This window comes from Paenibacillus sp. FSL R7-0297, from assembly GCF_038009025.1.
GTDB lineage: Bacteria > Bacillota > Bacilli > Paenibacillales > Paenibacillaceae > Paenibacillus_AQ.
In genome coordinates this window covers 1,267,397-1,322,098 of sequence record NZ_JBBPAQ010000001.1, presented here as the reverse complement: position 1 = coordinate 1,322,098, position 54,702 = coordinate 1,267,397, and the positions used below count along the sequence as shown (strand labels likewise).

61 protein-coding genes (2 of these 61 only partly in view) are annotated in these 54,702 nt (G+C 52.2%); 24 read left to right on the top strand and 37 right to left on the bottom strand.

Annotation, left to right across the window (positions count from 1 at the left end; genetic code table 11):
* From MKZ24_RS05810 to MKZ24_RS05800, 3 genes are all read right to left on the bottom strand, one after another.
* A protein-coding gene (locus MKZ24_RS05810) for a MerR family transcriptional regulator (RefSeq protein ID WP_340781654.1) crosses the window boundary here: on the bottom strand, positions 1 to 356 show its start. The gene continues 487 nt to the left of window position 1, outside the view; only the first 356 of its 843 coding nucleotides appear in the window; it begins with the start codon at positions 354 to 356; its stop codon lies off the left edge, out of view.
* A gap of 93 nt (positions 357 to 449) precedes the next feature.
* Positions 450 to 638 carry a YdeI/OmpD-associated family protein gene (locus MKZ24_RS05805; protein WP_340781652.1) on the bottom strand — a complete coding sequence of 63 codons (189 nt, stop codon included), beginning with the start codon at positions 636 to 638 and terminating at the stop codon, positions 450 to 452.
* 29 nt (positions 639 to 667) lie between these two features.
* Positions 668 to 898: a DUF1905 domain-containing protein gene (locus tag MKZ24_RS05800; protein WP_340781651.1), complete on the bottom strand. Its 231-nt coding sequence runs from the start codon at positions 896 to 898 to the stop codon at positions 668 to 670.
* A 140-nt stretch (positions 899 to 1,038) separates the two neighbouring features.
* On the opposite strand from MKZ24_RS05800, the gene MKZ24_RS05795 reads away from it, so the two are divergent.
* Both MKZ24_RS05795 and MKZ24_RS33060 read left to right on the top strand, forming a co-directional pair.
* The gene (locus MKZ24_RS05795; RefSeq protein ID WP_340781649.1) at positions 1,039 to 2,130 is read left to right on the top strand and encodes a GIY-YIG nuclease family protein; all 1,092 of its coding nucleotides are present in this window, start codon (positions 1,039 to 1,041) and stop codon (positions 2,128 to 2,130) included.
* A 124-nt stretch (positions 2,131 to 2,254) separates the two neighbouring features.
* Positions 2,255 to 2,491, top strand: coding sequence for a GNAT family N-acetyltransferase (locus tag MKZ24_RS33060; RefSeq protein WP_445323644.1), 237 nt, complete (start codon positions 2,255 to 2,257; stop codon positions 2,489 to 2,491).
* Positions 2,492 to 2,686: 195 nt separating this feature from the next.
* Here the strand turns inward: MKZ24_RS33060 and MKZ24_RS05790 are convergent, their stop codons facing one another.
* The 9 genes from MKZ24_RS05790 to MKZ24_RS05750 all read right to left on the bottom strand — a co-directional run bounded on the left by MKZ24_RS05790 (position 2,687) and on the right by MKZ24_RS05750 (position 11,970).
* A complete protein-coding gene (locus MKZ24_RS05790; RefSeq protein ID WP_340781647.1) occupies positions 2,687 to 3,922 on the bottom strand; it encodes an alpha/beta hydrolase in 1,236 nt (411 codons plus the stop codon).
* Positions 3,923 to 4,063: 141 nt separating this feature from the next.
* Positions 4,064 to 4,498 (bottom strand): DUF3021 family protein, encoded by a 435-nt coding sequence (locus MKZ24_RS05785; protein ID WP_340781646.1) that lies wholly within the window; start codon positions 4,496 to 4,498, stop codon positions 4,064 to 4,066.
* Between the two features lie 15 nt (positions 4,499 to 4,513).
* The gene (locus MKZ24_RS05780; RefSeq protein WP_340781644.1) at positions 4,514 to 4,828 is read right to left on the bottom strand and encodes a LytTR family DNA-binding domain-containing protein; all 315 of its coding nucleotides are present in this window, start codon (positions 4,826 to 4,828) and stop codon (positions 4,514 to 4,516) included.
* A 298-nt stretch (positions 4,829 to 5,126) separates the two neighbouring features.
* Positions 5,127 to 5,945: an ABC transporter ATP-binding protein gene (locus tag MKZ24_RS05775; protein ID WP_042240811.1), complete on the bottom strand. Its 819-nt coding sequence runs from the start codon at positions 5,943 to 5,945 to the stop codon at positions 5,127 to 5,129.
* Entirely contained in the window at positions 5,945 to 6,976 is a 1,032-nt protein-coding gene (locus tag MKZ24_RS05770; RefSeq protein WP_042140444.1) for a FecCD family ABC transporter permease, read from the bottom strand. Before MKZ24_RS05770 ends, MKZ24_RS05775 begins: the two co-directional genes overlap by 1 nt.
* Positions 6,973 to 8,013 (bottom strand): FecCD family ABC transporter permease, encoded by a 1,041-nt coding sequence (locus MKZ24_RS05765; protein WP_042240817.1) that lies wholly within the window; start codon positions 8,011 to 8,013, stop codon positions 6,973 to 6,975. The genes MKZ24_RS05770 and MKZ24_RS05765 overlap by 4 nt, the downstream gene beginning before the upstream one ends.
* Complete coding sequence (locus MKZ24_RS05760; protein ID WP_340781642.1) at positions 8,006 to 9,100, bottom strand: iron-siderophore ABC transporter substrate-binding protein; 1,095 nt, start codon at positions 9,098 to 9,100, stop codon at positions 8,006 to 8,008. The genes MKZ24_RS05765 and MKZ24_RS05760 overlap by 8 nt, the downstream gene beginning before the upstream one ends.
* Before the next feature lie 257 nt (positions 9,101 to 9,357).
* Entirely contained in the window at positions 9,358 to 10,974 is a 1,617-nt protein-coding gene (locus MKZ24_RS05755) for a copper amine oxidase N-terminal domain-containing protein (protein WP_340781641.1), read from the bottom strand.
* A gap of 141 nt (positions 10,975 to 11,115) precedes the next feature.
* Positions 11,116 to 11,970 (bottom strand): SDR family oxidoreductase, encoded by an 855-nt coding sequence (locus MKZ24_RS05750; protein WP_340781640.1) that lies wholly within the window; start codon positions 11,968 to 11,970, stop codon positions 11,116 to 11,118.
* Positions 11,971 to 12,199: 229 nt separating this feature from the next.
* Between MKZ24_RS05750 and nudC the strand changes: the two genes are divergently transcribed.
* Entirely contained in the window at positions 12,200 to 13,072 is an 873-nt protein-coding gene (gene nudC / locus MKZ24_RS05745) for an NAD(+) diphosphatase (RefSeq protein ID WP_052416797.1), read from the top strand.
* 12 nt (positions 13,073 to 13,084) lie between these two features.
* Here nudC and MKZ24_RS05740 read toward each other — a convergent pair whose 3' ends face one another.
* The gene (locus tag MKZ24_RS05740; RefSeq protein ID WP_042140449.1) at positions 13,085 to 13,669 is read right to left on the bottom strand and encodes an NAD(P)H-dependent oxidoreductase; all 585 of its coding nucleotides are present in this window, start codon (positions 13,667 to 13,669) and stop codon (positions 13,085 to 13,087) included.
* A 120-nt stretch (positions 13,670 to 13,789) separates the two neighbouring features.
* Between MKZ24_RS05740 and MKZ24_RS05735 the strand changes: the two genes are divergently transcribed.
* Positions 13,790 to 14,218: a MarR family winged helix-turn-helix transcriptional regulator gene (locus MKZ24_RS05735; RefSeq protein ID WP_042240825.1), complete on the top strand. Its 429-nt coding sequence runs from the start codon at positions 13,790 to 13,792 to the stop codon at positions 14,216 to 14,218.
* 33 nt (positions 14,219 to 14,251) lie between these two features.
* Here MKZ24_RS05735 and MKZ24_RS05730 read toward each other — a convergent pair whose 3' ends face one another.
* The 4 genes from MKZ24_RS05730 to MKZ24_RS05715 form a co-directional block, all read right to left on the bottom strand.
* Positions 14,252 to 15,670: a DHA2 family efflux MFS transporter permease subunit gene (locus MKZ24_RS05730; RefSeq protein WP_042240827.1), complete on the bottom strand. Its 1,419-nt coding sequence runs from the start codon at positions 15,668 to 15,670 to the stop codon at positions 14,252 to 14,254.
* 52 nt (positions 15,671 to 15,722) lie between these two features.
* Positions 15,723 to 16,472 (bottom strand): ABC transporter permease, encoded by a 750-nt coding sequence (locus tag MKZ24_RS05725; protein ID WP_340781638.1) that lies wholly within the window; start codon positions 16,470 to 16,472, stop codon positions 15,723 to 15,725.
* Positions 16,469 to 17,395 (bottom strand): ABC transporter ATP-binding protein, encoded by a 927-nt coding sequence (locus tag MKZ24_RS05720; protein WP_340781637.1) that lies wholly within the window; start codon positions 17,393 to 17,395, stop codon positions 16,469 to 16,471. The genes MKZ24_RS05725 and MKZ24_RS05720 overlap by 4 nt, the downstream gene beginning before the upstream one ends.
* A 70-nt stretch (positions 17,396 to 17,465) precedes the next feature.
* Positions 17,466 to 18,146, bottom strand: a complete 681-nt coding sequence (locus MKZ24_RS05715; protein ID WP_340781636.1) for a TetR/AcrR family transcriptional regulator — start codon at positions 18,144 to 18,146, stop codon at positions 17,466 to 17,468.
* Positions 18,147 to 18,326: 180 nt separating this feature from the next.
* Here MKZ24_RS05715 and MKZ24_RS05710 point away from each other — a divergent pair, with 180 nt between their 5' ends.
* Positions 18,327 to 19,361 carry a C40 family peptidase gene (locus MKZ24_RS05710; RefSeq protein ID WP_340781635.1) on the top strand — a complete coding sequence of 345 codons (1,035 nt, stop codon included), beginning with the start codon at positions 18,327 to 18,329 and terminating at the stop codon, positions 19,359 to 19,361.
* 86 nt (positions 19,362 to 19,447) lie between these two features.
* Here the strand turns inward: MKZ24_RS05710 and MKZ24_RS05705 are convergent, their stop codons facing one another.
* A complete protein-coding gene (locus MKZ24_RS05705) occupies positions 19,448 to 19,789 on the bottom strand; it encodes a zinc ribbon domain-containing protein YjdM (protein WP_039295098.1) in 342 nt (113 codons plus the stop codon).
* Positions 19,790 to 20,018: 229 nt separating this feature from the next.
* On the opposite strand from MKZ24_RS05705, the gene MKZ24_RS05700 reads away from it, so the two are divergent.
* From MKZ24_RS05700 to MKZ24_RS05690, 3 genes are all read left to right on the top strand, one after another.
* Entirely contained in the window at positions 20,019 to 20,411 is a 393-nt protein-coding gene (locus tag MKZ24_RS05700) for a GNAT family N-acetyltransferase (RefSeq protein WP_340781634.1), read from the top strand.
* A gap of 80 nt (positions 20,412 to 20,491) precedes the next feature.
* Positions 20,492 to 21,451 (top strand): catalase family peroxidase, encoded by a 960-nt coding sequence (locus MKZ24_RS05695; protein WP_340781632.1) that lies wholly within the window; start codon positions 20,492 to 20,494, stop codon positions 21,449 to 21,451.
* A 144-nt stretch (positions 21,452 to 21,595) separates the two neighbouring features.
* On the top strand, positions 21,596 to 22,483 hold the full coding sequence (locus MKZ24_RS05690; RefSeq protein WP_340781631.1) for a diacylglycerol/lipid kinase family protein: 888 nt from the start codon (positions 21,596 to 21,598) through the stop codon (positions 22,481 to 22,483).
* Between the two features lie 12 nt (positions 22,484 to 22,495).
* On the opposite strand, the gene MKZ24_RS05685 is transcribed toward MKZ24_RS05690, so the two are convergent.
* The 3 genes from MKZ24_RS05685 to MKZ24_RS05675 all read right to left on the bottom strand — a co-directional run bounded on the left by MKZ24_RS05685 (position 22,496) and on the right by MKZ24_RS05675 (position 24,756).
* Positions 22,496 to 23,380, bottom strand: coding sequence for a phosphotransferase family protein (locus MKZ24_RS05685; protein WP_042240846.1), 885 nt, complete (start codon positions 23,378 to 23,380; stop codon positions 22,496 to 22,498).
* 243 nt (positions 23,381 to 23,623) lie between these two features.
* Positions 23,624 to 24,100 (bottom strand): DinB family protein, encoded by a 477-nt coding sequence (locus MKZ24_RS05680; protein ID WP_042240850.1) that lies wholly within the window; start codon positions 24,098 to 24,100, stop codon positions 23,624 to 23,626.
* A gap of 110 nt (positions 24,101 to 24,210) precedes the next feature.
* The gene (locus MKZ24_RS05675; protein ID WP_039295040.1) at positions 24,211 to 24,756 is read right to left on the bottom strand and encodes a hypothetical protein; all 546 of its coding nucleotides are present in this window, start codon (positions 24,754 to 24,756) and stop codon (positions 24,211 to 24,213) included.
* A 391-nt stretch (positions 24,757 to 25,147) separates the two neighbouring features.
* On the opposite strand from MKZ24_RS05675, the gene MKZ24_RS05670 reads away from it, so the two are divergent.
* The gene (locus MKZ24_RS05670; protein WP_042240854.1) at positions 25,148 to 26,062 is read left to right on the top strand and encodes a phosphatidate cytidylyltransferase; all 915 of its coding nucleotides are present in this window, start codon (positions 25,148 to 25,150) and stop codon (positions 26,060 to 26,062) included.
* Between the two features lie 101 nt (positions 26,063 to 26,163).
* On the opposite strand, the gene MKZ24_RS05665 is transcribed toward MKZ24_RS05670, so the two are convergent.
* Genes MKZ24_RS05665 through MKZ24_RS05655 form a run of 3 tightly spaced genes read right to left on the bottom strand, consistent with a single transcriptional unit; the run spans position 26,164 to position 29,818 of the window.
* Complete coding sequence (locus MKZ24_RS05665; protein ID WP_340781630.1) at positions 26,164 to 28,371, bottom strand: carbohydrate-binding domain-containing protein; 2,208 nt, start codon at positions 28,369 to 28,371, stop codon at positions 26,164 to 26,166.
* A gap of 27 nt (positions 28,372 to 28,398) precedes the next feature.
* Positions 28,399 to 29,082: a DUF4956 domain-containing protein gene (locus tag MKZ24_RS05660; protein WP_039295048.1), complete on the bottom strand. Its 684-nt coding sequence runs from the start codon at positions 29,080 to 29,082 to the stop codon at positions 28,399 to 28,401.
* Positions 29,075 to 29,818: a polyphosphate polymerase domain-containing protein gene (locus MKZ24_RS05655; RefSeq protein ID WP_340781629.1), complete on the bottom strand. Its 744-nt coding sequence runs from the start codon at positions 29,816 to 29,818 to the stop codon at positions 29,075 to 29,077. The genes MKZ24_RS05660 and MKZ24_RS05655 overlap by 8 nt, the downstream gene beginning before the upstream one ends.
* 332 nt (positions 29,819 to 30,150) lie before the next feature.
* On the opposite strand from MKZ24_RS05655, the gene MKZ24_RS05650 reads away from it, so the two are divergent.
* The 3 genes from MKZ24_RS05650 to MKZ24_RS05640 all read left to right on the top strand — a co-directional run bounded on the left by MKZ24_RS05650 (position 30,151) and on the right by MKZ24_RS05640 (position 32,884).
* Positions 30,151 to 30,828, top strand: coding sequence for a response regulator transcription factor (locus MKZ24_RS05650; RefSeq protein ID WP_042240863.1), 678 nt, complete (start codon positions 30,151 to 30,153; stop codon positions 30,826 to 30,828).
* Entirely contained in the window at positions 30,828 to 32,096 is a 1,269-nt protein-coding gene (locus tag MKZ24_RS05645) for a sensor histidine kinase (protein WP_340781628.1), read from the top strand. The genes MKZ24_RS05650 and MKZ24_RS05645 overlap by 1 nt, the downstream gene beginning before the upstream one ends.
* Before the next feature lie 140 nt (positions 32,097 to 32,236).
* Positions 32,237 to 32,884, top strand: a complete 648-nt coding sequence (locus MKZ24_RS05640; protein WP_340781627.1) for a Vat family streptogramin A O-acetyltransferase — start codon at positions 32,237 to 32,239, stop codon at positions 32,882 to 32,884.
* Positions 32,885 to 32,973: 89 nt separating this feature from the next.
* Here the strand turns inward: MKZ24_RS05640 and MKZ24_RS05635 are convergent, their stop codons facing one another.
* A complete protein-coding gene (locus tag MKZ24_RS05635; RefSeq protein ID WP_340781626.1) occupies positions 32,974 to 33,732 on the bottom strand; it encodes a nucleotidyltransferase family protein in 759 nt (252 codons plus the stop codon).
* Positions 33,729 to 34,424: a TetR/AcrR family transcriptional regulator gene (locus MKZ24_RS05630; RefSeq protein WP_340781625.1), complete on the bottom strand. Its 696-nt coding sequence runs from the start codon at positions 34,422 to 34,424 to the stop codon at positions 33,729 to 33,731. Before MKZ24_RS05630 ends, MKZ24_RS05635 begins: the two co-directional genes overlap by 4 nt.
* A 295-nt stretch (positions 34,425 to 34,719) precedes the next feature.
* Between MKZ24_RS05630 and MKZ24_RS05625 the strand changes: the two genes are divergently transcribed.
* The 8 genes from MKZ24_RS05625 (at position 34,720) to MKZ24_RS05590 (ending at position 40,170) form a co-directional block, all read left to right on the top strand.
* The gene (locus tag MKZ24_RS05625) at positions 34,720 to 35,520 is read left to right on the top strand and encodes an SDR family NAD(P)-dependent oxidoreductase (protein ID WP_340781624.1); all 801 of its coding nucleotides are present in this window, start codon (positions 34,720 to 34,722) and stop codon (positions 35,518 to 35,520) included.
* Positions 35,520 to 36,653, top strand: coding sequence for an SMP-30/gluconolactonase/LRE family protein (locus MKZ24_RS05620; protein ID WP_340781623.1), 1,134 nt, complete (start codon positions 35,520 to 35,522; stop codon positions 36,651 to 36,653). The genes MKZ24_RS05625 and MKZ24_RS05620 overlap by 1 nt, the downstream gene beginning before the upstream one ends.
* A 413-nt stretch (positions 36,654 to 37,066) precedes the next feature.
* Positions 37,067 to 37,672: a hypothetical protein gene (locus MKZ24_RS05615; protein WP_156123429.1), complete on the top strand. Its 606-nt coding sequence runs from the start codon at positions 37,067 to 37,069 to the stop codon at positions 37,670 to 37,672.
* A 246-nt stretch (positions 37,673 to 37,918) separates the two neighbouring features.
* Positions 37,919 to 38,533 carry an RNA polymerase sigma factor gene (locus MKZ24_RS05610; protein WP_042240882.1) on the top strand — a complete coding sequence of 205 codons (615 nt, stop codon included), beginning with the start codon at positions 37,919 to 37,921 and terminating at the stop codon, positions 38,531 to 38,533.
* Complete coding sequence (locus MKZ24_RS05605) at positions 38,526 to 38,690, top strand: YvrJ family protein (protein WP_197073011.1); 165 nt, start codon at positions 38,526 to 38,528, stop codon at positions 38,688 to 38,690. Before MKZ24_RS05610 ends, MKZ24_RS05605 begins: the two co-directional genes overlap by 8 nt.
* Positions 38,691 to 38,695: 5 nt before the next feature.
* Positions 38,696 to 38,944 (top strand): helix-turn-helix domain-containing protein, encoded by a 249-nt coding sequence (locus tag MKZ24_RS05600; RefSeq protein ID WP_042240885.1) that lies wholly within the window; start codon positions 38,696 to 38,698, stop codon positions 38,942 to 38,944.
* Positions 38,934 to 39,140, top strand: a complete 207-nt coding sequence (locus MKZ24_RS05595) for a hypothetical protein (RefSeq protein ID WP_197073012.1) — start codon at positions 38,934 to 38,936, stop codon at positions 39,138 to 39,140. Before MKZ24_RS05600 ends, MKZ24_RS05595 begins: the two co-directional genes overlap by 11 nt.
* 217 nt (positions 39,141 to 39,357) lie before the next feature.
* Complete coding sequence (locus MKZ24_RS05590) at positions 39,358 to 40,170, top strand: hypothetical protein (RefSeq protein WP_042240891.1); 813 nt, start codon at positions 39,358 to 39,360, stop codon at positions 40,168 to 40,170.
* A 332-nt stretch (positions 40,171 to 40,502) separates the two neighbouring features.
* On the opposite strand, the gene MKZ24_RS05585 is transcribed toward MKZ24_RS05590, so the two are convergent.
* Positions 40,503 to 40,874 (bottom strand): RidA family protein, encoded by a 372-nt coding sequence (locus MKZ24_RS05585; RefSeq protein ID WP_042240894.1) that lies wholly within the window; start codon positions 40,872 to 40,874, stop codon positions 40,503 to 40,505.
* A 142-nt stretch (positions 40,875 to 41,016) separates the two neighbouring features.
* Between MKZ24_RS05585 and MKZ24_RS05580 the strand changes: the two genes are divergently transcribed.
* Positions 41,017 to 41,220: a hypothetical protein gene (locus MKZ24_RS05580; protein WP_042240897.1), complete on the top strand. Its 204-nt coding sequence runs from the start codon at positions 41,017 to 41,019 to the stop codon at positions 41,218 to 41,220.
* 2 nt (positions 41,221 to 41,222) lie between these two features.
* Here the strand turns inward: MKZ24_RS05580 and MKZ24_RS05575 are convergent, their stop codons facing one another.
* Positions 41,223 to 41,348 (bottom strand): hypothetical protein, encoded by a 126-nt coding sequence (locus MKZ24_RS05575; RefSeq protein ID WP_269322084.1) that lies wholly within the window; start codon positions 41,346 to 41,348, stop codon positions 41,223 to 41,225.
* A gap of 995 nt (positions 41,349 to 42,343) precedes the next feature.
* Here MKZ24_RS05575 and MKZ24_RS05570 point away from each other — a divergent pair.
* The gene (locus MKZ24_RS05570; RefSeq protein WP_081956839.1) at positions 42,344 to 44,203 is read left to right on the top strand and encodes a hypothetical protein; all 1,860 of its coding nucleotides are present in this window, start codon (positions 42,344 to 42,346) and stop codon (positions 44,201 to 44,203) included.
* A gap of 87 nt (positions 44,204 to 44,290) precedes the next feature.
* On the opposite strand, the gene MKZ24_RS05565 is transcribed toward MKZ24_RS05570, so the two are convergent.
* The 7 genes from MKZ24_RS05565 to MKZ24_RS05535 form a co-directional block, all read right to left on the bottom strand.
* Positions 44,291 to 46,021, bottom strand: coding sequence for an Imm51 family immunity protein (locus MKZ24_RS05565; RefSeq protein WP_340781619.1), 1,731 nt, complete (start codon positions 46,019 to 46,021; stop codon positions 44,291 to 44,293).
* Between the two features lie 251 nt (positions 46,022 to 46,272).
* On the bottom strand, positions 46,273 to 46,782 hold the full coding sequence (locus MKZ24_RS05560) for an SRPBCC domain-containing protein (protein WP_042240902.1): 510 nt from the start codon (positions 46,780 to 46,782) through the stop codon (positions 46,273 to 46,275).
* 19 nt (positions 46,783 to 46,801) lie between these two features.
* Positions 46,802 to 47,125: an ArsR/SmtB family transcription factor gene (locus MKZ24_RS05555; protein ID WP_042140481.1), complete on the bottom strand. Its 324-nt coding sequence runs from the start codon at positions 47,123 to 47,125 to the stop codon at positions 46,802 to 46,804.
* Between the two features lie 149 nt (positions 47,126 to 47,274).
* On the bottom strand, positions 47,275 to 48,657 hold the full coding sequence (locus MKZ24_RS05550; protein WP_052416802.1) for a sensor histidine kinase: 1,383 nt from the start codon (positions 48,655 to 48,657) through the stop codon (positions 47,275 to 47,277).
* 9 nt (positions 48,658 to 48,666) lie between these two features.
* Entirely contained in the window at positions 48,667 to 49,344 is a 678-nt protein-coding gene (locus MKZ24_RS05545) for a response regulator transcription factor (protein WP_081956746.1), read from the bottom strand.
* A 24-nt stretch (positions 49,345 to 49,368) separates the two neighbouring features.
* A complete protein-coding gene (locus tag MKZ24_RS05540; RefSeq protein ID WP_340781617.1) occupies positions 49,369 to 50,415 on the bottom strand; it encodes a DUF4097 family beta strand repeat-containing protein in 1,047 nt (348 codons plus the stop codon).
* A gap of 138 nt (positions 50,416 to 50,553) precedes the next feature.
* A complete protein-coding gene (locus MKZ24_RS05535; protein WP_042240909.1) occupies positions 50,554 to 51,012 on the bottom strand; it encodes an Lrp/AsnC family transcriptional regulator in 459 nt (152 codons plus the stop codon).
* A gap of 177 nt (positions 51,013 to 51,189) precedes the next feature.
* On the opposite strand from MKZ24_RS05535, the gene MKZ24_RS05530 reads away from it, so the two are divergent.
* Both MKZ24_RS05530 and MKZ24_RS05525 read left to right on the top strand, forming a co-directional pair.
* Positions 51,190 to 52,362 (top strand): serine hydrolase domain-containing protein, encoded by a 1,173-nt coding sequence (locus MKZ24_RS05530; RefSeq protein ID WP_340781616.1) that lies wholly within the window; start codon positions 51,190 to 51,192, stop codon positions 52,360 to 52,362.
* On the top strand, positions 52,359 to 53,612 hold the full coding sequence (locus MKZ24_RS05525; RefSeq protein ID WP_445324148.1) for an MFS transporter: 1,254 nt from the start codon (positions 52,359 to 52,361) through the stop codon (positions 53,610 to 53,612). Before MKZ24_RS05530 ends, MKZ24_RS05525 begins: the two co-directional genes overlap by 4 nt.
* A 189-nt stretch (positions 53,613 to 53,801) precedes the next feature.
* Here the strand turns inward: MKZ24_RS05525 and MKZ24_RS05520 are convergent, their stop codons facing one another.
* Together MKZ24_RS05520 and MKZ24_RS05515 are read right to left on the bottom strand one after the other, a co-directional pair.
* Positions 53,802 to 54,647 (bottom strand): anti-sigma factor, encoded by an 846-nt coding sequence (locus MKZ24_RS05520; RefSeq protein ID WP_340781615.1) that lies wholly within the window; start codon positions 54,645 to 54,647, stop codon positions 53,802 to 53,804.
* Positions 54,640 to 54,702 carry the final stretch of an RNA polymerase sigma factor gene (locus tag MKZ24_RS05515; RefSeq protein ID WP_042240923.1) on the bottom strand. The gene runs 519 nt beyond the window's last position, so the window shows 63 of its 582 coding nt (coding positions 520-582); its start codon lies beyond the right edge, outside the window; its stop codon occupies positions 54,640 to 54,642. The genes MKZ24_RS05520 and MKZ24_RS05515 overlap by 8 nt, the downstream gene beginning before the upstream one ends.

The window sequence follows — 54,702 nt, the reverse complement described above, 5'->3', positions numbered from 1 at the left end:
CAGGTATAAAAGGATTCGCTGATCCCCCCAAGCTCGGCATGGATCTCCTGAATCTTATTCAGCAGCAGTGTGTTGCGGCGTATCTCTTCCTCCAGCTGCATTCCGGCAGCCGCTATCGACTCCACCACTTGCTCGGAAGGTGCGTCATTAATCAGTCCGGCCACATCCTGAAGCGGAATCTGCATACTCCGGTACCATCTGCTCGACAGTAAATTGCGCGCGTCCAGATCATTGAAATACCGGTAATTGTTATGCTGATCCTTCATCGGCCGGACAATATCATGTTTCTCATATAAGCGCAGTGTATCTGCCGTCACCCCTAGAATTGACGCGAATTCACCGATAGAATACTTCATCAGCAGCCCCCCAGCTTACTTGATCCCATTCTTTCATCAGTTCAATGATAGAGGGTTTAGCCGGGAGACTTTGTGGATTATGTCACACGGTTGCTACTGCGTCTTGCCTTCGCTTAGGCTCGCCATCGTCTTATTGAGCCGCCGCTGCCGCGTTTCCGCCGTCTTGGCATCCTCAATCGAGAGGACAAACCGCCGTTTATTCGTGTAGGAGAGCCCATCCCAAAACTGCTTCGCTCCGGCATGCTGCTCCAGCTCCGCAGCCAGATCATCCGGCACTTCCACTTCACGCGGCTGGGTATCCAGCGCAAGCTCTACTTCGATCTCATCACCGGCACTGACACCGGCGCCTTGCGGTGCTCCGCGCTGAGCGGAATCATGAACTGCCCGCCCATCGTCGCCACCGTGCTGGAGTAGCTATATTCCCCGATCGATACCTTCACCGCCGGCTTCTTGCTTGTCCCGAGCTCTGCCACTGCCCCGTCAGGAACCGGTATTCCCGTTGCCGTCTTGCCGCCCAGCATAACGGTTGTCCGGAATTTCATATTTATTACCTCCTGGATAGGCGCTTAGCCATTTTTATACCCATTGTAGTGTAGGGAATGGAGCTTTTCCAGTCGCCGGTGAGGGCGGCATGGTTTATACTTAAAGGTACTGAAGAATGTGACGAACGGAGGCGGCCGCCATGCCCGCGAATTTAACAGAAAAGGTAGCAGACCTTCCTTTATCGCCTGGCGTGTATCTGATGAAGGACAGTCTGGGCCATATCATCTATGTCGGCAAAGCGAAGCAGCTGAAGAAGCGGGTCCAGTCCTATTTCTACAATAACAAAGGACACTCGCCCAAGGTGAAGCAGCTCGTCAAGCATATCCGCGATCTCGAATACAGGCTGACCGATACGGAATTCGAAGCCTTCATGCTGGAATGCCAGCTGATCAAAGAGATCAAGCCAATGTACAACCGCAAAATGAAAAATCCGCTCGCCTACAGCTATATTTCCATCGTGGACACTGCGCCGTACCGGCAGATCGAAGTCGGCTATGAGCCCAGCACACAGGCAAATAGTCTCTCCTATGGTCCTTACACCAGCCGCAGCACCGTGGAGCGGGCTGTACAGGGCATTAAGGAATCGCAGAGAATCCTCTGCAGCAGCCCCCATTCCCGGACTACCCGCTGTCTCAACCATTCGCTGGGCTTATGCATCGGCATGTGCGGGGGTGGTGAGGCTCTGAACCGGTATGAGGAGATTATTGGGCAGATCATTTCACTGCTGAACGGGAGCGGCAATTCAATCATAAGCGGACTGGAAGCCCGGATGGAGGAGGCGGCGTTGCGGTTTGACTTCGAAGCAGCTGCCAAGTACCGGGATTACCTCGGGGCGGTCCACTCGCTGCTGCACAAGGAGGAAGTGATCGGCTTCACCGGGGAGAACAAGAATATTGTCGTGCTGGAGCCGGTGGACGAGCAGTCCCACAAGCTGATTCTTATCAAGGGCAGCGTGATTCTCTACCGTACCCGGCTGGCGACTGAAGCGCTGGACAGCGGACAGCTTACTAAGATGATTACCTCTGCCGCATTGGAGCATTTCCGCAGCAGCAGCCTGATTGCGGCTACAGAAGAAATGAGCCGCCATAAGATCGATGAGGCCCAGATCATCTACAGCTATCTGAAGAGCAGCTCCGGCAATTATCTTCTGGTCCCGCAGGAATGGCTGGAGGATAAGGATGCCGCCTTGCTGGTGGAAGGGATTAACGGGCTGATCGGGAGCGCATTATAACCAGCGCGGATACCGGCTCTCCAGGTGATACAGGAATAGACCGTTAACCTACTCGCGGTAACAATAAATCTCTGCGACAATAACCCGGGACCTCTGTACCAAATACAACTATCATTAAGCGGACTTGTTAACAACGGATGGCTGCGGATATATTGAAACGGTATATGTGGTACCCGAAGCCCGCGAAACCGGCAGTTCCAAAATGATTATGAATTACATCTTCAATTACTTCTCATCAAACGGTTTAAATACTGCCCGGCTTGAGGTCTGGGAACTGAATACCCGCGCGGCCGGCCTATATAGATCCTTAGGATTCATCAATGTGGAGAAGCAAACGATGTTTCCGGGGATAACCCTGTAGCGCTTAGTTCCTGCCAGTGTACCCGTAAACATAATTTCGGAGGCTAAAGGATATGGACATTTATTATATACTCAAGGAACCATGGGTAATTGTTGAAGGGCAAACTGCACTATACGTTTGAGGAATTCATCATATATGCTGAAGAAAATCTCCTATTTGCTGAGAGTTTTGAGTAAGCTGTTCTAAATGCACTTATCAGTACACCGCCTGCGGTTCAAACTGTCCAGTCCCTTTTAACGTATAGTCAAAAAACTGCAGAATCAGCGCATTCATCGTCTCAATGCAGTAATACTTATCGATATCGGCTCGCCCGCCCTGCAGCATATTCGCAAGGATCGGCGAGAACAGCGGAAGATCGGTTAGGCTTAAGTGCTTGGCGCCTTGAAAATGAACGGTATACGCATCCTTGAAGTTTGGATTATCGACTTCGTTTGCCGCGTAAGCCGAGTTTTTCCCGAGCTGTCTCCACACATCGTCCGTATAAATGTTCAGCAGCGGTACGTGATACGGTTCATCTTTTGCCGCCAGATCATTAATCTCAGGGTTATACACAAGCTCATTGAAGAACGGGGCATCCAGATTCACGACAGCATCCACATCGCCGCGCTCCCGGCCGAGTGCCACGCTTGCCGCGCCGCCCATGGAATGGCCAAATACGCCAATTTGTTCAGTATTGATCAGCTTATATACAGGATCCTGATCACTTACTGCCTTCTCCAGGATCGTATCGATCACCAAATTCATATCCCCGGTCCGCAGCTTCATCCATTTTTGCGTAAGTCCGTACAGCTCTTCCATCGTGTAGATGCCTTCTTTGTTGGAATCGTTAACCTCCCGCAGATAATCTGCATTAACCATAGTGATCTTCCCGTCCACGCTCTGTGTATAAAAGGAATGATAAGGATGATCGATAGAAGCTACTACATAGCCGTGACTGGCCAGCTCCGTAAACGTTGAAGTGTTGCTTTCCCTGATTCCGTATGCCCCATGAGAAAAGACCACCAGCGGATAGGTACCCCCGGCATTGCCCGGATACCAGAATTCCACATTCACCAACCGGTTCTCCCCGGTATCCGTAAATTCTTCAATCCGATTAGGGTCCGTATACGTGTAAACAGCCGTTGTGACCTCATATTCCCCTGTCACTTCAGGTGCCCGGTACTGCGGGAATAGAATGGGCGGTATAAGTGCGATCAGCAGTGCCACAGCGGTTATAATGATTTTCCACACCCTGGATGAACGTTTGGGCGTACGGGACTTCGCCTTACTTCGGATAAGATCAATTGAACCCTTTAGCGCAAACATGAACAGCAGTGCTGCCAGCGGTACCCAGCTGAAGCTCCAATCGATAACAGGGGACAGTGTCAGAATAACGAATACGATAAACAGGGTGATTCTAATCCAGCTTTTGAGCATGTCGCGGCTGTGCATAGGGGGATTCTCCTCTTCCAGTTAAGTTATGACCTCATCATAAAAAACTGCGAAAAGGGTGTATATAGATTTACGGCAAGCTGTAGCTACAGGGCAATAAGATGCAGAATAACCCCATAAAGCGGGGCACTGGCTTCAGGACTACTCGTGAATTTCTTGTTTAACAGCCTTAAGTCTCTCGTTAATTTGCTCTGCTTCCTTCTTATCCTTCCCATAGGACAGCACCCGGACTACGGCATATACCACGGCAATTTGGAGGGTAAGAAGGAGTGCGCCGGGCACACCAGTCACAACTCCGATCAGGCTGGCAAGGGCAATCAACAGAATCTCCAGGGTGAGAAAATGAACAACGATTCTAACACGCATGGCCCGCTCACTTATCTCATGTGGAGTGTACCAAATGATTCCCGTTAAGGCCCCAAGCAGGGAGAAGCCCATAACCGTATAGACCGATATCAGGTCAAACGCGAGCTCCGGGATAAAAATCTGCCGCAGCACTGTAATGATAATCATGATGGATGCGAAGATGATCAGAAAATCGCGGATGATGTCTTTGACAAATTCAGATAACTTCATGCTGTGATCCTCCCCCTATAATCCAATTCTTTGTTTGAGTGCCGGCACATACTGTCTTGATATCACTACACGTTCCCCGTTATCAAGCAAAGCAGTGAACCGGCCGCTGAGGGACGGATGCACACTGGCAATCTTGGCGATGTTCAGAATCGTGGATTTGGAGGCGCGGAAGCAGTTTTTGTCTCTGCACAGCTCCTCCAGTTCATACAGCTTCTGCTTCACTTCATGGACCTGGTTCTCGCTGTAGACAAATACTTTGCCGTCCACGGCTTCAAAATAATAGACATCACTGAGCTTGATGCGGCTGAGATGGTCCTCCTGATACCCCATTATGATGAGGGTCTCTGTCTTGAGCTTATTTACGATTTCAGAGATCTCTTCATCGACTTCATGGCACCGGATGCGGATCTCCTCTTCTTGCTCCCTGCTGATTTGCTCGATGGAAATTTTGATAGGATCACCTACAATAGTTCAGATTCAATTTCCGCTGCCTGTTTCATTCTCATGATAAGGGAACGGTCTGACAGCTACAAGGGGAAGGATACACAACAAGCTGTCCTCCGGTTTGACCGGTCGGACAGCTTGGTATGAAACGGGGACCTTGCAGGGATGTGATGCCTGCCAGTCCTTATTTTAGAGCATTCGCCTGCCTATCATGATACCGTCCTCTGGGTACGACCAGCGGAGAGCCTGAGACAGGGTCTGCGATTACCGTGCAATCCAGCCCGAAGATCTCTTTGACCCGCATGCTTGTAATCACCTCTGCAGGCGTACCGGCAGCGACAAGCTTACCTGTGTGAAGGGCGAAAATATGGTCGGCATACCGCGCGGACAGGTTGATATCATGCAGCACCATTACAATCGTCGTTCCGTGCTTGCGGTTCAGATCGGTGAGCAGATCGAGAATCTCGACCTGATAGGTAATATCCAGAAAGGTCGTCGGCTCATCGAGAAACAGGATATCCGTCTGCTGGGCCAACGCCATGGCGATCCAGACACGCTGCTGCTGGCCGCCCGAGAGCTCATCGATATTATGATTGGCGAATTCGGTGATATTCATAATCTCCATCGCTTCGGCAACGGCCTCATAATCCTTCCTGGACCATCCGCCAAGCAGGGACTGATGCGGAAATCTGCCCCGTCCCACCAAATCGGCGACAGAGATTCCTTCCGGAACAATGGGGGATTGCGGCAGCAGTCCGATGACCCGGGCCAGCGGTTTGGCCGGCATTTTGGAGATCGGCTTGCCGTCGAGGGTAACCTTACCCGACGTTGGCTTGATAAGTCTGGCCATTGTTTTGAGCAGCGTGGACTTGCCGCAGCCGTTCGAGCCGATAATCACACTGATTTTATGGTCAGGGATCACCAGGTCTACGCCGTGGATAACCGTTCTATTCTCATAGCCCGCTACGAGCTGCTCGGCCCCGAAATGATGTGCCTTGTTCATTATAACTCTCCCTTTCGATTCATCCGGATTAACAGGAAGATCAGATATGGCGCTCCGAGTAATCCGGTAATGATGCCTACAGGGAATCTGTACTCAAAAGCAAATTGTCCGATCAGATCGGACGCCAGCACCAAATTAACTCCGACAAGACCCGCCGGAAGGATATTCGAGGAGCCTGTTCCAACCAGTCTCTTCGCGATCGGCCCCGACAGGAAGGAGACAAAGGCAATTGGTCCTGTAGTAGCCGTAGCAATCGCAACCATACAGACAGAACTGACAATCAGCGCAATTCTTGTCTTATCTGTGCTTACGCCGAGCGAGGTGGCCGATTGTTCTCCAAGCTCCAGTATACTCAGATGCTTGCCCAGCAGGATGATGATTGGCGTACAGATGATTACGATGATCACCAGCGGCGGAAGCTCGCGCATTTGTGAGCCGTTGAGACTGCCGGTCAGCCATCTGATGGCTGAGGGAACGTCTTTCTCCGAGCTGATCAGCAGCAGATAGGAGATTACAGCATCCAGCATAGCCTGCAAGCCGATCCCGATCAGGATTAACCGCCCGATGGAGAAGGTCTTCCCTCTGGATAGTACATAAATCAGCAGCACCGTGGCCAGACCGGCAATTACCGAAGCAAGGGAGATAACCGCTCCGCTTGCGTGAAGTATGACGATGCAATACACCGCCGCCGCGCTTGAGCCTGACGTAATGCCAATCACATTCGGGTTCGCAAGCGGGTTACGCAGCATCGTCTGGAAGGTGTATCCCGCTATGCCAAAGGCAAATCCGGCGAACAGTCCCGCCAGCATCCGCGGCAGCCGGATGATATTCACCGCAAAAGAGACTCCCTTGAGCTCCTCTCCGGAGAGCGCCCGGATGACATCTGTCACCGGATAGATCGTGTTCCCGAGCAGAAGCATCGCGCAGCACAGAATAAGTGCAAGGACTGCGAGGAGGCTGGTCACCAGTATGCCCCGGCGGTGTCTGCGGCGTCTTCCTGCAATAATATATTCAATCGCCTGATTTGTCATAATGACCGCACTTTCGATTTCATCGCTAATAGAATTAGGATCGGTGCCCCCACAAACGCTGTAACTACACCGACTTCAAGCTCCCCGGGGCTTCCAATAAGCCTGCCGCCTACATCCGATATCGTCAGAATAATGGCTCCGGTAACCGCTGACATAGGGATAACGAAACGCAGGTCTGATCCAAGGATAAGACGTATGACGTGAGTTGATAACAAGCCGATGAAGCCGATCGGCCCGGCCAGGGCCGTAACGGCACCGCATAACAGAACACCTGCAAGCGCCGCAATGAGCCGCAGTGTGCCTGTCCGCACACCCAGACCCGTCGCCACATCATCGCCCAGTGCCAGCGCATTCAGGGCCGGAGCCGTAATGAACGCGATCAGCATACCGGCGAGCAGGAACGGGATAAATGTCGTAATGCTGCTCCAGGTTCCCGAGCCGACACTCCCCACCTGCCAGAACCGGAACTGGTCCATAACATAAGAACGCGGAATCATGATGGCTGTGACCAGAGAAGATAAGGCAGCGCTTATGGCAGCACCCGCCAGAACGAGCTTAATGGGCGTGGCTCCGCCACGTCCCATTGAGCCGATTCCGAATACGAATACAGCAGTAATCGCAGCTCCGGCCAGAGCTAACCATATATACTGGTTCGCGGAGCTTATGTTCAAGAACGCAATGCCGCAAACCACGAACAAGGATGCCCCCGTATTCACTCCCAGTATGCTCGGGTCGGCAATCGGGTTGCGGGTAACCGCCTGCATCAGCGCTCCCGATACTCCGAGTGCCCCGCCGCACATTAAACTGAATACCGTCCGGGAAATCCGCTTGCGGACTACGTTTGCCCCATAGCTGTCCACCTCCGGATGAAATAAACCATCGATCAGTTCATTCCACCCCACGTGACGCGCTCCCAGTACAAGGGAGGCTATCACGCACAAGACAAGCAATACCAGGCAACTCATCAGGACCAGGGTAAAGTTCTTCGGGATATGCAATTTTAGCTGTTTATCGTCCGAAAGCGGTGAACTATTCATTTATTTTATCGATAGCTCCTCCAATTAAGGCAAGGTATTCATCAATCGTGTACGCAATGGACAGCGGGTTAGGCGTACCGGCTGCTACCAGCGGTGTATCACTGTCGATGAAGGCAACTGAACCTCTTTCGATCGCAGGGATTTTGCCCAGCAGCGAATCTGCCTGAAGTGTCTTGAGCAATTCGTCATTCCCATATCCGACGATAAGATCAGCATCGTACAGGGCTTCCACATTCTCTGCGCTTAAGCTCAACGAGTAGCTGGTAGGGTCCGTAATCTGGGAGGTAATGCTTTCCGGATACACCATTCCCAGCTCATACAGGAACGAGACACGGGAATCCACAGGCGTATAAATATGCAGTTTGGACAGATCCTCAGCAGAGAAGTTTACCCAAACCACTTTTTTACCGTTAATCTGCGGATATTTGCCCGCCTTTTCGTTAACCAGGGCTTCGGTGTCCTTGATCAGCTGCTCCCCTTCTGCCTTCATGCCCATCCCTTCTGCATTGAACAGGACCTGCTCGCGCCAAGTGGTTGCCCAAGGAGCCGTCGGATAAGCGACTACCGGAGCGATCTGGCTAAGCGTATCATAGTCTTCCTGGGTAACTCCGGAGTATGCGGCCAGAATGACATCCGGGTCTGCATCCGAGATGGCCTCGAAGTCAAGACCGTCGGTATCCTGGAACACATTCGGATCGGTTACATTAAGCTCCTTCAGCTTATCTGCTGTCCAGGGCAACAGTCCGCTGTCATCCTGAACGCCGAAGTTCGCCGCCGAGAAGCCTACAGGTACAACGCCAAGCGCGAGCGCCACATCATGGTTCGCCCATTGAATGGTGACTACGCGTTCAGGCTTGCTCTCAAGTACAGCTTCGCCAAGCGCATGCTTGATCGTAATCGGATACTGGACTGCATCCTGGGAGGCTGGTGCTTCAGTAGCAGCAGCTTCTGTAGTTGCCGCAGCAGTTGCTGCTGGTGAAGGTGAAGCTGCCGAATTGGACTCCTGATTGGAGCATCCAACCAGCGCTATAGTAAGAGCGAATGGAATTAATAATGTTTTCAAAGAGAACCTTCTTGTTGTGTTCATGCGTGGACCCTTCCTCATCTTATAATGTATTTTTTTGTTCATCTGCTGACTAACCGGCGGAGTGACCCCTCATCCCAAAAAACATTGTGCAACTTTATACGATAATGAGAATCATTATCGATAAATATATAGTTGCCTGGACAGGTTGTCAATGTAAAAAATGGATTTCGCACGAAAAAAAACCGCAAGCGGGCACTGTTCAAGTGCTCCGTTTGCGGGAAATCTACGGTTAGGCTGAAGGGTTTTATGGCCTCACCTTACATGCTTTTAGTTAGCGTGATGGATTTATCTCCACCCCATTGTACATCCCAGCCCAGCAGCTCCGTAATAAAGCGGAGCGGAACGACCGTTCTGTTGTCGGCGTTCACAAATACTTTGGCGCCAACAGCTTGTCTCATCCCGTTAACCTCCATGAAGTCCTTGTTCATCCAGAATACCAGTGTGTCGCTGCCTGCCTTAATCGTGACCTGCTGCGCCCCTTTATCCCATTTCACTTCAGCCCCGATACCCTCGCTCAGGTAACGAAGCGGAATGTAGGTCATGCCGCTCCAGATGAAGGGCTCTGTATCCATTTGCGTTACGGTGCCATTAATGTTCAGGACGCCGCTGCCTACCTTCATCCAGACCTTTGTCATTGCTACAGGATCAGTTGGTGCTGCGGGCACTGCTGCTTCCTGGAACTTGCCGTTATACTGCGTTACAATCGCATTGCCCAGCGCTTGTCCGACACTGAACATGGTCTTATAGCCCTCGCGGTTCGTCTGGTAAGAAGCGGTGTAGTCGCCCGCTGCATACTGCGTAAGCACCTGCTGTACCTGATTCTCATGGGTTGTCAGCGCGGCTTGGCCTGCAGCCTTAGGCAGGTTGCCTGCGGTTGCCGAATCAAGGAACGCGGCGAATTCAGTTGTGAATCCGGCGATACGCGCCTCTACTGCCGCTTGGGCTGCTGCATCCTTATTTTTGACTGCCGATACAAAATCAGCTTGCGCATTGACATGGTTCGTTACCCAGATTTGCTCGAATGCCGCTGCACCCTCTGCCCCATAGATGGAGGCAATCGCTGCTTTGAAGTCAGCCGTGTTCATGGCTTCTGCCCGGATCAGCGCGTCTGAAGCAGCTCTTCCCTCGTATTGCTCCTGCATTTGCAGAACCGACAGGGCGAAATGCTCGCCAGCCAATTGATTGAGCGCGGATCTCAGATCAGCTGCTTTGGTATCGGCCTTGGTGCTTTCGAATTTGGCAGGCATCTGGGCGACAATTGCGCCCGACAATGCCTTACTGATGCTGAACATTTCAGCGTAGCCTTTACGATAAGCCTCATAGGCGCCCTGGTAATCACCCGCTGCATAATCCTCGAATACCTCCTGGACATGATCCTCGTGACTGCGGATGACCTGCTTCGCTGCGGCTGCCGGAAGCTTGCCCTCTGTGGCCGTGCCGAGGAAATTTCCGAATTCATTGACGAAGCCGCTCACTTTATCTTCCGCTGTTTTCATTGCGGCTGCATCCTTGTTCTTGGTTGCCTTCACTAAATCATCTGTGTACTGATTATGGGCGCGGAAGATTCTCTCGAATTCAGCTGCGCCTGCATCGCCGTACAGCGAAGCAATAGCCGGCTGCATATCAAGTGCGTTCTGATCAAGCGCTTTGTAGGCAGCAGCCGCATCCGTTGTCCCGTCATAGGCTTTGGTCATGGCCGTTACCGCCAGGGTGAAATGCTCGGAGAGCAAATAATCCAGTCCTGCTCTAAGTTCAGCCGCCGGTGTGTTCACCGAGGCCTTCATGGCCCCCGTTGTCGGTTCTGCTGCACCTGCAAGTGCTGGCATCATTAAGGTCATGCTTAACATGGGAACGATCCATTTCTTCATTGTCATCTCGCTTCACTCCTTAGGTTAGTGTTATGAGTGTTACGGGGGCAGTTCAGGTATGGATCACTATTGGATCACAAAAAATCCCCGCTCGCTGTAATCAGCAAGTGGGGATGCTTTTGAAAGTAAGGCGTCCCGGATAGGAAATCAAGCCAGCAGCGCGCGTACACCTTCACTAAGCGGGGTAAGCGGACGGTTCAGCAGCTTCTCCAGATCGCTGCTCTCAATGCCCAGCGCACCGTCGCGGATGGCGCCCTGAATGGCAACTACGATCGGCAGCGCGAATTCGGGCACGCCTGCACCGGCCATGATCTTCGCGTAGGTTGCGTCGTCAACCTGCTGCACGTTCACCTCTTGTCCCAGCACTTCACCGACTATGGCAGCAAGCTCTGCCTGGGTCGCGGGTGCGCCGGACAATTCATACACAACATTCTCACGGCCTTCACCGGCCAGTATGGCGGCCGCGGCCTGGGCATAATCACTGCGTGTGGCCCAGCCAACCTTGCCGCCTTCAGCGGAAGTCACCCAAGGTGCGCCGGCCTTAGCAGCCTGAATGGAGCCTGCCTCATTCTCCAGATACCAGTTGTTGCGCAGGAAGGCATACGGAATGCCGGATTCACGGATGAATTCTTCCGTGGCACGGTGTACCGGCGCAAGGAACAGGGAGCTGTTATCGGCATCAGCTACGCTGGTGTAGACGATGAAGCCTACCCCTGCGCGGACAGCGGCATCCACAGCCGCCTTGTGCTGGCGGGTCCGGGTATCATTATCGCCATCTGCAGAGACGATCAGCAGGCGGTCGACTCCGGCAAACGCTGCATCCAGCGTCTCCGGCTGATCGAAATCACCATGGCGGACATCAACGCCTTGTGCCTGCAACTGCTCAGCCTTCTCCGGGTTTCTGACACTGGCTACAATATTCTCAGCCGGTACAGTCTTCAGTAATGTCTCTGCTACGATGGAACCAAATTGACCCGTTGCTCCTGTTAATGCGATTTTCATTTCAATTCCTCCATTATGGGTATCTTTTATTTGAATAGCAGTTGTTATTTCCCGTAAACATAGGTGATTTGCTCTCCTGTAACTATTGTAGTTACACGTTGGCGAAATGTCAAATGGATTGTTTCATCAGCTGATGACAGGTATGGAATGCGCATAACGCTGAATGGTTAGCCTTCCCTTATCATGCTATTCTTAATAGACAAATTCCCTTTTAGAAAGGTTCTGCATAATGGAGAAACAGAGAGAAAGCATCTATACACGCTATGTTCCGGGATTGACTCCGGAATCTGAATTCACCGGCGAGGCCTGCCAGCTCATCTTCCAATCCGGCAAGCTGCTTGTTACGGAGCCTTCCTCCCCTCCCGGCATCCCTATGGCCCGCTCCCTTGAAGAGCTGGCGGTCACGCCGCTGCGCATACTCTACCTAGGCACCTTCGAGGGTCTCCCCTGCTATGCCTCAGAGGTAAGCGCGGAAGCTCCCGAGCCGCCGGGCCTCACTTTCCGTCCGCTGCGCTCCTTATATGAAGTGCTGGAGGAAGACCTGTTCCATCTTGCCGGCAAAGCGCTCCAGCTGCTGGTCTGGGACGGCAATCACCGGTTCTGCGGCCGTTGCGGAACTGAAACCGCACACTCTCTGACGGAGCGGTCCCGGATCTGCCCTCAGTGCGGGCTGGTTAGTTACCCGCAGCTTGCGCCTGCCGTCATTACAGCAATTCTGAAAGATAGTCAGCTTCTGCTCGCCCATGCTCCGCATTTCCAGAACGGGATGTACGGGCTGATTGCCGGCTTTGTCGAGCCGGGTGAGACCCTGGAGGATTGTGTGCGGCGTGAGACTATGGAAGAGGTCGGCCTGAAGGTCAAGAATATAACCTATTTCGGCAGCCAGCAGTGGCCTTTTCCCAATTCTCTGATGGTAGGCTTCCTTGCAGAGTATGAGAGCGGAGAAATAACAGTTGACGGCGAAGAGCTTGATCATGCCGCATGGTTCCCTACGGAGCAATTACCCGTTATTCCGCCGCCGGTCAGCATCGCCCGCAAAATCATCGACTGGGTCGTAGAGCAGCACTCTGAGTCAGGTGCAGCTGCGGACAAGGAATTATAGACGGGACCCGATTCAGCCTACCGTCTTGAAATAGCGGTAAATCTGCTCCAGCTTACGGCTCTGCTTGCCCTTCGGACTCTCCATGCTGCCGAACTCGAAGAACTTCACCTTGCGGATGCCCACAAAATTGAACAGGGCTTTGCGCATCAGCGCCTTGTGTGAGTTATTCAGCCACAGCAGCGGATAGTGGGCCGGCCCCTTCATGCTGGAGATGCAGATAACGCTCTTCCCCTTGAGCAGCCCCTCCGGCAATAGTCCTCCCTTATCTCGGTACGCGAAGCCTGAAGCGAACATGCGGTCAATGTACCCCATCAGCATCGCTGGCGGTCTTCCCCACCAGATCGGATAGACCAGCACAATCTGATCGGCCCAGAGCAGCTGTTCCCTGTATTCCTCAAGCTCCGGATCACGGTACATATCGCGTCTGCGCTTATTCTCATTAAACACCAGCACCGGATCAAATCCGGCCTCATACAAATCAAGCACTTTGACTTCGTTAATCTTCGTATTCTCCTTGCTGCCGCGCAGCACTTCCTGCAGAAAAGCATAGCTGAGACTGCGGTGGTTCGGATGTGTATAAATAACGAGTGTGTTCATCAGTGTATTCCCCTTTAGTTATCATTTGATAACAAAAACATAGCATAGATTTATTTTAGTTGTCAAATGATAATTGTTTTTTGATAATTAATTTGGTATGTTTTCCTCTGAGGTGATCTTATGGACAATAACCAGCTGTTCCAGAAATTCGTAGCCTTCAGTGCTGCCGTCCATCAAATAACAAACGATATAACCAAAGATGTGAAATCAGAGGCCTTAACGCCGCTGCAATATAAAATTCTCGAATACATCGCCGTCAGCCAGCCGGTAACACTCAGCGAGGTCAGTGACTGTATGCAGATGTCGATGCCCAATACGAGCCGTGAAGTGAAAAAGCTCAGCGAAAAGGGCGTCTGTACCCGGATCACTGACCCGGATGACCGCCGCAAGCAGGGGATCACGCTCTCTGCCGCAGGTGAAGCGCTGATGAATGAAGCCTTTCAGCAGATTGCAGCCCGGTTCGAGCAGCGTATTGCGGGTATAACGGCTGCAGAACGCAAAGAGATCGAGCAGGCGCTCGATCTCTTGCAGCACAAAGTATTTTATTAAGCCAGGGCTATCCTATCTCCATTCCAACAATGGTTATTTCACAGCCACGCCCTTCGCCGGAATCTCAGCGGGGGCTTCCTTGCGTTTGATGAAGAGGGCCAGGATCAGCGCAGCTACTGCGGCTCCTGTTGTTACCATAGAAGCCACATTCATCCCGTGAATTAAGCTGTGGACATCTCCCGTTGGTTGCTGGCCGCCGCCGCTATGAGTCATTATGGTGACCAGCAGCGCTGTGCCGATGGAACCGGCAACGGTCCGCAGCGTGGTGTTCACGGGAATCCCATGCCGGATCAGGGCAGGCGGCAGGGAATTCATCCCGCTGGTGATGACCGGCAGCAAGGTCAGGCTGACGCCGACCATCCGCAGAGAGTACCCGGCCATCAGGAACGTATAGGTCGTATGCTCTGTCAGATTCGAGAACAGCAAGGCAGAGAGGACCGTCAAGCCGAGTCCGGTGATGACCATCGTCCGGGCACCTATTTTATCGAAAAGCCTGCCCGCTATGGGCGACATTATACAGATGAGAATCGCACCGGGGAGCAGCATGAGACCTGATTTGAGCGCGGTATAACCAAGCATAGTCTGCATGTAGATAGGGAGCAGCAGCTGGGCGCTCAGCATGATAATCATCAGAATCATACTGATCACTGTAGCCATCGTAAAGGCAGGACTGGTGAATACCCTCAGCTCCAGCAGAGGATTCTCCATGGTCAATTGCCGCCAGACGAACAGGCCCAGCGCAATGAACCCGATCGCCAGGGAGATCAGCACCTCCGTACTTCCCCACCCTCTGCTGCCGGAGACGCTGAATCCATATAATACGCCGCCGAAGCCAAGCGAGGATAACGTCATGGATAACGCATCCACCTTACTTTTCACCTGCGGGGTAACATTCTTAACGAGAAAGACTCCAATGACGGTGATTAGCAGGGAGTAAGGAGCCAGAACATAGAACAGCAAGCGCCAGGAATGATCCTCTACCAGCCAGCCGTTCAATACAGGTCCGATGGCCGGGGCGAAATTAATTGCAAGCCCGATCATCCCCATCGTGAACCCCCGCTTAGCAACCGGGATCAGGATGAACGTTAACGTCTGCACCAGGGGAAGCATGATGCCCACTCCGACGGCCTGCACGATTCTTCCGGTGAGCAGCAGTCCGAAATTCGGCGAGACCGCACACAGGAGCGTTCCCGCGGTCAGCATACCCATGGCAAAGACGAAGACCTGCTTGGTTGTAAACCTCTGAATCAGAAAAGCCGTGATCGGAACCACAATGCCTGTAACCAGTGCAAAAGCCGTTGTCAGCCATTGGGCAGTACTCGTGGACACCTGGAAATCGCCCATAATATTCGGCAGTGCTGTATTCAGTGAAGATTGATTTAGCAGCCCGAGCATAGTCCCGATAATTAGAATAGCCATGATTAGTACGGTTCCCTTTGGTATCTTCTCCATTTAGTTTCCCTCCATTGATACGTATTGATTATCTTCTAAAAATCCGCCTGATCTATGTCTGGTCGGCATAACGCCACCAGGCAAGAGTGCCTATTACGCCAATGCCGCCGGTTAGATACGGAAGCATACGGCTAATCGCCTCCAGATGGGAGCTCTCCTCCCCCGAAGCGCCGCTGAACAATCCGGGAACAGCCCATGGAATATATTCCACAATACCGAGCGCCCCACCGAACTGGGCAACTACAATGGTCAGCAGGACCACGCCGAGCGGAGTCATATAACCACGGCCGATACAAGCCATCCACGCCACAGGTATGCTCAGGCAGATCACCATTAGACTGACCTCCGCGTAACGGCCGAAGCCATGAAGAATGACCTCCAGGCTCCATCCGTCCAAGCCGACAAGCCCTGCTGTTACGCAGCCGACGATGAATACCAGCAGCGCCAGCCCCATGCTGAGGACTGCTGCAACGAGCAGCTTGGCGGCAGCCACCCCGTATCTGGACAGCGGCAGGGCCAGCAGATCCTTGAGCGTGCGGTCGGAATATTCCCGGCCGAAGATCCAGCTGAACACAAACCCGAATCCGATGAGGCCCCCCATAGAGATCACAATACCCAGCTCCTTCAGGAGTCCCGCCATATTGATCTCACCCTCGAAGCTGCTCTGGGAGCCAATCGTTCCCGAGAAGACCAGCCCGATCATGACCGGCACCATCATACTGGCTGCAAGCGAGATCCAGAACAGCCTGGAACGGCGAAGCTTAAGCACCTCTACCCCCAAGGCCGATATCCATTGACTCATCCTTTCATTCCTCCTTCAGCCTCAATCATTCTTAGAAAATAAGCCTCCAAATCCTCCTCCTCCACCTGGATCAGCGTGGGCGGCATATCCGCATACACAAGCAGCTTGGAGATGTGGTCCGGGTTCGCGATAGCGCGGTCATCCGTAAGCAGCAGCGTTCCCTGTCCGGCTTCCTGCACAGTATATCCGGCCTGGATCAGCCTCTTCCGGGCACTGGCAGTGTCCCGGGTCTGCACAAGCAGGCGCTTGCGGAGCAGATGCTGCAGCTCCTTCACATCCGCCTCCTGCAGCAGCCGGCCCTGATGCACGATGCCAATCCGCGTCGTCAGCCTGGAGACCTCACCGAGAATATGGCTGGAGATAAAAATCGTTACGCCGTGCTGAAGTGCAAGCTCCCGGAGCAGCTCCCGCACCTCTACAATCCCGGCCGGATCAAGCCCGTTCGTCGGCTCATCCAGAATCAGCACCTGCGGATGATGCAGCATGGCCTTGGCGAGACCCAGCCGCTGCCCGTTGCCGAGGGAGAGCGTCCCCGCCTTGCGGTCCCGGTAAGCGGTAAGCTGGAGCTTATCGATGATGCTGTCAATGGCCCTGCGGTCTGCGATACCCCGCAGCCTGCGGATAATCTCCAGATTCTCGCGGACGGTCAGCTCAGGATAGGAGTAGGGCGTCTCGACCATGTACCCTACCTTCGCCCACAGCTTATGACTGCCCGCATCCACTCGCTGTCCGAATACATAGGAGGACCCGGAATCAGCGCGGATCATGCCTAGCAGCATACGGATGGTTGTTGTTTTGCCGGCACCGTTCAGTCCCAGGAAGCCGTAGATTTCGCCCTGGTTCACCTCCAGCGACAGTCCGTTCACAGCATGATTGCTGCCAAAATGCTTGGTTAACCCTTCAGTCTGAATCATTGCGGTCATAAACATCACTCCTGCTCCCAATTTAAAACTAACTAGTTGTTTATAATTTGTCCAAAAGAACAGCCGTCTCTTACAGCAAAGACGGCTCCATAACACCATGGATAATAAACTGCACGATCTGCCGGGTGGTCTCTTCTCTCATCTGCGGGGAATCCAGTGTCCCTAGCAAATGTTCAAACCGTGAAGAAGACTGCAGGGTAGCTGTAGTCACATTCATAATCAGAATCGGAAACAATGCCGGGTCCAGATCCTGGCGGAGGATTCCGTTCTTCTGTGCAGCTAAGGCCAATTCATGCATTTGAATAGCATCGTCCGGACGATAGGTGATCTGGTTCCAGGTCTTCCAGTCTTCAGCGGCCTCCCAGAATAGAATTTTCAGGTAACTCCGGTGCTCCAGAAGGAAGGACACCGTCTCCCGGGTCCAAGATTCCAGGAAGCTCCTGAACGCCGCAGGGTCCGATACAACCTTCTCATTCTTCAATAATCCGCTAATGACCGCGCCTGTAATCTGTTCGCCAATCTGGTCCGCGCGTTTGACGACTTCTGTATATAGGCCCAGTTTGTCGCCAAAATACTGATAAATCAGACTTTTATTGTACCCGGACGCCTTCGCAATGACATCAATCCGTGCCGCTGAATAGCCAAGCTCGGCAAAGATCTTTTCGGCTGCATCAAGAATAATCCCTCTGGTTCGGGCAGCATCGTAAATTTTGGGACTCCGTTTTTTTTCTGATGATACTATACTTGCCACCTCCATTTATAACTAACTGGTTAGATTTTATGATGAATTCTGGCAGAAGTCAAGAGCAACTCATTTAAGCCTGGCCCAATCACCTTGGCCCGGCCTTCCCTTCCAACAATTGGCACAGAACCATTTCGCCCCGGCAACGTCCAATGTATAGAGTTAAATCTATCCAAAAGGTGATCATCGATGACAACTAGAAGAACTGTATTCCTATCCCTGCTTGGGCTGACCCTGTTAGCCCCGGCCTCTGTCCATGCAGATGCAGCAATTGCGCCCAAGCCCATTTCCATCTATCTGGACGGGCAGCAGCTTCAGCCCGAAGCCCGGCCGCTGAATATCAGCGGTACGGTGCTCGTACCCATGCGTAACCTGTTTGAAGCCCAGGGTGCCGAGCTCTCCTGGAATAATACAAGCAAGACCGTGACGGCAACCAAAGGCGGCACTACCCTGACCTATACCCTTGGTTCAGCCGCTGCCCGGCTGAACGGGCAACCGCTTGCCCTGAGCGTACCGGGGCAGCTGTCGCAGGGTTACAGCATGATTCCCCTGCGCTTCGTCAGTGAAGCCCTGGGCAGCACCGTCACCTGGGAAGCAGCCACAGGTTCCGTCTTAATCTCTTCAGCCGCAGCCTACAATACCTCGGTTACTTGGGGGGTTAATCTGCGCAGCTCCCCCGGCTCAGAGAGTGAAGCCACCACGCTGGCCCTGCTGCCCGCAGGCAGCAAAATCCAGGTCATCCGCGAAGTGAATGCCCTTTGGCTGGAGGTGCGGACGGAAGATCATGTGACCGGATATCTGTCCTCCAAGCCGAAATATACGGATTACAGAAGCACCTCTCTGCTGCAGAAGCAAGGGGACGCACTGATTGCCTACGGGAAGAAATATCTGAATGCGCCTTATGTATTCGGGGCTTCGCCGGATCAGACCGATACGTTCGACTGCTCGTCTTTTGTGAAACGGGTATTTGCGGACACGCTGTCGGTTGAGCTTCCCCGCGTGTCTTATGACCAGGCGCTGGAAGGTACTGAGGTTGGAGTGGACGAGCTGCGCACGGGAGATCTGCTGTTCTTCAGCGCCCGGGGGCTGGATATAGGACATGTGGCTATCTATGCCGGAAATAATCAAATGCTGCATACCTATTCCAAAGAGCTGGGTGTACATATCGAGGCCTTCGGCAGCCAGTGGAAGAAACGTTTCGTTACCGCCCGCAGAATTCTATAACATCAAGTACGTTCTTACTCCTCTACCAAGAAATAAAAGGACCGGAATCTGCTGCCCGCTGGGGTTCGGATACCGGTCCTTCTGTTTTATGCTTTACGGACAAACTCCGACTTCAGCTTCATCGCACCAAACCCGTCGATTTTGCAGTCGATATCATGGTCGCCTTCCACCAGCCGGATGTTCTTCACCTTAGTACCTATCTTCAGAACGGATGAGCTGCCTTTTACCTTGAGGTCTTTAATCACCGTTATGGTGTCCCCGTCAGCCAGAACATTGCCGTTCGAATCCTTAACCACCTTCTGGTCCACGTTGCTTGCATTCTCTGTGTCCAAAGACCACTCATGTCCGCATTCCGGGCATACCAGAAGCGCTCCGTCCTCATAGGTGTACACGGAACTGCACTGCGGGCAGTTTGGTAATTCATTCATTATTTCTTTTCTCCATTTCTGCTTAAGCACTATTTTGGGGATGATCCTGCTTAATTTTAGCATATAGCTTGCTAGCCAGCGACAATTATATTATCATCTAATTAGATATTTATCTAATAGAAAGCTGGTGGTTATCATCATCCAATTAGAAGCCGTTCCAGATCCCCTATCCCCGGAAAGCCTTCAAATTCAAGCCTCAATCCTTAATTCCCAGCCTGCCTTCAACCTCATGGTGGAGCATAAAGCGTACCTCGAACCGCTGGAAATCCGCGAAGACAACCGGGTGAACCTCGAAATGGGAGAAAAGATGCTGTACATCAAGGCCCACACCGGGTACGCTGGGCTAATTACCTACCTTCCCGATTACGGACAGGATCATCATCCATGGATCGGGCTTCTGGTTATTCACCAGCAGTATAGCCGGCAGGGTATCGGGAAGACTGCCGTCCATGAGCTGGAGCAGATGTTTAAGCAGCAAGGCTTAAACGCAGTCAGGCTGGCGGTTCAGCTGGAGAATAAGGCCGGGGAAGCATTCTGGACTGCGAACGGCTATGTCCGGATCAGAAGTGCCATGGATAACCATAATAATGAAGTGGATGTCTACGAGAAGCAGTTTAAGTAAAAAGCCAGTGTGGTAATAACTATGATCCAGCTGATGCAGCTTGTCCGGGTACAAATGAACTTACGAGGAGTGAGTATGGCATGAATACATCTGATCGGATCAGCCATCTTCCCGCAAGCGGGGACGAATATTCCAGCCTGGCCGCTGAGGCCGTAGACGCGATCGAGGATCTGTCCGGGGTGCATCCCGGATACCGCCGCGCGCATGCCAAGGGAATCTGCTGCCGTGCTTTCTTCCGGCCAAGCGGCCTGGGCATGGAATTCACCACCGCCGCACATCTTCAGGAGCAGCAGGTTGACGCAGTGGTCCGTTTCTCGGGCAGCTCCACCGATCCGGCGCTGGCGGACCTTCTCTCGCCCGCCAAGGGTATGGCGGTCCAGTTCAGCCTGCCGGGTGGAGGGATTACCAATCTGGTCGGAGTGACGATACCTGTCTTTTTTGCCCGCACCCCTGAGTCATTCATAGATATTGTCCGTACGGCCCACCGCGCACAGGCCGGCACACTCGGGACCCTGGAGCTGATCAAGGAGATCACGGTCCACTTCAGCGAGAGCAAGACGAGTCTGCTGGCCGTGAAACGGCTGAAGCCGCCTGCCAGCTACGCAGAGAGTCATTATTACTGCATTCATGCTTATTATTTGGTGAATGCAGAGGGAAGGCAGCAGCCCGTACGGTTCGAGTGGATTCCCGAGACGGGAGTGCGTACCTTATCGGCTGAGGATGCGGCGCAGCAGCCGGATCATTATCTGGAGGATGAACTTGAGCTTCGCTTCAAGGATGAGTCGGCCATCTTCCAGCTCGTGGCTGTTCTCGGTGAAGAAGGGGACCCGACGGATGACCCGACCCGTGCCTGGCCGGAGGACCGCCGGAGAATCGATCTCGGCCGGCTGCATCTCTCGGAGATCATTCCGGAACCGGAGGGACTGGTAATGGACCCCACCGCAATCACGTCCGGGATACTGCTGTCGGACGATCCGATTCTTAACTTCCGCAGCGCAGCCTATGCCGATTCTCATCATAGACGAAGTGAAGGAAGATAATCCCGGCCGGAGCTGTGGCGCAGGATGTCCGGTTACAAATTAAGCGCCAAAGGGACTTTTTGTTGCCCTTTGGCGCTTTTGATTCAATCGCTAGGCCTGGTTGGGTAATGGATAATAATCCAGACACACAGAGAGGAGTGCAGTATGCAGCAGGCTATGATTATCATCAACCCCGCGTCCGGCAAAGCAGACGCGCGGGACTATATCCGCAGTGCGGAAGAGATTCTGCAAAGCGCAGGATATCAGGTTACCATCCATGAAACCGCCGGGGAGGGGGATGCAACTGCGTTCTGCGTGCAGGCATGCAGCGGGGGCTATGATCTGGTGGTGGCCATCGGCGGAGACGGAACCCTTCACGAGACCATGAACGGGCTTGCCGATCAGGAGCACCGCCCTAAGCTGGGGATCGTGCCCATGGGAACGGTGAATGACTTCGCCCGTGCCCTGCAGATTCCGCTAAGTCCTGCGGATGCCATCCGGACGCTCTCTTCCACCTGTACGCAAAGAGTCGACATGGGCCGGTTGAACGACCGGCTGTTCGTAAATGTGGTTGCTGCGGGCTCACTGGCCGGCTCACTCTCTTCTGTTACCACCGAAGACAAGACCCGGCTGGGTTTCCTGGCCTATCTGAAAGAGGGCATTAAAGAGCTGGCCAGCAACAGCGCACACGCTCTGACCATCACGCATGACGGGGAGATCTGGGAAGGCTCTTCGCCGCTGTTTATCGCGGCGCTTACGAATTCAGTAGGCGGATTCGAGAAGCTTGCGCCCGGTGCTGCTGTAGATGACGGGCTGCTTCACTGCTTCATCGTCAAGGATCTTAATCTGCTGAACACCGTAACGGTCAGCATCTCCTTGCTGCTCGGCAACCTGAGAAATCATAAAGATGTTATCTATTTCACGGCTAGACAAGTCACGGTGCACTCTTCCGAGCTGGTGAAGACCAATGTCGATGGTGAAGAAGGCCCGCCGCTCCCCATCCGGCTAAGCACGATTCCGCGTCACATCCGGGTTATTGTGCCGGAGCAGTGACTGGCCAGCCGGTTACGGAAGACTACTCCCGTGCAGATCGCTGAAATCCTCATTCAGCGTCCATTCCAGACGCCGAACCCACTCACGCTGCACCTCTTTGGGAGCAATCCGCAGCCGGTGCAGCACATTCCACACTTTATATAGGCTGGATGCCTTCAACTGCTGCGGTGTGAACGACAGCGGATTCCCGGACAGGTAGCCCCGGATGAAGGCTGCATTCAGCTCCTGGGCTTGCCCGGGGTAATGCAGCTTCGTGAACCAGCAGACCCAGGCCACGTCATTGAGCGGACCGCCCCATTCTGCCCATTCCCAGTCCAGCACATGAAGAGTACCTTCCGGTTCACAAAGTATATTATGTACCCCGTAATCCCCATGCGTCAGAACCCAAGGCTGGTCCTGGGCATCGGCAGCCGATAGGAGCTGGAGCGAATACCTGCTCAGGGGGCCCGGTACGAACTCTAACTTCTTCTTAATCATCTGACTAAGTGCAGATCTGTTGCTGAGGCGTAGCCCTTGCTCTTGCAGTTGGTACGGCTGCGAATGAATCTGGGAAGCCAGCAGCTGGCCCATTCTGCTGTATATTTGCTTCGCTCTCGCCCAGTCTCCTGCATCAAGAACGGATTGTGCACTTACGCCCGGCAGGCAGTCCATCACGAGTATCCGCATCCCGTCCATCTCTGACACATCATGTATGGCCGGTGTATCACAGCTTCCCTGTACCAGCTTCATTGCCTGGATCTCATTGAGCGTGTCTTCGTTAGACAGATTCGTTACTTTGGCTACAAGCGGAGGCTCCGCCCCTGCCATCAGATAGGCGAAATTTGTATACCCTCCTGTAAGCCGCTCCAACCGGCAGGCATATCTTATTTCCAGCGCTCTGATGATATTAGCATTCATGATATGAAATCCCTCTCTTTTTCCTTCAGTAGACAATATTCCAAGAATATCACATGCTCCAGTTTATTACAGATTCAGGCATTCTGCACAAGCAGGCGGCGGGCAAATTCAGGAATCCGCTTCAGCGGAAAATCGTGTGCAACCTATATATTCTTATCTATGCAGTATAAACAAACCCGCAAGTAACCTTACGGGTCTGTTCGGGATGCTTCTTATCGTTCCGGCAGTATTTTCGCAGATGGGTTACTGCTGAAGCGTGCCGTACAGCTTGTGAAGCAGGACCATTTGGCCGATATGGTAGGCATTATGCGTAGCCGCATTGCTGATGATTTCCCACCAGACAGCCGGTCCAGGGAATCCTTCCACCTGTTCCTCAAGTCTCGCTTCGGACAACAGGGTCTGCCATTGCAGCAAGACCTGCAGCAGGCTTTCCCGCAGTTCGCTGAATGCCGTACCCTCCGGAATCACAAAGCTGCGGTTGTTATCACCAACCGGAGGGACAGCATCCACCCGCCCCGCCCGGTACCTAATCTGCCAGGTCTCATTCCAGTACAGCAAATGCCCGGTGAGTTCAGCAATACTGTTCAAGCCCGCTCCGGGCTTCCAGAAAGCCTCTTCCTCTGTAACCGCCTCTACCGCCTGAATGAACGGAAGATGCCAGCTGGGGTCATTGGCATTCGCCAATAATTGATTGGCAAGCACATCCTTGGCATGAACCATACTTCCACTCTCCTTTTCTTACTGAAAATACCACAATCCGGACATCATAAGCCAGGTAGGGTTCAACTATAATTAAAGTCCTCTTCCCTTAACGGAAACGAGGACTTTCTCTACATCCCAGAAGGGTGATAATCGCTTAACTTACCGTAATAAACCAGCTCCAGCCGGTCGCTCTGCCGGAAATCATCCGGGGTCACGAGTGCAGGCAGCTTATTCCACAGCTTAATTCCAGAGCGCTCCAGAATCTCGGCAACAAACTGCGAGCAGAAGTAGGAGTTGCTGAATTCAACCGGCTCCTTCAGCGCTATGCCGATGACGCCGAGAATATTATAGAGATACTTCTGGCGGCTGCGGATGAAGACATGCAGAACCCGCTTCATTTTCTCCACCTCACGGTCTGTAACCTGAAGCCTGTAGATGACGCATGTTGTACCCGGATACTTGCTGTATGTACCTGTACGGATATCCTCCTTCACGAACCCGCCGTTCAGCGGATTGGCCGGATGCTTCCGCCCGAAGCTGTACAGCTCTGACAGCTCCCGGTTAAACGAGATGGAGGCATGATTATACGGAGCCTTCGTGTAGCCCTGGATCAGCTTCGTAAAAAGCGTACCTGTATTGGTGAGCAGAATATAGACCGAAGAATCAGCTGACATTGCAATTTTCCCCTTATAGTCTGGTATATAGGCCTTATGTGGCAGTGATCCTGTAACTCTCTAGAATCCTGCACATAATACAACATTTCACTTATTAAATCGGTTCAAACACAAAATTGTCTCCAAAAGGCAGCATTTCGCCTCTTCCGAGCGGCTTAGCGGGAATATTCCTGTATTTCATACAACATTCCCCCCAAGCACCCGGTTATCAATAATTCAGAGTTGTAGCACGTACAACATTTATGTCTACAGTGCCTACTAAGAAGGCTCCACAGACGGCTGGAAACGGATCAGATCAAGTGGAAGCTTCAAAATAAGCTGGACACTCTGTTTATTCTAACATAAAATTCCTTTATTGAAATTCCACCCCGAGATAAGTTGGTGATTGCTGATGGACCGCTCGTTATTTACGCTTGTACTTATTTTTGCAGCTTTGTCGGTTATACACTTATTATATCTTGCTGTCAGCAGACTGCAGAAGGATAAGGACTACACCGGAATCGGCTTCCGGATCAAAACCTGGTGGGGCATGCTGTTCATCTTCTGCCTGGCTACCCTGTCCAATTCCGTTGTTTCCCTGCTGTCCCTGATGGTGCTGGCCTTCTTCGCGCTCAAAGAATATTTCTCCATGATCCGGACAAGAAAAGCGGACCGCAGACTGTTCCTCTGGGCGTACCTGTCCATTCCCCTGCAATTCTACTGGGTCTATATTGAGTGGTACGGGATGTTCATCGTCTTCATTCCAGTCTACGTGTTCCTGCTGCTGCCGCTTCCGCGGCTGATCAACAAAGGAACACTGGGCTTCCTGCGCAGTGTCAGCGCCACCCAGTGGGGGCTGATGCTGATGGTCTTCGGGCTAAGCCACCTGGCCTACTTCCAGTTTGCGTCGCCGGAATATGGGGCCGGTCTTGTCCTGTTTCTGGTCGTGCTGACCCAGCTTAATGATGCCGTTCACTATCTGGCCTCGATCTATTTCGGCAAACACAAAATCGTCCCTACCTCCAACCCCTACCTGACCTGGGAAGGATTCGCCTGCGCGTTCGTTGTAACTACAGCGGTGTCCTATCTGATCTATCCGCACCTCACACCTCTGAATCCGGCCTTCGGGTATCTCTCCGGCATGCTGATCAGCCTCAGCGGCTTCTTCGGCAGCCTGACCGTATCTGTGCTCAAGCGCGATCTTCTGATCGGCGATGATGATAAATTCGCTGCGCTGAAGAAAAGCTACCTCAGCCGTATCGACAGCCTTACCTATACCGCTCCGGTATTCTTCCATGTGATCCGTTACTTCTTCGACTTCATGTAACCGCCCGGCAGACCCGTTGCCGCTCCGGAACGCAAAAAACAGAGACTATCCGCCAATGGATAGTCTCTGTTGTCCTGTCAGGCTACAAATGCTCAGCCTGCTTACTTAGTGCTTGCTGCTGCATCTGCAGGAGCTGTTGTGCCGGCATCCGCTGGCTTGGTAGTTCCTGCGTCTGCTGGCTTCGTGGTGCCCGCATCCGCTGGCTTCGTGGTGCCCGCGTCCGCTGGCGGTGTACCGCCTTGGCCGTTGCCTCTACCGCCGCCGCCGAATCCGCCTCCACCGCCAGGGCCGCCCATGCCGCTTGGGGCAGTGGTTATACCCGACTCATTGGCCCAGGTTACACTGCTGGTGATATCAATGGTCACGAATTCGGTCCCTCCGTTGTACTCACCATCTGTATACAATCCGTCTACGGCTGTTCCGGTAGAGCTGCCTCCGGTATAGACAGTGTATGAGCCTTCTTTCAGCTCAGGAGAGCTCACAACTACCGTCTGGAAGCTCTTCGATGGAGTGAAGGTCAGGATCGTATTGCCATCAGCGTCTTCCAGGTGAACCAGGGTTCCGGCCTGCTGGGTTTCCGAGAAGGTCATGCCTACCGAATACTGGCTGGAGTCTTCACCAGGAGCCTGCGCCATACCAGAGGCACCTGCTGCTACCAGATATCCGCCCGTCATATTGAAGGTTCCGTCGTAATCCAGTGCCCCGTTGCCCGAATTCTCAGGGCCATTCACAATAGCGGTGCCGCCGGTCATAGTGATCGACCCGTTTGAATCCAGACCGTCGCCTGCTGCATTCACGGTCAGGGTTCCGCCGCTGATGGTCAGCAGGTTGCTTCCGGTGCTGCTGAATTGATCTTGTGCCTGCGTTCCTCCAGCAGCCGCGTTATTATCGTTGCCTCCGGCCACATTCACGCCGTCATCCGTCGCGACTACATGAATCTCACCACCGGATACGGTAATGCTTCCTCCTTCAATCCCTTCATAGCTCTTCGTAATGTTGATCGTTCCGCCGGACAGGGAGGTCAGGGAATCGGCATGGATACCATCATCGCCTGCGGCAATTTCGAATTGTCCATCCGTGATGGAGACATTGCTGTTACTGTGCACCGCATCATCTGCGGAATCAATCGTGAAGCTTCCTCCGTTCACGGTGAGATCTCCGCCTGCTTTCAGCCCCTTGGCGCTCGTGGACTCGGTCTCAGCCGCCGCTGCGGTGTCTGTTTCAGCCGCTGCGGTTGCAGCCTGGTCTGTTGTTGCCGCTGCATCCATCGCAGGCGGCGTACCCCCGGCTGCTGGCTGATCCCCAGAAGTCTCTGTTCCCGGACGTTGACCGCCGAAGCCGCCGCCCATGCCCATTCCGCCTTCGCCTGCCTTCACTTTCGCATTCACACTGCCGCCGCCGGTTACCAGGGTGTAGGTGCCGCCGTCAATCACTGCCGCCGTCTCGGCTTGAATGCCGTCATTGCCTGCGGTAATATCAAAGGTTCCTGCTGCAATCGCGATGAAGCCTTTGTCCGCATCTTCGTCATTAGTTGATTTGATGCCATCGCCCTCTGCATTAATGGTAATATTACCGTCCTGTACGGCGATCAGGTCTTTGCCGACGATGCCATCATCTGCTGCCTTCACTTCAAACGTGCCGGACATGATCTTCAGATCGTCTTTGCTTGAAATACCATCGTTGTAGTTGCCGGTTACGATCAGCTTGCCGGTGCCGTTAATGGTCAAATCGGCTTTGCTGTAAATGGCTGCGCTCGGTTCGTCGGTAGCCGCATCTGCGAACACATAAGCCGCTCCGTCAGTCACGCTATTCTCTGTGCCTTCCTGCAGGGTAATCACTACTTTACCCGCTTCCTTAATATAGATCGGTGCACTGTCGCTGTCCGTCAGCTGTACACCGTTCATTACCAGCCGTACGGTTCCCTTCGCCTGCTCGTCTACAATAATCTGCCCGTCACTGAGCGTGCCGCTGAGTACATAAGTCCCTGCTTCCGTAATCGTTACTGTTCCGTCCGCAGCTGCGGCACCGGCGCCGTTGACAGTAGCGCCCGTTCCGGTTAGGGTAATCGCGGTCGAATCCGCCTCCGTCCAGGCCGTCTCAGCATCGTCTTCATCAAAAGTTACCAGATCCGCCAGCTTCACACTTGCCAGCTGCACTGCGGCAGACGTACTGCTCTGCTCAGCCGTTACTGCAGTACCTGCGTTGTTACTTGTAGTATTTTGCGTAGCGGCGTTTGTGCTGCAAGCCGACATGACTGCGGCGCATAACAGCACCAGTCCTATTTTACCGCCTAAGATTAAGTTCTTCATCTGTCATCTTTCCCTTCTGTTTTAGCATTAATAATCATTCATGACCGGAGCCATGGTCAGTGAGAGGTCAAGGTTACCGTTGCGTGTGCGGATAGCGTCAAGTAATTCCTTCTGGCTCGTGTGCTCATCAATCGTTACGGCATAGACCAGTTCATACAGGCTGCCTAGTTCGGTGGTTCTGATCTTCTTCAGCTCGTAAGCCACACCAAACTTGTTGAAGACTTCCGCAAAGGCTTCCTCATACCCTAGATTCTCGGGAATTGTCACCTTCAGTGTCTTTTGCATCGACTTTCTAAGACCAAAGCCTGTGCGGTTCAGCACGACCATCAGGATGCAGAGAATAAGGGTGAAGAGTACCGCATACCCGAATGATCCAACCCCGCAGGCCAGGCCGGAGGCCATAGTGAACAGGACGAAGGTGATATCCTTGGGATCGCCGGGTGCGCTTCTGAACCGGATGATGGAGAAGGCGCCGGCAAGGCTGAAGGCCCGGGCAACGTTGCTGCCGATGAGCAGGATAATGATGGCCACAATGACTGGCAGCAGGACCATCGTAAGCGTGAAGCTCTGCGAATAGCCAGCAGGGTTCGTCTTCATGTAGGTGAAGCTGATCAGTCCGCCAAGTACAATCGAGATCAATATGGTTAGAATGGCATTCGTGAAGGTTAGCTCCGTAGTGGTCAGGGCTGCGGAAAAAATCGAATCAAGCATATCGAACACTCTCTCTTTCTGCTTTGCTGTTCTTCAGCATTTTTTTATATTCGTTGCCGTATTTGGAGAAGCTGGTGCGGTACATCTGGTGCTCCGAGAGCATCTTGGCCAGCCAGACCGGAATCGTCTTCTCGGCCTTCACTTCCATCAGCCATTGGCCCGGCTCCAGCAGCTCTTCGCCGTATACACCATGCTCCATCTTCAGATCGTACCGCCGGCAGCGGATATTCGTATCGAAGGTGATGCGCAGGTCGCGGTTATTTTTGCAGAACATTGCTTTGCGGTCATAGGACAGGTACAGCTTCGGCTGCAGATCATAGCGGGTCAGCATGTACTTGATTTCTTCAATTACCTGCTTGTTCATGTAGCTCTTGAATTCAGGCTCGATCCCGCTGGCGACAAAATCATAGGCTTCATTCAGCTTGAGCGAGGTTCTTCTCTTGTTCACCAGGCCGAACACCTTCTTCTTAATCTCCAGATAGACCTTGGTGTCGCCGGTAGGAATGCCGTAGGCCCGGATGCGAAGCTTCTCCTTGTATTTCGGCTTGGCCAGGCTGCTGCGGATCAGGGAATCATGCGGTGTGTCATAATACAGGTTGGTGATGGAGTAATACTCATGCTGCTTGTTGTACTCATCGGGCTCCATATATTCGAGCAGTTCGTTATAGAGCTTCAGGTAGGATTCGGTGTCAAACAGGTATTTGTTCTCGTAACGGTTGAACACTTCGATAGCCATAGGGGTTCAGATCCTTTCGGGTTGTAATGGAGGCTGCATTTATCTGCCCTTTCGTGTATGCCCTCGCTTGCTTATGAATGTATCTTAGCCCCCGAACCTTTAATGAATCTTAAATGGTTTTACACTGCGCTGACTTTTTAACACAGGGATAACACTTCCGAATTCATCTTCTATATAAGTGCCCTGGAGCGGTTGGAATTTCATCCGATGATCTCGCCCTGAATACCTCCGGGAGCACTTGAACAGCAGTACAGTTAAGGTTGATTAAAGGTAATCTTGCTATAATGGCTTCAGCAGCAAGTACATTACTTATGAAGAGGATGAGCCATCCCATGAGAATATTAATTGTAGAAGACGAGATTCATCTGGCGGAAGCCTTGACCCAAATATTGAAGAAGCACAATTACTCGGTGGACGCCGTCCATGACGGCAGATCAGGTCTCGATTATGCGCAGAGCGGGATCTATGACCTGCTGCTGCTTGATATTATGATGCCGGAGATGGATGGAATCAGCGTGCTGAAGGCCCTGCGGAAGGACGGAATCTCCACGCCGGTCATTATGCTGACGGCCAAAGGGGAGATCACCGATATGGTCACCGGACTCGATCACGGAGCGGACGATTATATCGCCAAGCCGTTCTCCTCGGAGGAGCTGCTGGCCAGAATCCGGGCCGCCCTGCGGCGCAAAGGGGAAGTGATTCCTGAGGATGGCCTGAAGTTCGGAGATATTGAGCTGAATACGGCGAATCCGAAGCTGACCGTGAAGGGCAAGGAAATCAAGCTGAACCTTAAGGAAACCGAGCTGCTGGAGCTGCTGATCTTAAGGAAGCAGGCCGTTACCTCGAAGGAGCAGATTATTGAGAAGCTGTGGGGCTTCGATTCCGAAGCGGAGCATAATAACGTAGAGGTCTATATCTCTTTTTTGCGCAAAAAGCTTACCTTCCTGGGTTCAGAGGTGCGCATCAGCACGATTAGAGGCGTGGGTTATGTATTAGAGGTGAGTGCTTAATGTTCAAGAAACTCAGAAACCGGTTCCTGATTGTCAATCTGGCTACCATCTCCATCATAATGCTGATTGCCTTCGCCTCGATCTATATTATCATGTACGTTAATGTGCAGAGCGATATTAATATGGCGCTGCACCGGATTGCGGACAATGAGCAGAAGGGACCCGGCGGTGCATATGGAGGCCCGCGCGGCGCAGCAGATGGAGGCGGCATGCCCATAGATAAAGGGCCCATTGACGCCTACCAGCCGGACCGTTCCGTCTCATTCACCATACAAACCGATGCAAGCGGTTCGCTGGTCAGCAAGGATTCCAAATTCACGATGGATGATGAGTTCTATGATGCTGCGCTTAAGGAAGCCCTTAGTAACGGCAAGGATATTGGACGCTTCACGCTGGACGGCAGCCGGTGGATCTTTATGGTCAAGCACACAGCGGCCGGGAGGCAGATCGTCTTCATGGACATCACTTCGCAGCAGAAGATCCTGACCAACCTGATCTATACCTTCACAGCTGTCGGCCTGCTGATGCTGATTATTCTCTACTTCACCAGCCGGTTCTTCGCGAACCGTTCGATCGCACCGGTCCGGGAGGCCTTCGACAAGCAAAAGCAGTTCATCGCCGATGCCTCGCATGAGCTGAAGACGCCGCTGACGATCATCAACACCAACGCGGATGTGCTGCTCTCGAACAGTGACGATACGATCCGCAATCAGGCGAAGTGGCTGCAGTATATTAAGTCGGAGACGGAGCGCATGACCCGGCTGACCAATGACCTGCTGTACCTGACAGAGATGGATGATTCGCGGACCGGGATGATCCACAGCAAGTTCAATATAAGTGATGCGGTAGAGAATATTATCCTGACCATGGAGGCCGTCATCTTCGAGAAGCATATCTCCTTCGCCTATGACATTGATCCGGAGCTTACCGTGCTGGGGAACAGCGAGCAGATCAAGCAAGTCGTGATGATCCTGCTGGACAACGCGGTGAAGTATACCAGTCCCAGAGGCGCTGTAAACATCTCGCTCAAAAAACAAAATAACGATGTCCTCCTCTCCGTCTCGAATACCGGGGAAGGTATTGGGGCCGAGCATCTGACGCGGATCTTTGACCGCTTTTACCGGACGGACACTTCCAGAGCGCGCAAGCAGGGCGGCTACGGCCTGGGTCTTGCAATCGCGAGGTCGATTGTGGATCAGCATAAGGGGAAGATTTACGCGAAGAGTGTGATAGGAGAATCTACGACGTTCTATGTGCAGCTGCCGTGAGGGTTGCTCACAAGGAGACTGGCAACCATAGAACCAGGGGTGCATCGCGTGACGTTTTTGTCACTTAGCAGACAGGCTTGGGTTATAATTATGATACATGCAGCTACCCGCATACAATATTCCAGGAAAGGTGTGACCTTATGCCTTCTACAGGACCTAATCCGAACGCAATTCATCCGAATCCCCATATCAAGCAAGTCCGTTTCATCAAAAATACGCTCACCCGCCCCAATATTACCGCCGGAGACTTCTCTTACTATGATGATCCTGACGAGTCGGTATCCTTCGAGAGCCGCGTAACCCATCACTATGAGTTCATCGGGGACAAGCTGATCATCGGCAAATTCTGCGCCATCGCCCGAGGCGTCGAATTCATTATGAATGGGGCCAACCACCGGATGGGCTCGGTGACCACCTACCCCTTCAACATTATGGGCGGGGGCTGGGAGCAGGCGACACCTGAGCTGGCGGATCTCCCCTACAAAGGCGATACCATTATCGGAAGCGATGTCTGGATCGGCCAGAATGCTACGATCATGCCGGGCGTGACGATTGGCGACGGGGCGATCATCGCCGCTAACGCTACCGTTACCAAGGATGTTCCCGCCTATCATATTGCCGGAGGCAATCCGGCCCGGATTCTGCGGCAGCGCTTCAGCGATGAACTGATCCGGCTGCTGCTGGAGCTGAAATGGTGGGACTGGAGCCCGGAGAAGATTACGGCGAATCTGGAGGTACTGTGCAGCAGTGATCCGGAGCGGATCAGAAGCCTGGCAGCTGGCAGCTAACTTCGCAGCACGGCTAACCGTTAAATACAAAAACGGCTGTCCAAGGGTATTCCTACCTTCCCGGACAGCCGTTTTTTCTGCTATTAAGTTCAGTAAGATGCCTTATCCTCGCCCGCGCTTAGTCTGGCCCGCATCTCCGCATACGCCTCCGGGGTGCCGACATCATCGATCGTCCCCTCCGTATAATAGGCCCGCATCTCCTGGCGGGAATGCAGCCACTCCGGGAAATAACTCGGCGCATCCGGGTTGCCTCCCTCCGCAAGATAGCGCGAAATCAGCGGCAGCGTAGTCCGCTTGTAGATATAGAGGGCAAACACGCCGATGTTGGAACGCGGCTCCTGCGGCTTCTCCTCCAGCGACAGGACCCGCATCTCTGCGTCCAGCTCCGCCACACCGACACTGCGAAGCTCTTCTATATTGTCTACGGTGCGGACCAGAATACAGTCCCTATCCATTTTATGAAAATAGTTCAAATACCCTTCCAGGCCGAATCCAAGCACATTGTCTCCTGCCAGTACCAGCAGATCCTCCTGCAGCTGTTCCCGCTCCAGCACATATTGGATATCGCCAATTGCACCTAAACGTCCTTCCGGGGAGGAAGTGCCGTCATTCAGAATACGGATCAGCTTCTTCCCCTGATACTGAAGCTGCCACTGCCCAAAAGCATGAAAGAAACGGTCATTCGTCACAATGAGAATCTCCGTGATGTCCTCCAGCACCTCCAGGCGGCCGATCAGCAGATCCAGAATCGTCCGGTTCCCTTGAACAGGCAGTAGCGGCTTGGGTGTGTCTTTGGTTAAAGGATACAGGCGGGTCGCATACCCCGCAGCCAAGATTAGTGCAATCATCCCTTGTTCGCTCCTCTACCCTGGCTTGATGACGCAAACAAGGATTCAGACAGTAAACCCATTGTTTGTCTGTATATGGTATGGGCTGCCGCTACATCACCAAGGAACCCGCCCATATACAGGTGGATTACACCGTGCAACGATGCCCATATCGTACTAACTAGGGTCCCCGTCTCTTCCTGATCCGAAATCTGTCCTTGTTCCTGGGCAGTGCTGATTAGAACCAGCAGACGGTGTATAGCTGTCATCGTTCCCTGCATACTCTCCGCATCCGGCTTGAACTCGGCAAAAGCCCCCCCAAACATCAGCTTATAGTAGCTCGCGTAGTCCTGTCCGAACTCCCAGAAGGCTTCGCCCAGATCCAGCAAATGCTGCTGCAGATCAGGCGATGGCGGCACTTCTTCAAAACGCTGGGCCAGCAGTTTGCAGCCCTCCAGATACAATTGCTGGGCCAGTCCCTCTTTATTGACAAACAAACTGTAAATGATCTTGGTGGAGCAGCCCATCTTCTGCGATACTCTGCGCACAGTGACGGCCTCCGGCCCCTCTTCCTGGAGAATAGCAGCGGCGGCATCCACCACAAGCTTACGGAGATTCTCCGTATTTTGCAGACGGGCTTCCTGATATGTTTTTAATACCCGCCCCGTGGAGGGTGTGGGTTGGTCTTCGGTACTGATAACAATCACCTTCATTCGGATATCATGTTATTGACCAGCAACAGAGTTGCCGGGTTCTAACAGGAATTCTAAACATTTGAACATAGGTTGTCAATTGAACCCTCACGCTGAAAAAAACGAGTTGACACAGGTGTGTCATTTTGGTTACTATGATTCATATAGGAAACACCGTTACCAATTGTATTCATGCCGCTGATAACGGATTTTTGCCGTTGAGAACGGACTTATGGCCGCTAAGATCGGTCATATTTTTTTCGAATCCGGTAACGTTGTTTCCATTACAAAACATTGTAACAGAGGAGTAGAAACTATGAATACTAAAGGGAAATGGTCGTTAATCACCGGAGCCTCTTCGGGAATCGGCGAACAGTTCGCAAGACAATTAGCCAAGGAAGGCAGTCATCTGGTGCTTGTAGCCAGAACCAAAAGCAAACTCGATGCGCTCGCAGCCGAATTGACGCGCAGCCATGGAGTTCAGTGCCGGGTCATCCCCCTGGATCTATCGCTCGAAGGCGCTGCCGGAGATCTGTACCAGCAATGCCAACAGCTCGGCCTGAGCATCGATCTGCTGGTTAACAATGCGGGTTTTGCCACCCATGGCCTGTTTGAGGAGGTCTCCGGCGAACGCCAGCATGAAGAAGTGATGCTCAACGTCACCGCTGTAGTCGATATGACTCATTTATTCCTTCCCGGAATGCTCCACAGAGGGGCAGGCGCTGTGATCAATGTATCGTCTACCGCAGGCTTTCAGCCGCTGCCTTATATGGCTGTCTACGGGGCGACCAAAGCTTTTGTCCTGTCCTTTACCGACGCCCTGTGGTGGGAGAATCGTAATCGCGGCGTCCAATTCTTCGCCCTGTGTCCAGGCTCGACGGAGACCAATTTCTTCAACGTGGTGGGTACGGAGGATGCCTCTGTCGGCGGCGCGAAGGACTCGCCGGAGCGGGTAGTGGCCCTTACACTGCGCGCTATGGCCCGAGGGAAGCAGTACCTTGTTCCGGGACTCCGCAATTACCTCAGTGCCCAGATTACCCGGTTCATGACCCGCAGACAAAGTCTGCGGCTGGTCGGTGGTATGCTTCGCCCTACACACCCTAAGGAGGATCTATAATGTCTACAGAAACCAATCCACGTAAACGTTCCACCGGTCAACACATTCGCAGATGGGGCTTGGTCCTGCTCGGCGTAATTGTGGTGGGAATCGCCGGGTTCCTGCTGATGCCTGCTCCGGTAGAGCCTGCTGTATGGTCTGCACCTGCCGCCCCTTCTTTTGAGAAGGAGGGTCCCTGGAAAGAGAACAGCAAGCTTAGCTCCGCAGAGCTTGTGACAGACCGCGCGAAGTTCCCGGAATTTATCACTTTTGATTCTACCGGGCGGCTGTATACAGGCGACTCTGACGGCACAATCTACAGAGTGGCCTTCGATGCGGAAGGCAAGGCGCAGCCAGCCGAAGTGTTCGCCGATACCCAGGGAACACCTAACGGGCTGAAATTCAATGCTGACGGAAATTTGATCGTGGCGGATATTCAGAAGGGGCTGCTGTCGATTGACCCGAATGGAAAGATTGAAGTATTGGCCACTGAAGTAGATGGAGGACCGATCTATCTGGCGAACGAGCTGGACATCGGGCAAGACGGATCGGTCTATTTCTCCGACACCTCTAACTATGGCAAGGTCATGTTCAAAGAAATTGCCGAGAACAAACCGCATGGACGGTTGTTGAAATATGATCCGCAGACCAAACAGACAACCGTTCTGCTGAAGGATTTGTATTTCGCCAACGGAGTCGTATTATCTGCTGAAGAAGATTTCGTGCTTGTTGCTGAATCGTACCATTACCAGCTGACAAGATATTGGCTGAAGGGGCCAAAGCAAGGTACCTCTGATATTTTTGCGGAGAACCTGGCGGGGTTTCCAGACAATATCACCCGCGACGCTCAGGGAAATTTCTGGGTGGGGGTATTCACAACCCGTCTGGCTTTTGCCGATTACATGCATAGTCATCCCTGGGTAGCAGCGATGATGTCCAAAGTTCCGCAGGCCTTGTTAAATGGAGCAAGTGCGCCGGTGAAGCACGGACTTGTCGCAGAATATGGACCCGAAGGAGAGCTTGTGAACAGCTGGCATGATCCTGAAGGAACCTTGTATGGCATCACCACTGCCGTAAGCCAGGGAGGATATTTATATCTCGGAACCGCACCGGGAGGAAGCCAGGGTGTTCATCGGGTGCTTCTGAAACCATAGGGATTGGATTGCTGCATTCATCTATCCACTGCCGCTTGTAAATATCCCAAACAGCAGCTCACTCTGACAGGAGGGGCTGCTGTTTGGCTTGAGGCATCTTCTTCTGTTAGCGTAAGACCCGCCTGCCATACGATCACTAAACTCACTCAGCGCTCCTTCCGCGTAAACCTAGTCGTTCCCCCGCGACCTGTGCTAGCAGGCATATATAATCCGACAATCTCTGGACAGGCATTCCACCTGCTTCGTGGCGTTACCGTTCAGTTGAAACATACTCCTAATTCTTAAAAATTCCAAATAGTGAATGAGGTTGATTATAAGGATTTAGGTTTCACTTTATTAATTATAAGCAAGAGAGCAATATCATCCATGGTGAATTGTTTGAGCTTAAATTCTATTTAAGGATGTGTTGATTTATGGCATTTACGTGTACAACAAATGGAGGCGGAGTCGAACTTTCAGCTTCTACGTTCGAATCAATTTATGGGAAATATGCGGACTGGGCAAGTTACAAGACAGGCGTTCCCTATGTAATGATCCTGATCATGTGGTACCACGAAAGCGGGAAAGGAATTAAAAATATTAATACTCCCTACAACAATCCAGCAAATGCTTATGGAAGTGGCCCTGATCACCCGTATGCAAATATCTGCGTAGGCGTTACAGACTTCATTAATCTGATGACAGGAACAAATTTTAGTGTTAGTGCTGTTGATGCAAATGGACGTTCTGCATCTAAGTATATCAAAGACGCTATTGCTAACGGCTACACGCTGCCAGCCAGTAATAGGTACGGATCAATCCCTGGTGCTGGCACTTATTATGCTCCTGGTTTCGGTGCTGGATGTGCTGCTATGGGAGCAATGGGGTGGGCTCAAAGTTTTTACTACTCTTCTGGTTCTGCTGTTGGTGCAATTCCTAGCGCAGCCGGAAATATCCTTCAACGTTGGTGGGAGATTTATTACTCTGCTATATCCAAAACTAAAATCGGTACAACTTTAGCGCCCAGTTGTTGCAGCTAAAATTTAAACAAAATAGTAGGTATAGACATAAGGACGCGAAATTCCCATTACGGGAATAACGCGTCCTTTTTTTTGTATTTTAGACCTAAGTAATATTAAGACTAAAAGGAAGTATATTGTTCTTTGAAAAACAATCAAAAAATGTAGATTTATGAGATATAATAGAACATATGTTCTGTGTTAGGTTGATTATGGAAGTTTTTTCTTCACTTTATTAATGGAAAGAATCTAAAAGGAGGCTATCAGATGAATTTAACATTATTGAATGAAGCAGAGTCAGTAATCGTAAGAAATTTTTTTCAAAATGATAAAACAATTCCGTTTCTAAATCCAATTGTCAATTCCTTTTTTGATGAGGAACAACATATAGAGTGGTTGTTATCGGCAATAAAAGGGAATGACGCTAACTTGCAACTTCTCAATAGGGCGTTCAAAAAACATTACTTCAGGATACGTTTTATTCGCTTTATTTCTTCAACTATTCGCTTCGCAGCTATTGATTTTATACGAAGAATGAGGAAGGCCAAAGAAAGAAATCCTCTTTTCTTAGATAATGATACCTCTGAGAAAAACAATAAAGACGAATTTCTATATAACCATTCTCCACTGTTAGATCAATACTTTTCAGGAGATGAATTTTTTAGAGATAGTATTGAAGACGACGCACTTTACTTTGCTTGGATCGATCTAAGTCCTAAACAAAAACAGGTTATTTTATTGTCTTACACGATGTCCTACCAAGACATTGAAATTGCTAAATTTCTCTCCATTAGCCCGCAAGCAGTATTTAATAGAAAAAGAAAGGCGTTAGTTAAAATGAGAGCAATTTATTCCAGTAAGGTGGTGAACATCAGTGGATAGTGAGGCATTTACTATTTTCATTACTGCAATAAATAATGTTGGCTTTCCAATTGTTATGATTGGATATTTAGTAGTTAGATTTGAAAAAAAGATAGATGCTCTGACTAACGTCATACACGACCTGCTCACTTCAATAAATGAATCAAAGGAGAAATGAGTTCTATGGAAAAAGATTTATATACCTTAGTCAGTTTGGCCCAGCAAGGAGATCGAGGGGCGTTAGAGAGTATTCTTGAAATGTTCTCCCCCTTACTTAATAAACAAAAGAGGATGGTTGGTTTGAACGACCAAGACGATTTACTTCAGACTTTAAGAGAGCTATTAATAGAAAAAACACTACACTTCGATATCGAACATTCACCTGATTTTTCACATTTCAAAAAATTGAAAGGGGAACTTAATGATGATTAAAAGTAATATGGAAAGACAATTAGAAATTCAAAAAGAAATTTGCATGTTAAGTAAAAAAATAATTACTGCCGCACCGGAAGATCTGGCATTCTACGATTCAATTGGACAGCTCTATGTTTTAAAATTGAAAGAAATCCAAGAAGAATGCCTTACCTTAAAAAGCGATAATTGCGTCGTTATACCGTCAAATTGCTAACCCCAATTTCGAATTCTATTTCGTATAGTATTCGACATATAAATTTAATGTTATTATTTGTTAAACATTTTATTAGGTCGGAGCGTCTAATTATACGTAGTTACAGTTACAGTATTTTGAATTATCATTTGAATATAATTGCAAATATGTAACAAAAAACTATTTTCATAATGTATAATTAAAAATGTTCAAAATAAAATCTTTAGAGGAGTTCAAAATGAAATATGCAAAATTCTATACGTTGACAACAATTCTTGCAGGCACTTTGCTTATCTCGGCATGTAATAACAGTAATAATTCTCTTAACAATAGCGCTACTTCAAACATACTCTCTCATCAAGAGGAAAAGGCAAACTCAACTTCAAACCCAAGCAGTAAAAGTGTACAAATCGGGGAAGAAAGCTACAGCATTCCATTAAATGATGAAAAAACAAAAAAGTACAATTTTGCTGTCAATACATTAGCCGGTATTGTTTGGTTGCCAGCGCCTAAAATGGAGATAGCTCCCGGAACAGAAACAAATCCATTTTATTTTCCGACTGAACCGTTTGTTTTTTATTTGAGTTCTCCTAATGAAAAAATTCTTACTTTAGAGAAGTCTAAAAAGTTATTTACCTTGCCACTTAAAGATAGTGCAGCTACGCTGATTGTAGATGATTTATTTGGATTTGGAGATTATATTCTCTACCATACATCATCTGTCTTTACAGATGGTGCTCAGCCGCTAAGACAACAAACCTGGATTATGAAGGTAGAAGACCCCTCATACAATAGAGTAATTAATGAGTTTCACTCAACGGGAGGAGATTCTTACAAATATGCAACTGATCAAATTGAAAATCTCTATATTTGGGTTAGTGTAACCCCTGGAAATTCTGATGGCAGCAGCAACTCTGAAGCCTATGTTTATAATATTTCTACCGGAAAGAAAGTGAAGCTAGAAGATTATTCTCTTAGCGGACAATCATCCGACTCAATTAAGTTTAACTACAATGATAAAGAATATACTTATAAGCTTCAGACTAAATAATCGTTAATTTCGATGGTTATAACTTGGAAGGTTGAAGACCTTTCGCATAAGTTACATCATATCCAGGCAAAAAAAGCGCACCCCCTACAGGATGAATCGCCCTTTGCTTATCCTTTATCACGCTGCCCGTTCTATAGCCGGATAAGGCGAGAACAACGGCAGCGTGAATTTTTATAAATATACAGCGCAAATGCACAAATGTTCGAACACAGTTACTGCGGCCTCTCTTCCAGCGAAAGAACCCGCATCTGTGTATCCAGTCCAGCCACACCATCACGTATATGATGTCGCCAATCGCTCCAAACCGCCTCGCCGGGAAATTGTGCCGTCATTCAGAGTCGCGGTCTATACGCCACACCGTCGATCTGAACCTTGAGTCCCTCCGGGCCGCCAACATGCGCGAACTCGGTGGATATGGTTTTGCGTGCCGGATAATTGCCTTGGAATCTGCGCTTAAACACCTCTTCCATGACCGGAATATCCCATACATCCCGCAGCAGAATATCCATCTTCACCACATCTGTTAGCGTAAGACCCACCTGCCCCAGGCGGCCGCTCATATCATTCAGCGCACCTTCTACCTGCTCTTCCACCGTTCCGCCCAGATTGCCCACACAGAAGCTGAGAAAAATAAAATCCCCGGCCTCCACAAAACCCGAGTACGCGTATTCCGCGTTCACATCATGTCTGATGATTTCGCCCATGTTCGCTTGTTCTCCCCTTGTCATCTGAGATATGCCAAGTATAACGGGGGAAACCGGACAGCTGTGTGTCGTGGTTTTATAGGATAATTATGGTAATATTAGAATGAGTGAAAAAGGATTGCACCTGAAACGGAGGAGAACCATGAAACGATTTCTTACCTCAAAATCTTTCCTGATTACATCTGTTCTGTTCAGCCTGCTGTTCATTGTGAATCTGACGGCAACTCCTGACAGCACGGCTGCAGATATTGTATGGAGTATCTTTAAGTCCATATTAGCCGGGATAATCAGCGGCTTCTTGGTTGGCGGACCGATCTTTCTTGTGCAGAAGAAGAGAACGGTCTGAATCTAGACTCCCACCTGCGGAGGCTCATGAAGCTCCACAATAACCTGTCCCAGACACGCTGCCAGTACCTCATGATACCGTTGCTCCTCTTCTATCGTCACTTTCTCACGCAGCGATTCGAACAACACAGTTCACAAAACCTATACAATACTTTTGGATATTTCTTATGTAACCCTCTAAAAGTAACGTCCATTTCTATGTTTTGAATAGAGAATTCATTTATAATCTGCTGATAAACTTTGTCCTTCCACATGTAACCATGATTATCAGGTTCGATGAACCGCTTAACAAAACTTTCTTATTAACGATCTGAAACTCCCGGTAACGGTCGTATTGATGCTCTGACAAACTCTAATAGTGATGAGTCACGGTCCAGCAGTGTTCCATCCAGATTAAAAAGAACCGCTTTGATTATCATTCACTCACTCCTTTTTACCTAAAATTCTTTATAAATGATCATTATCCCTCCTATTTATAGCGCCAGATTTAAACTAGTGAAAACCATTTTGGTAAATCGTGTCTGAAATCTGTGGCGCAGCAGATTCAACATTACCCAGCGGAACTGGAACCGCCAGTAAAGCCAGAATCAGCAAGTATACCGCGAGCTTGTGAAGCTTGAACCTTGTTAGCATGTAATTACCTCCATTGTAGAATGAACTTGCAACTCAGACAGAAGAGAAGGGGTTGCCCTCACCCTCCATCGATTCACTCTCTGATGTGTGCGCTCCATTAAGACTAATGGAGAAGCTGCTGGGGCAAGCAGGAGGAACTCAGGGCAATTGCATATCGGCCAAAAGAAACCGGAATCCACGAGGCATACGTCTACTCCATTCCACACTAGCCCTCATACGTTATACAGAAGCCCGAGTGGTTATGTATAAACCTGACCGGCAGAAGGTGGGATAGCATGAATAAGTCGGATGCAGATAAGAATAGGAAGCTCAAGCTGCAGCGAATCAAAAGAAAACGGATAAAGCTTCGGCTCTATAGCAACACAATGTATAAATATAATAAGCACCTGAAAAAAAGCAGGATTCTAAAAGGGAAGCGCAGCGCCAAAGGGAATCCTGCTTCACGGAGTGCTAAGTGTCCGCCTAGTGAGACAGCAGCTTCACCAGGTCCAATGAGCATGATGGAACTCATGCAAAACATGGCTGCAATGGGGATGCAGGGAGCCACTGGCGCTGTAGGACTCATGGGCAGTATCGGTGTTATGGGCGCGACCGGGGCGACCGGAGTGATGGGCAGCATTGGACTGATGGGCAATGTTGGAGCGACTGGCGCAACGGGGACGACAGGTGCAATGGGCACGATCGGACTCATGGGCAGCATTGGGGTGATGGGAGCTACCGGGGCAACAGGTGCGATGGGCAGCATCGGACTTAGCGGCAGCATTGGAGCCATGGGCGTGACCGGGGCAACGGGCTCAATGGGCAGCATTGGGCTCATGGGCACCATTGGCGCGATGGGCGCGACCGGGGCAACGGGCGCAATGGGCAGCATTGGGCTCATGGGCACCATCGGCGCGATGGGTGCGACCGGGGCGACCGGCACGATGGGCAGCATCGGGCTCATGGGCACCATCGGCGCGATGGGTGCGACCGGGGCAACCGGCACGATGGGCAGCATCGGGCTCATGGGCACCATCGGCGCGATGGGCGCGACCGGGGCAACGGGCGCAATGGGCAGCATTGGGCTCATGGGCAACATCGGCGCGATGGGTGCGACCGGGGCGACCGGCACGACCGGCACGATGGGCAGCATCGGGCTCATGGGCACCATCGGAGCCATGGGCTCGACCGGAGCGACGGGCGCGATGGGCAGTATAGGGCTCATGGGCAACATAGGAGCCATGGGCGTGACCGGGGCCACCGGCGCGATGGGCAGCATCGGGCTCATGGGCACCATCGGCGCCATGGGTGCAACCGGAACGACCGGCGCGATGGGCAGCATCGGACTCATGGGCACCATAGGCGCCATGGGCGCAACCGGAGCGACCGGCGCGATGGGCAGCATCGGGCTCATGGGCTCGATCGGCGCCATGGGCGCGACCGGAGCGACGGGCGCGATGGGCAGTATCGGGCTCATGGGCAACATTGGAGCCATGGGCGTGACCGGGGCCACCGGCGCGATGGGCAGCATCGGGCTCATGGGCTCGATTGGGCTCATGGGTGTGACAGGAGCAACCGGAGCCATGGGCAGCATTGGACTCATGGGCAATATTGGAGCCATGGGCGATATGGGACTTATGGGTGCTATGGGGGCAATGGGCTTAATGGGCCTCGAAGGCATAACCGGGGCAACTGGCGCAACTGGAGTGACCGGGATTCCGGGACCAATGGGTCTTATGGGCTTGCCGGGAACGGCCGGCTTGCCAGGTGTTACAGGTGCAACTGGCGCAACTGGAGCGACAGGTGCAATAGGAGCAACAGGACCGGCAGGAGCAACGGGCGCGCCCGGTCTGGCGGGCTCACCAGGGATAGCAGGAGCAGGCTCGGCATTCATCGAGACGCTGAAAATCGGGGATCTCAACACCCAGATCCCATTTAATGCCGGGGGCGGAAATAATGAGGCTATCGGGGCGCTCGCATTCAGCGGATCGCAAATAACGATCAACAGGCTTGCAGCTTACGTTACTCAACTAGGCTCTACGGGTATTTTTCAGATGGCTGTCCTGCAGCCGACCAGCTCCTCCCAGTCTACAGTTATTGGAGTAACCACTGTAGCGACCTCTTTACGGGCAGGAATATTTATTCTCCCGCTGACGGCCTCTCTGACACTTTCAGGGGATATCACGTATCAGCTTGCTGTCTACAACCAGGTTAACGGCTCCAACCTCGGAGGCCGGAGCACAGGCACCTCCGGGCTGGCAGCACCGCCGATTAATTTCAGATCACAGAACCTCACGGGATTTACAACAGGCCAGTCTATCAATACGAGCGATTCTATCCTGCTGTCGCCTTGGCTGGCGGGACTTGCTTAACCCTTCCTTGGCGCATGGTACAAATAAAACGGGGACTGTCCTATAAAACGGCAGTTCCCGTTTCTATATGCCGCTCAAGCGCCCCGCTTAATCCAGCTCCGCACGCGAGAATAAATCCCGTATGAGTGCGTCGTTCTCACAAGCCCGCTTGAATGCGGAGGCGAAGGCTACGACCGCAGCTCCATCGGAGGCATACGCGCAGAACATATCGGCCTCCGGGTCAAAACGGATGATTCCGGTGAGTTCAGGCATCTGTTCCTCAAGGAATACCGCAGCCAGAGAGCCCCAGTCATATCCATTGCCTTGGAATCCTTCTTCCTCCCGCGCAGCAAACACTTCGGCCTTGTAGCTGCCCACGTTCAGAATCACCGATTTCCCGCCATTCCCCTGCTCTACTATAATAAACGGCTTAACATTCACAGCTTCCGTGGCCTCCGCCTCCCTCAGCTTCTCTAGCAATTGTTCCTCTGCTATATCCGTGAACCGCAGCGCTCCCTCACGCTCCACGATCATTCCCTGCCGCACCCGTTCATCCAGCCAGTCTGAGATGAAGCCCGGGGCATATGCGCCAGTGCTGAATTCGCCGCCGAACGCGATTATTTTCGAATAGACTTCAAGATATTGATCACGGCTGGTCTGCGGATAGGCACTGGTGTACAGCCAGAACTGCAGATCATACATCAAGGTCGAGCGTTCGTCCACATGAAGAGAGAAATGGCCCTTCTCTTCAACGATGGCGGTGCAGATGCTGCGGATGATCCCCTCTATGTTGTCCACTCCGGTGACTTTATCGCATAGCTCCTGAAGCAGAGGCGAGAATTGCCCGGCGGCTACCTTCCGCAGATCGTCCTGCTTATCTTCCTCCGATGTATCATAGACCTCCTCGCTCACCAGCCCGCGGATGAAGGTCTCATAATCCTTGGCCAGGAACGTAATTTCATAGTTGTTCTCCTGGTCCACATGAATGACCTCGGGTTCTCCCTCCGGCCCGCAGTAGCGGTAATCCAGCATCACCACATCATGGCCTGCAGACGGACAGTCCCCAATAACCACTCCAATATCGGGGTATCCCCACTCCTCAATCATGAACTGGCTGCCGAGATCGCCGCAGAGGGCATAGCTTTTGTCCCGGCCGATACCGGCAATTCCCGATATTGCGATATGATCTTCAGCCCAGGACGTGGATTCCTCTACCGGAAAGCAGGTGTTGCGGGGAATTCCGCCGTTCTGCTGCTTCATCATCGCGATGTAAGAGGACGGCAGCTTATAGCCCAGCTCCTGCTCCACAGAAGCAATCCCTTCGTCACTGGGCGGCGCCGACACATACTCCTTCCGGGCATAGTCGCTGTCCTCCCAGAAATCCGCGCAGTATTCGATGAAAGAGTTCAGGTCTCTTCCGTCCGCAGCCCCCTGTGCATTGGAGGCACGCAGCGCTGCGGCACGCCTTGCCTGCTCCCGCTTCTCCCGCTGCGCGCCGCTCCGGCTCCACTTCAGCAGCATGTGGGTATCCCCATCCCCGGGAGCCAGTTGGTCCGCCTGTTCGAATGCGCTTATAGACTGTTCATATTGCTTCAGATAATAATAGGAATATCCTATGCGAAAATGCCACAGCGGATCATTCCCGCCCTCCCCCGCAATACTCAGCAGCTGCTCCAGTGCCTCCCCGTAATGTTCCAGGTTGTTATAGGCTCTGGCCAACTGGCTGATCGTCTCATAATCTCTTGTATCCGGCGGAATCTCCTGAATGCGGTCCACTATCTGCTGATACTCATTATCTTCGTGCCAGCGTTTCAGCTGTGCCAGCAACTCCTCGTCCATGCCTTCGGCCTCCCCATAGTGACAATGCAAATAAGCCCGTACGCGATCGCTGCCGGACTGCTTGCAGTCAGTTAAATCGCTATTACCCATTCACCCTGAATGGACAGCTCTAAACATAGGTTTGGAATATACCCCAAATATATAAATGCGTATTATCAAAAAAGAGCCCATCCCCCGCCAACATCCGGCAAGGAAACAGCCTCTTCGTATTATCACTCCTACTACACTTATCTGCTCCGCTGCCCGTCCGGTTACTGAATCGCTTGCAGATGCTCCTCGAGGCGGTCCCAGGTTTCGGTAATCCCCTGCTCCATCCCCATATCCATCACCGTCTTGAGCGCTTCCGCGGAATCGTATTTCGACCGGCTCACCAGCTTCGTCTTCCCATCGTATTCTTCAAAGAACATGCTGACCAGCGTGGACGGCATACCTTCGGTTTCGTTGCCTTCGGCATCCGAGAAGTAATCGGTATAGACAAAACTCTCACCGTCGGTGATCTCATGGTAGACCCCCTTGCCCCAGGATTCCATGCCGAAGAAATCGCCCTGCTTCTCATCCACACATTTCATACAGTAGTGCCAGACGCCGCCCGGACGAAAATCAACGCTGCAGAAGGGAACGATCCAGCCGCGCGGGCCCCACCACTGCTTCAGATGCTCAGCCTCGGAGAATACTTTGAATACAAGCTCACGCGGTGCATCGAATACACGTTCAAGAACCAGTTCAAGACCTTCTACTCTCGTAATCATTTTGCTGGACATTCCTAATCCCTCCTGATAATCATGAATTGTCTTTGGATTGCAGCTTCCGGAGATACTCATCCAGATTGTCGAAGCGTTCACTCCACAGCTTACGATAGGCCTCCAGCCAAGCATCCATAGCCTCCAGCGGCTCTGTACGCAGCCTGTAATTCCGGCGGTTCGCCGCCGCCTCTACCTCAACCAGTCCGGCTTCCAGCAGTACGCGCAAATGCTTCGAGGCCTGAGGCTGCCGCAGTTCCAGACGCTCAGCAATATCGCCTACGCTCAGCGGCCCCTCCTTCAGAATCTCTACCATCCGCAGGCGGGTTGGTTCGGCAAGTGCGCTAAATGTCGTTGTGTCCATTTCAGATGTTCCTTTAGTGAAATCTTTAGTATTGGGGTACAGCTATAATATACCCCAATCGGAATATTCCAGTCAAGGAATATTATAATTCACTCTGTTAAATCAGGTTATTGATTCGTTGGATAGACCTTACTTATACCACCGCCCGCTTATGCTCCTGCAAACGTCAGCGTTACGGTTGTACCTTGTCCCTGCGTGCTGTCGATGGCGATGGAGCCGCCATACCGCTCCATGATTGCCTTGGCAATGGCCAGACCCAAGCCCGAGCCGCCCTGCGAGCGGTTGCGTGAAGCCTCCGTACGGTAAAAGCGCTCGAAGATATGCGGCAGCTGCTCAGCGGATATTCCGATTCCAGTATCGGCTACGCTCAGGATCACCTTACCGTCATCCGAACGGGAATGCCCGATCGTTACCGCTCCGCCTTCAGGCGTATACTTCAGTGCATTCTCTACGATGTTGCGGAGCACCTGATAGCAGGCGCTGCCAGGCATCCGGATGGGCAGCGCCTGTTCACCAGAGCCGCCGTCATAATCAAGCCGCACCCCCGGATTAACATGAACAGTCTGAGGCAGCAGTTCGTTCAGCACGGACTTCAGATTGCAGGCTTCTTCTCCGCCCTCCGGGGCCAGCGCCTCCGCCTCTGCTTCCGCAAGCAGCAGCAGCTGGGAGATCAGCTCCTTCATCCTCCGGGTCTCATCCATCATGAACGCCAGCGATTCATCCAGCACCTCCGGAGACTGCCTGCCCCACCGCTGGATCATATGCGTATGGCCTTCAATAATGGCCAGCGGTGTCTTAAGCTCATGGGAAGCATCGGCGATGAAGCGGCGCTGCTGGTCGAAGGAAACCTCCAGCTTATGCAGGAACCCGTTAAAGGTCTCGCCCAACTGCTGGAGCTCGTCCTGGGCGGCAGGAACATGCAGCCGCCGGGACAAGCTGTTCGTTCCGATGCTTCGCACCTCGCCAATCATGCTGCGGATCGGCTTCAGCGCTGAACGGGAGACGATGCCCCCTGCAAGCACAGCCATTCCTGCAGCCAGCAGCAGCCCCAGCAACAGCAGTCTGCCCACTTCCTTCTCAGCGGTGGCGCTGCGTGATTGCCCGCTGTCCGTAAGCTGCAGCCGGACAAGCCCATACACGGGCAAGGACAGCTCCTTCTCTGCGCTGTAAACATCTGAACCGGGCGCCGGTTCACCCTCGCCCGCTTCTGCGAGCACACGCCCGCGTGCATCCAACATTTGCAGAACCTGGCCTTTATCCAGATCAGGGGCAAAAACGGAGAAATCCGGCTTCAAAAAAGCCGCTGCACCGCTTCCTTTGCCCAATCCGGGCTGAAGCAGGGACGGCAGGAATTCCACCTCACCGACCCGCAGCTCAAACTGTCTAAGCTTCGCATCCAGCAGCCGGGTCTCCTGGCTGTCTGTCCAATGTTTGAAGGTAATATAGACAAATCCGCTGACCACCGCCGTAACGGCCAGTGCAGTGAGTGCAATTGAAGCACTGACTTTACGGGAGAACGTCCATGGCTTCATTCACTCACCTCAGTCTCTCAGAATATACCCGCTGCCCCGGACCGTATGAATCAGCTTCTCGCTGAAGCCTTCATCCACCTTCATGCGCACATACCGGATATAGACATCCACCACATTCGTCTCGCCTTCATACGAGTAGCCCCAGACCAGGTTCAGCAGTGCCTCTCGGTTCATCAGCCGGTTCTTATGGACCAGCAGGCAGTGCAGCAGCTCGAATTCGCGCTGTGAGCATTCAATCTCGCGCCCGGCGCGGCTGACCCGGTGCGCAGCCCTGTCCAGTATCAGATCCTTGGCATGCAGGACTTCATCTCCGGCTTCTGCGGCGTGCAGCCTGCGCTGCAGGGAACGCATGCGGGCCAGCAGCTCTTCGATGGCGAAGGGCTTCGGCACATAATCATCCGCCCCGGTGTCCAGTCCCCGTACCCGGTCACTCACCGTGTCCCTGGCAGTCAGCATAATGATTGGAGTCTGCTTCACCGCGCGTACCCGCTTGCATACTTCTATTCCGCTGATGCCCGGCAGATTCAAATCGAGCAGAATGATGTCAAAATGCTCCCCCAGCGCTTTCCCGGCACCCGTAAGACCATCGCACGCAACCGTAATGTCATAACCTTCATAGGACAGTTCCAGCTCCAGCAGGCGGATCATGGCAGGCTCATCCTCAATAACCAATACGCGTTCCTTCAACCTCTCGTCCACCTCTTCACAACATCAGTTCTGCATTAGCGACAACCCGGCCATAGATTTGGCACGGATCTGATACGTACCTGCGCCCAGCTTCCCGCTGGCCCGGTGATTCTTCACTGTCAGCGGGAAGTCCGTTTCAATCTCTTCAAAAGCGGATTCGGCATCGACCACGACACCCGCATTCCCCGGCCAGGCCAGCTCTACGTCCCCTACCGCTGTAGTTACCTTCCAGTCTCCGCCGACCTTCCGGCTCTTCACATGAATGTTCCCGGCTACAGTGACCGCTTCTACAGCAGCCAATGCGTCCTTCACCGACAAATTGCCGTTTGTGGCCTTCAGGGTCAAGGCTCCGGCAATTTGCTCTGCTTTCACGTTGCCGTTGGTAAGTGTGACTTCTACGCGGTTCTTCGCTTCAGAGACCTGCACATTGCCATTCACCGTATGTAATTTGAGTGCATTGCCGATGCCGGAAGCAGATATATTTCCGTTCACAGCCGCTAACTCAATTCTACCTGTACTAGAAACTTTTGACAAAGAAAGATTGCCGTTCTCCGTCTCTGCCTGAAGCTCGGCCTTTATGCCCTGCGGCAGTGTAACCGTCAGATCAAGGCTTGGATATCGCCAATTGCCATAGGACTCGCTGTAGGTTCTAATCTCCAGATCAGCCCCTTTGCTTACCTTCATCCCCGCCTTGTCCGCTACGGCCTTCGCCTCATCCGCGTTTGCCTGATGGACATTCACTGTCATATGGACCTCCAGCTCCTTAACATTGCCCTGCTTAATTTCGATGGTTCCGTTCGTGTTAGCAATAGAGACACTTTGCGTGCCGGCCGGCAAGCTGACGCGGGTAATGCCTTTGTCAAAAGAGTATCCCGTCCCCGTCTTCTTCCCCGTTGTCTCCAGAGAGACTGCAGCCGCCGGAGCTGACACCGAGGCCTGTGCTGTCGCGGATTCAAAGTCCGCCTCGGACAGCGGCCGCGCACCGGCGCTCCCTCCATCCGCTATGCCCATGTACATTAATACCGCCGCCAGCGAGGCGCTTGTGATTAGCCGTTTCCACGTCATTCTCATATTCTCTCTCCTCCAGTTCTTGTGATTACCCTTAGGGTAAACCATCCTTGATGAGAAAGACTTTGCAGGGAGATTAGAGTTTGATGAGAATATCTGGGGACTCCGCCCCAAGTTCTAAAGAGCCCTATTGTTTATTTTCTATTTAAGCAGGTTTACGCTTGCTTCCTCCAGCGAAGGAATGAGATTTTTAGGCTCAATAGGGGATGACATTACGATTAGAATCGTATAATTCCCATATTTATCACACTGATTTCCAAACTCCTCAAGACCCTGAGTGGAGTCTGACATGACTTTTAACAGATAATTGTGTTCTCCGCTGATGCGATAGCATTCGACGACATTGGGATGGGTACGGCAGAAGTCCAGAAAGGCATGACACTCTCTGGAGTGGAAAAGGATATAGGCAGCTGCCTGTTTCCCGATTTTCTCCGGAGAAATGATCGTCCGGTACTCCTTGATCACCCCATTTTCCTCCATCCGCTTCACTCTTTCCGTTACTGCGGGCTGAGACAAGCCCACGCTTTTCCCCAGCTCTGTCATGGAAATTCTCGCCTGACTTTGAAGATGAAACAGAATTTGCTTATCAATAGAGTCCATTTTTGACCACTCCTTTAATTCTAAGATTATCTTTTTAAAATGCCTTTATTTTAAATGTTATAAGTGGGTTTTACCTTTATCGGCTCATGTATTCAAGTTAATTTATTTTATATACTTTACTTACAATAGTAAAGCGAAGGCAGTTGCTGCTTTAACTATAGCGAAAGGATGTTGAGTATGCCCTATTCGAACACAATCAACACTATCCGTATCCCGGAGCGGATCGACAAGGTCATTGATGAGACACTAACCGACAAGCGCCTGGCAGGTGTTGTCATAAAGGTAGCGTTAGATGGACAACTCATCTATAGCCGTGCTGCTGGTTATGCTAGCCGTGAGCTAAACCACCCTATGCGGGAGGACGCGTTATTCCGGCTCGCCTCGGTTTCCAAACCCATTACCTCTACGGCAGCCCTGATTCTGGTGGCGCAAGATCGCCTGAAGCTGGATGACCGTGTAGACCGGTGGCTGCCGGACTTTAAGCCACGGCTGGAGAATGGAGAGACTGCAGCAATGACTGTCCGTCACTTAATGACGCACACCGCTGGTCTGACCTACCGCTTCTTTCAGGAAGAAGGCGGTACCTATGAGCAGGCTGGTGTATCTGATGGCATGGATCAGTCTGGTATCACGCTTGAAGAGAACCTGAAGCGGCTCGCGTCTGTTCCACTTCTCTATAAACCAGGCACCCAGTGGAGATACTCTATTGCAACAGATGTACTGGGGGCAGTAATTGCTAACGTTAGCGGAAACACACTCAGTGAAACGATCCGCTCACTTATTACTCAACCCCTCGATATGACGGATACCAGTTTCGTTGCCGTGGACCCGAAGCGCCTGACCACAGCTTATGCCGATGACATTCCGGGACTGCGGCCTATGAAGAATCCGGATAGGCTGGCCTTTGTAGAAGGAACGGCGGGCTTCCGGCTCGCTCCGGGCCGGGCGTTAGACAGCACTGCCTACGCTTCCGGGGGGGCCGGTATGGTAGGCAGCGCCGGAGATTTTCTGCAGCTGCTGGAAACGTTGCGGAAGGGAGGGGCGCCCCTGCTGCCGGAATCCCTGGTCCGCGAAATGATCACCAACCAGATTGGTGACCTGCCCATGCCCTTCTGGCCGGGACGGGGGTTTGGCCTGGGGATCACAGTCCTTAAAGATCCTGCTGCCGCAGACACAGCGGAGTCCCTTGGCACATGGCGCATGGGCGGCACCTATGGCCATTCGTGGTTCGTCGATACCAAGCAGCGGCTAAGCGTGGTAGCCTTCACCAATACCGCACTGGAGGGCATGTCGGGTCCGTTCACGGTTGACCTTTGCAATGCTATCTATGGCAGATTGGACCCGTCATGAACAACACAAAAGAGATCGCCGGGAGGAGCGGCAGCACAATTGCTTCCCCGCAGCAAAGCTTCAGTGCCCCTGCTTCCGCACGCCTTCCCTGGGCCGGACTACTTGCTCTGGCAATGACCGGGTTTATCTGTATTCTGACTGAAACGATTCCCGCCGGACTCCTGCTTCAGATCAGTAAGGGGCTTGGAGTAACAGAGGCCTTGGCGGGTCAGCTTGTTACCTTCTATGCCCTGGGTTCTTTACTCGCCGCCATTCCATTGACCACGGTAACACGCGGCTGGAGACGTAGACCCTTGCTACTCATTTGCATCCTTGGTTTTCTCATATTCAATACCGTTACTGCCTTATCTTCGAGCTATCCCCTGACGCTTGCGGCCCGTTTCTTCGCGGGTGTGTCCGCTGGTGTCCTGTGGGGAATGATCGCAGGCTATGCACGGCGCATGGTACCGGAGCAGCTTAAGGGACGGGCTATGGCTATTGCAATGGCGGGAACGCCGCTTGCTCTGGCGCTCGGTGTCCCTGCCGGAACGTTTTTGGGTGATCTTGCAGGCTGGCGTAATATCTTTGGAGTCTTGTCGCTGTTCGCTCTGCTGCTGACCATTTGGATACTCTGGAGGCTGCCGGACTATCCGGGAGAAGCTGCAGATCAGCGGCTCCCTCTAAATAAGGTCTTCACAAGCCCCGGAGTGCGGCCGATCCTGTTTGTCGTGCTGGCCTGGGTACTGGCCCACAATATCCTGTATACCTATATAGCACCGTACCTTACTCAGGCCGGGTTAACCGGACGCGTGGACTTGGTGCTTCTTATTTTCGGTATTACAGCAGTTCTTGGCATCTGGTTAACCGGTGTCTGGATAGATCGTCACCTGAGGCTGCTGGTTCTAATTAGCCTCACTGCCTTTGCATTAGCATCTGTTCTGCTCAGCATAGGCAGCGGCAAGCCTGTTGTAATCTATCTAGTAGCTGCTGTATGGGGCTTAACGTTCGGGGGAGCAGCCACGCTGCTGCAAACAGCAATGGCTGCAGCTAGTGGAGAGAGCGCAGATGTAGCGCAATCCATGCTTGTAACCGCATGGAATCTGGCCATTGGCGGAGGCGGTATAATCGGTGGAATTCTTCTCGAAACAACGGGTGTCATGTCATTCCCATGGGCGTTGTTTGTCTTGCTGGCCCTTTCTGTATGGATAGTCCGGCGCAGCAGAACGCATGGATTCCCTCCCGGAACCATGGATATCCATCGCGATAAATAACTTCACGACCTGCCCACAAGTAGAAACGGCTTTGCCGTCCTTTTGTAAGGACGGTACCGTTTCAGCGGGAAATAGAAGGATAAGCTATCATGTGAATTCTTATATTTGCGCAAGAACAGCCGGGAACCCTCCCGGCTGTTCTTCATTACATTGAGTTCCCGCCAATATCGGCATTGCGGAATTCAGCTGCTACCCCTGCTTAATCGGCGCTGCCAGAATGATCTGTCCGCGCGGGGCGTCTCCCCCGTCATCCGGCTCCAGCGTAATTGCCACGGTATCGTAGGCCTTCGGATCAAACGAATAATAGAGTGCCCCGTTTCCGTCCTGTGAGATGAAGGTGCCCGCATTCTGCGGCGTATCCCCTTTGATCAGCCATACCTGGTAGACCTCTGTACCTGTAAGCTCCGGCAGATCCTCTGCCTGGATTACGAGGTGGGTCCCGGATGTATCAGTGACAATGGTCGCTACACCCTTGGCGGAAACAGCCTCTCCCGCCGGGCTAAGCGCCACCGTCTCATTCACCTTAAGCCCCTGCAGGGGCCCGGTGCCGGAGGCAATCTGCCGCTGCAGCTGGTCTACATCCCCGCGCAGCTGGCCGGTATAGACAATCAGCAGCAGCACGGCCACAGCCAGCCCGAGGCTCAAGTAACCCCAGAAGCGGGTTTTTCTAGGCTCAGAAATCCTTGCCCGGGGCAGCCCCTGCTCTATTGGAGGTGCCTTTACCGGTTCACGCTCGATTGTGCGCTCTGCCGCAGGCTGAATATTCATGCTAGTCTTCGGCTGAGCGGCGGACGTGCTCACATGGCCCGACTCTAATACCCGTGATAATATCCGATCCTTCATTCCGGAAGGCGGCTCGGCGGGCTCGGAAGCAAGGGGAAGATGGCCCAGTACCTGCCGGTATTCACTTATCAGCTCCTTGCATTCACTGCAGGCTTCTGCATGGGCAGCGAGCTGCGCTGTCTCTTCTGCCGTCAGTGCGCCCAGAACATATAATTCGGCCAGTTCACAGAGATCATCCTTATGTTCACTCATGCGCATGATCCCTCCTTCCCCAATGCCGTAATGATTTGTGCAGCTGCTTCATTGC

What these genes read in the sequence shown, in the direction of transcription:
- MKZ24_RS05765 (WP_042240817.1), bottom strand. Translation starts at nt 8,013, where the DNA reads ATGAATAGTTCACCGCTTTCGGACGATAAACAGCTAAAATTGCATATC.
- MKZ24_RS05530 (WP_340781616.1), top strand. Translation starts at nt 51,190, where the DNA reads ATGCCCTATTCGAACACAATCAACACTATCCGTATCCCGGAGCGGATC.
- MKZ24_RS05755 (WP_340781641.1), bottom strand. Translation starts at nt 10,974, where the DNA reads ATGACAATGAAGAAATGGATCGTTCCCATGTTAAGCATGACCTTAATG.
- MKZ24_RS05570 (WP_081956839.1), top strand. Translation starts at nt 42,344, where the DNA reads ATGAGCATGATGGAACTCATGCAAAACATGGCTGCAATGGGGATGCAG.
- MKZ24_RS05675 (WP_039295040.1), bottom strand. Translation starts at nt 24,756, where the DNA reads ATGTCAGCTGATTCTTCGGTCTATATTCTGCTCACCAATACAGGTACG.
- MKZ24_RS05725 (WP_340781638.1), bottom strand. Translation starts at nt 16,472, where the DNA reads ATGAGTCAATGGATATCGGCCTTGGGGGTAGAGGTGCTTAAGCTTCGC.
- MKZ24_RS05795 (WP_340781649.1), top strand. Translation starts at nt 1,039, where the DNA reads ATGCCCGCGAATTTAACAGAAAAGGTAGCAGACCTTCCTTTATCGCCT.
- MKZ24_RS05560 (WP_042240902.1), bottom strand. Translation starts at nt 46,782, where the DNA reads ATGTCCAGCAAAATGATTACGAGAGTAGAAGGTCTTGAACTGGTTCTT.
- MKZ24_RS05565 (WP_340781619.1), bottom strand. Translation starts at nt 46,021, where the DNA reads ATGGACGAGGAGTTGCTGGCACAGCTGAAACGCTGGCACGAAGATAAT.
- MKZ24_RS05525 (WP_445324148.1), top strand. Translation starts at nt 52,359, where the DNA reads ATGAACAACACAAAAGAGATCGCCGGGAGGAGCGGCAGCACAATTGCT.
- MKZ24_RS05695 (WP_340781632.1), top strand. Translation starts at nt 20,492, where the DNA reads ATGAATACATCTGATCGGATCAGCCATCTTCCCGCAAGCGGGGACGAA.
- MKZ24_RS05800 (WP_340781651.1), bottom strand. Translation starts at nt 898, where the DNA reads ATGAAATTCCGGACAACCGTTATGCTGGGCGGCAAGACGGCAACGGGA.
- MKZ24_RS05535 (WP_042240909.1), bottom strand. Translation starts at nt 51,012, where the DNA reads ATGGACTCTATTGATAAGCAAATTCTGTTTCATCTTCAAAGTCAGGCG.
- MKZ24_RS05775 (WP_042240811.1), bottom strand. Translation starts at nt 5,945, where the DNA reads ATGAACAAGGCACATCATTTCGGGGCCGAGCAGCTCGTAGCGGGCTAT.
- MKZ24_RS05760 (WP_340781642.1), bottom strand. Translation starts at nt 9,100, where the DNA reads ATGAACACAACAAGAAGGTTCTCTTTGAAAACATTATTAATTCCATTC.
- MKZ24_RS05610 (WP_042240882.1), top strand. Translation starts at nt 37,919, where the DNA reads ATGAATTTAACATTATTGAATGAAGCAGAGTCAGTAATCGTAAGAAAT.
- MKZ24_RS05690 (WP_340781631.1), top strand. Translation starts at nt 21,596, where the DNA reads ATGCAGCAGGCTATGATTATCATCAACCCCGCGTCCGGCAAAGCAGAC.
- nudC (WP_052416797.1), top strand. Translation starts at nt 12,200, where the DNA reads ATGGAGAAACAGAGAGAAAGCATCTATACACGCTATGTTCCGGGATTG.
- MKZ24_RS05625 (WP_340781624.1), top strand. Translation starts at nt 34,720, where the DNA reads ATGAATACTAAAGGGAAATGGTCGTTAATCACCGGAGCCTCTTCGGGA.
- MKZ24_RS05600 (WP_042240885.1), top strand. Translation starts at nt 38,696, where the DNA reads ATGGAAAAAGATTTATATACCTTAGTCAGTTTGGCCCAGCAAGGAGAT.
- MKZ24_RS05710 (WP_340781635.1), top strand. Translation starts at nt 18,327, where the DNA reads ATGACAACTAGAAGAACTGTATTCCTATCCCTGCTTGGGCTGACCCTG.
- MKZ24_RS05595 (WP_197073012.1), top strand. Translation starts at nt 38,934, where the DNA reads ATGATGATTAAAAGTAATATGGAAAGACAATTAGAAATTCAAAAAGAA.
- MKZ24_RS05555 (WP_042140481.1), bottom strand. Translation starts at nt 47,125, where the DNA reads ATGGACACAACGACATTTAGCGCACTTGCCGAACCAACCCGCCTGCGG.
- MKZ24_RS05785 (WP_340781646.1), bottom strand. Translation starts at nt 4,498, where the DNA reads ATGAAGTTATCTGAATTTGTCAAAGACATCATCCGCGATTTTCTGATC.
- MKZ24_RS05645 (WP_340781628.1), top strand. Translation starts at nt 30,828, where the DNA reads ATGTTCAAGAAACTCAGAAACCGGTTCCTGATTGTCAATCTGGCTACC.
- MKZ24_RS05620 (WP_340781623.1), top strand. Translation starts at nt 35,520, where the DNA reads ATGTCTACAGAAACCAATCCACGTAAACGTTCCACCGGTCAACACATT.
- MKZ24_RS05590 (WP_042240891.1), top strand. Translation starts at nt 39,358, where the DNA reads ATGAAATATGCAAAATTCTATACGTTGACAACAATTCTTGCAGGCACT.
- MKZ24_RS05580 (WP_042240897.1), top strand. Translation starts at nt 41,017, where the DNA reads ATGAAACGATTTCTTACCTCAAAATCTTTCCTGATTACATCTGTTCTG.
- MKZ24_RS05700 (WP_340781634.1), top strand. Translation starts at nt 20,019, where the DNA reads ATGGTGGAGCATAAAGCGTACCTCGAACCGCTGGAAATCCGCGAAGAC.
- MKZ24_RS05540 (WP_340781617.1), bottom strand. Translation starts at nt 50,415, where the DNA reads ATGAGAATGACGTGGAAACGGCTAATCACAAGCGCCTCGCTGGCGGCG.
- MKZ24_RS05740 (WP_042140449.1), bottom strand. Translation starts at nt 13,669, where the DNA reads ATGAACACACTCGTTATTTATACACATCCGAACCACCGCAGTCTCAGC.
- MKZ24_RS05650 (WP_042240863.1), top strand. Translation starts at nt 30,151, where the DNA reads ATGAGAATATTAATTGTAGAAGACGAGATTCATCTGGCGGAAGCCTTG.
- MKZ24_RS05780 (WP_340781644.1), bottom strand. Translation starts at nt 4,828, where the DNA reads ATGGGGTATCAGGAGGACCATCTCAGCCGCATCAAGCTCAGTGATGTC.
- MKZ24_RS05520 (WP_340781615.1), bottom strand. Translation starts at nt 54,647, where the DNA reads ATGAGTGAACATAAGGATGATCTCTGTGAACTGGCCGAATTATATGTT.
- MKZ24_RS05790 (WP_340781647.1), bottom strand. Translation starts at nt 3,922, where the DNA reads ATGCACAGCCGCGACATGCTCAAAAGCTGGATTAGAATCACCCTGTTT.
- MKZ24_RS05720 (WP_340781637.1), bottom strand. Translation starts at nt 17,395, where the DNA reads ATGACCGCAATGATTCAGACTGAAGGGTTAACCAAGCATTTTGGCAGC.
- MKZ24_RS05640 (WP_340781627.1), top strand. Translation starts at nt 32,237, where the DNA reads ATGCCTTCTACAGGACCTAATCCGAACGCAATTCATCCGAATCCCCAT.
- MKZ24_RS05705 (WP_039295098.1), bottom strand. Translation starts at nt 19,789, where the DNA reads ATGAATGAATTACCAAACTGCCCGCAGTGCAGTTCCGTGTACACCTAT.
- MKZ24_RS05770 (WP_042140444.1), bottom strand. Translation starts at nt 6,976, where the DNA reads ATGACAAATCAGGCGATTGAATATATTATTGCAGGAAGACGCCGCAGA.
- MKZ24_RS05670 (WP_042240854.1), top strand. Translation starts at nt 25,148, where the DNA reads ATGGACCGCTCGTTATTTACGCTTGTACTTATTTTTGCAGCTTTGTCG.
- MKZ24_RS05615 (WP_156123429.1), top strand. Translation starts at nt 37,067, where the DNA reads ATGGCATTTACGTGTACAACAAATGGAGGCGGAGTCGAACTTTCAGCT.
- MKZ24_RS05655 (WP_340781629.1), bottom strand. Translation starts at nt 29,818, where the DNA reads ATGGCTATCGAAGTGTTCAACCGTTACGAGAACAAATACCTGTTTGAC.
- MKZ24_RS05630 (WP_340781625.1), bottom strand. Translation starts at nt 34,424, where the DNA reads ATGAAGGTGATTGTTATCAGTACCGAAGACCAACCCACACCCTCCACG.
- MKZ24_RS05550 (WP_052416802.1), bottom strand. Translation starts at nt 48,657, where the DNA reads ATGAAGCCATGGACGTTCTCCCGTAAAGTCAGTGCTTCAATTGCACTC.
- MKZ24_RS05680 (WP_042240850.1), bottom strand. Translation starts at nt 24,100, where the DNA reads ATGGTTCATGCCAAGGATGTGCTTGCCAATCAATTATTGGCGAATGCC.
- MKZ24_RS05665 (WP_340781630.1), bottom strand. Translation starts at nt 28,371, where the DNA reads ATGAAGAACTTAATCTTAGGCGGTAAAATAGGACTGGTGCTGTTATGC.
- MKZ24_RS05750 (WP_340781640.1), bottom strand. Translation starts at nt 11,970, where the DNA reads ATGAAAATCGCATTAACAGGAGCAACGGGTCAATTTGGTTCCATCGTA.
- MKZ24_RS05685 (WP_042240846.1), bottom strand. Translation starts at nt 23,380, where the DNA reads ATGAATGCTAATATCATCAGAGCGCTGGAAATAAGATATGCCTGCCGG.
- MKZ24_RS05660 (WP_039295048.1), bottom strand. Translation starts at nt 29,082, where the DNA reads ATGCTTGATTCGATTTTTTCCGCAGCCCTGACCACTACGGAGCTAACC.
- MKZ24_RS05730 (WP_042240827.1), bottom strand. Translation starts at nt 15,670, where the DNA reads ATGGAGAAGATACCAAAGGGAACCGTACTAATCATGGCTATTCTAATT.
- MKZ24_RS05735 (WP_042240825.1), top strand. Translation starts at nt 13,790, where the DNA reads ATGGACAATAACCAGCTGTTCCAGAAATTCGTAGCCTTCAGTGCTGCC.
- MKZ24_RS05635 (WP_340781626.1), bottom strand. Translation starts at nt 33,732, where the DNA reads ATGATTGCACTAATCTTGGCTGCGGGGTATGCGACCCGCCTGTATCCT.
- MKZ24_RS05585 (WP_042240894.1), bottom strand. Translation starts at nt 40,874, where the DNA reads ATGGGCGAAATCATCAGACATGATGTGAACGCGGAATACGCGTACTCG.